The following is a 50,556-nucleotide window of genomic DNA, read 5'->3' as shown; positions in this document are numbered from 1 at the left end:
CAGTACGGCTCTTGTTCACCCCGTCGTAATTGACGAAGACGCTCGAAGCTCCGATGTTGCTGTGATGGCCGATGGTGGCATCGCCGACGTAGGTAAGATGCGGAACCTTCGAATGCTCGCCGATATCGGCGTTCTTCGTTTCCACGTAGGCGCCGAGTTTGCCGTGGGCGCCAAGGTTCGTGCCCGGACGAATGTAGGCGAAGGGACCCACAGAGGTGTCCTCGCCGACAGTCGACCCGCTGGCGTGTGAACGGATGACAACGGCGCGGGCGCCCACCGTCATATCCGTCAGAGTTGTATCTGGGCCGATCACAGCGTCTTCGCCGACAGAAGTGGCACCGGTTAACTGCACTCCGGGAAGCAGCGTGACGTCTTGTTCGAGGGTGACGTCGCAGTCGATCCACGTACTCGCGGGATCAACGACGGATACTCCGGCGCGCATCCACTTTTCGACGATCCGACGGTTCAATTCGCGACCTAGGGTCGCGAGCTGCACACGATCGTTGGCGCCGGCGACGAGAACCGAATCGGCGATGTGCTGCGCTCGAACTCGTTTACCGGCTCGTCGGGCGATCATGATCACATCGGTGAGATAGAACTCGTGTTGCGCGTTGTTCGAATCGAGCGATGCCAGTGCGTCGCGCAGCGTCTCGAAATCGAAGGCGTAGACGCCTGAGTTGACCTCGGTGATCGAACGCTGCGACTCGGTCGCTTCCTTCTCCTCGACGATGGCGTTGACTTCGCCGTCGGTAGTGCGCAGGATCCGGCCGTAACCGGTGGGATCCGAAGCTGTGGACGTCAACACCGTCACGGCGGCGGCCGGTGTACTCGTGTGGCGCTCGAGAAGGTTCGCGATGGTCGTGCCGTCGAGGAGGGGGACGTCGGCTGCGGTGACCAGGACGGTGCCGCGGAAATCGGCGGGCAAGCCTTCGAGGCCGCAACTGACGGCGTGCCCGGTGCCCTTCTGCTCGTCCTGCACCGCGATGGTGATCGAGCGGTCCAAATCTGCGGCGACGGATGTCACGGCTGCGGATACTCGCTCACGATCGTGTCCGACGACGGTCACGAGATGAGTCGGATTCAGGGCCGCTGCGGCGTGGAGGGAGTGCGCGAGCATTGTGCGGCCGGCGAGAGTGTGCAAGACCTTGGGAGTTTTGGACTTCATCCGAGTGCCTGCACCCGCTGCGAGAACGATCACGGCGGTTTGCACTGGTTTGAGCTCCCTCTATAGATCATCAACTGCGGCCGATCATCAACTACCAGCTCCGCCGCCAGGACTCGAACCTGAACTATCTGAACCAAAATCAGAGGTGCTGCCATTACACCACGGCGGACTGCCACGCTCTCCGTACCTTACGGTGGATTACGCGAGAGAATAATCGCATGCCGACCCCACGTAGGTCGAACCGCTCCTCGGTTTCGGGTCGCGCGGTGCCGATAGGCTTGCTTCCACAGGTGCGGTAACAACCGCCCGACAGCACGGTGGAAAGAGGCAGTCATGGCAACGGTTCCCGGTCCGACGGGCGTTGACCGCGCACCCGAGCGAGCGATTCGGGTCCGGATGACGGGCACCCAGCGTCGCCAGCAGTTGATCGAGATCGGCCGGGCACTCTTTGCCGAGCGCGGATACGAAGCAACCTCGATCGAGGAAATCGCTCAGCGTGCCAACGTGTCGAAACCGGTCGTCTACGAGCATTTCGGCGGCAAGGAAGGTTTGTACGCCGTCGTGGTCGATCGGGAGATGTCGAGGCTGCTGGAGATGGTCACGTCTTCGCTGTCGCAGAATCGCTCGAGAGTTCGAGTCGAACGGGTTGCGTTGGCTTTGCTCACGTATGTCGAGGAACATACCGACGGGTTTCGAATCCTGGTTCGTGATTCATCTGTCGTGGCTCCCAGTGGCACTTATTCCAGTCTCCTCAACGACGCGATCAGTCAGGTGGGGTACCTCCTGGCCGGAGACTTCTCGCGGCGTGGATTCGACCCTGGACTAGCAACTATGTACGCGCAGGCGCTGGTCGGAATGGTGTCGACGACGGCTACGTGGTGGCTCGACGAGCGCTCGCCGTCCAAGGAAGTTGTGGCAGCGCACTTGGTGAATTTGTGCTGGAACGGGCTTACCAATCTCGAGGCCGACCCTCAATTGGAGGGTTAACGCAGGCGTGCCTGTCGGTAGAACCAGGATCGCAGTCTAAGCTGTGCTGGCTGTATCACGATCGTTTGATGGACAAATGCGGTTTGTTTGTAAGGTGCGCCGAAAGCTGGACCGTGCCTTCCATTTTGACGCTGTGAACGGGTAAGGGTCAGGATGCGTTCGATGTGTGGTTATTGGAGGCCGGATCGATGGTGAGGCAGGAACGGGCGGAAGCCACCCGTGATTCGGTACTGCGCGGAGCGGCCGGCGTATTCATACGTCTGGGGTACGCAAACGCCAGTTTGAGCGAGATCATCGCTGAATCGCAGGTGACCAAGGGGGCGCTGTACTTCCACTTCGGTTCCAAAGAAGAGTTGGCCAGGGCGGTGATCGACGAAGGCGCAGCCCGGTTCGACGCCAAGTGCGAGCTGTGGTTGGACCGTCGGACGCCGGCATTGGAATCGCTGATCGGCATCTCGTCGGTGACGGTCGACATCGGTGCGCACGACGTGCTTGTTCGGGCGACTTTCCGCTTGCTGGTCGAGATCGGTGACTACCGGGGATCGGGGCCGGCAACATTCGACGTTTGGCTCGACATCTTCCGGGAACTTGCCAGTCGCGCTGCCGATGAGGGCGACTTGCGCCATGACGTCGATTCCTCGGACATTGCACGTTTCTTGCTTCAGATGGTGTCGGGTGTTCGATTGGTGGCGGCCGCGACTGGAACAGTGCGTGAGTTGTCCGAGTCGATGAAGTCGTCCTGGAATATGGTCCTTCCTGTTGTCGTGCCTGAGTCGAAGGTTGAATATTTCCGTCAGTTCGCTGCACGCCGTCTTGGGACGGAACACTGAGCTCAGGCTAGGTGCAGGAAATCGCGGATGGGTGATTCCGCGGTTCGAAAACTGCTGCTTTCCCATTTCGCTCTTCGGGTTTTCTCGTTACCAGCACTTTAAAACAAACCAAGAGTATGTTTAACGGGTAGTTGAATATCGATTGGTCCGATCTTGCCCACCATTGAGATGTTGCGGTATGTTCTCCTGGTAGCCAGGCAGTTGCTGTACTGGTCGGGTTGATCAAGGCAGACGGGTTCGACGACACAAAGTCGGTGTAGCGGGCGGCGTAGGGGGTCGCCCGGTACACCGATGGAAGGGGTAACCAGATGAGCGGTGGGCACATGTCGGCGGTCGACTCTCGGGACGTCGACTCTCGGGACGTCGACTCTCGGGACTTCGGACCTCGGATTGGTTGCGACGTCGTCAACGTTGTCGACATCAGTCGGAGTATCGATCTTTTCGGACGTCGTTATCTGGAACGGACGTTCACGGCGCACGAGTTGACGACGTGTGACGGTCCGGCTCGAGATCAACGGTTGGCTGCTCGTTTTGCGGCCAAGGAGGCGGTGGTCAAGGTTCTCCGGCCACTCGACTCGCCGCTTCCGTGGAATTCGATCGAGATCACGCGAGAACTGTGGGGGGGATGTGGAGTAGTACTTTCCGGTGAAGCAGCGAAACTTGCCTTAGCGCAAGACCTTCAAGATTTTCAAGTATCTATTTCGCATGAGGCGGACGTCGCCATTGCAATGGTGATTGCCACGCGCTGCGACATTTCGCAAAAAACAGAAGGACGATGTCACCGATGAGTGATCAGGCAATTCGCAAGGTGCTCGTGGAGCACGGTCGGCTCGCAGTCGACGTCAGCACGATTGATGTGGAAGCTGATCTCTACGAATTGGGGTTGACATCCCATGCCAGTGTCAATGTGATGCTGGCACTGGAAGATTCGTTCGATATCGAATTTCCGGACGAGTTGCTGCGCAAGAGTACATTCGCGAGCGTCAAATCGATCGAAGACGCATTGATCGGTCTGGGTGCCGCGTGAGCATGCCGATGTCCGAGTTAGTTGTCGGAACCGCCCACGAACGAGCGCGGTTCGTTGCGGACGAGGTTGCCGCACTGTGGGCCGACGAGGTCGACGCGGAAGCGCGCTTCCCCGCAGAAGCGGTTGCTGCGATGCGTAAACAGCGGTTGTTGTCCGTGGCCGTGCCGACGGAGTTCGGCGGTGAGGGGCTGTCCTTGCGTGAGGTCTCCGAGATCGCACGGATTCTCGGATCGCGCTGTGCGGCCAGCGGAATGATCTTCGCGATGCATCAGACCCAGATCTATTCGTTGGTCAAGCATGGAAATACCGAGGCACTTCGGGCATTTGTTGTCGAGGTCACCTCGAATCAATTGTTGCTCGCATCGGCAACCACAGAACTGGGTATCGGCGGAGACGTCAGCCGAAGTTATTGTGCGGTCGAAGATCTCGGTGGTCATTTGCTGCTGATCAAAAATGCGCCGGTCATTTCGTACGGCGAGGACGCAGACGCGATAGTCGTCACGGCTCGCCGAACACCGGAAAGTCAGCCCAATGACCAGGTCCTGGTCGTCTGCCGTCGAGCTGATCTCACACTGGAGAAGACTACCGACTGGAATACCCTCGGACTGAGGGGAACGTGCAGTGTCGGATATATCCTTCGAGCCACCTCCACCCCGGACATGGTGGCGGAGGCGCCGTATTCCCATATCTCCACCAACACCATGCTTCCGGTCTCGCATGTGGTGTGGAGTTCGGTGTGGCTGGGTATTGCGGATGCAGCGCTCGAGAAAGCTCGCAAGTATGTGCGCGCTGCAGCCCGGAAGCAGCCGGGAGTGTCATCTCCCGGCGCTCTACGGTTGGCCGAAACAGCTGCTGTGGCACAACAATTCGCCGATCTGGTGGATTCATCTGCTCGTCGGTACGACCTCGCTACGCAGACCCGAGACGGGTCCGACGAGTCGGCCACAACAGATAGCATCGGTTTTGCATTGTCGATGAACAACTTGAAGGTCACCACGTCGATCTCGGTGGTGGAGATCATCGGTCAGACAATGCTCATCTGCGGGATCTCGGGTTATCGCGAGGACAGCGAGTATTCACTCGGACGGCATCTCCGTGATGCGCACGGCGCCGCGGTAATGGTGAACAACGATCGGATTATGGCGGGGTCTGCCCAGATGGCTATCGGATACCGAGGAACACTGTGACTACCAGTACCGAAACTAGCGAAACTGATTCTTTCCCTTCTGAACTCGACCTTGCGAGGGCGGAGTTTCAGCGGGAGTTGTTGGCAGGCGGCCTCCTCATCAAGACTGATGTGGACGGTCTGTACGGACGCTCAGGGGTTTTCGAGGACATCATCGACGGCATCGACCGCGTGGTGGTGGCGGCAGGTCCGGGGTCATCGGCGACACGCCTGCGCTTTCCTCCCGTGTTTCCGCGGACCAGTTTCGAACGTACCGATTACATCGCGTCGTTCCCCAACCTGACCGGTGCGATCAACACTTTCACCGGAAGCAATCTTGATCACGCACAGTTGCTCTCTGATCGTGCAAGTGGTGAATCGTGGGATCGATATCTCGAACCGACAGAGACGATGCTGGTGTCGGCTGCCTGCCATCCGGCCTATGCCCAGTACTCGGGCGTCCTTCCCAAGGGCGGAGTGCTGCTTGATATCTACGGTTTCTGCTTCCGTCACGAACCCGCGATTGACCCGGCGCGTATGCAGGCGTTCCGGATGCACGAGTTCGTCACCATCGGCGATGCCCACGTGGCGGCTGCTCACCGTGAAACCTGGATTCGACGCGGCCTCGGCGTCCTCGACGAACTTGGCCTCGAGGCCACGCCGGTCATTGCAAACGATCCCTTCTTCGGGCGGGCCGGCCGTATGTTGGCCGCAAACCAACGTGAAGAAAACCTGAAGACGGAGCTCGTGGTTCGGTTGTACGGTGACCACGACGCGGGCACAGCGATCGTGTCGTCCAACAATCACCTCGACCACTTCGGCCAGACGTTCGGAATTACGACTTCCGACGGCGAGGTTGCTCACAGTTCCTGTGTCGGATTCGGAATGGAACGTATTGCTTTGGCGCTCTTACGGACACATGGCTTGAAGGTCTCAGGCTGGCCGGTGGAAATTCGCGGACGTATGGGTTTGTGATGGCACGCCTCCTGGATGTTGTCCCCGACGGGTACTCCTCGCACGCCATTCACCGCGATGATCGGGTGTGGGCGCAGACCAACTGCTACCTGGACTTGTGGATCGAGGTGCTGCATTCGCTCGAGCTCGACCCGGTGCCGGCGTTGGCCTGTGCATTTTCGTCGAGGTTCGACGGTACGCAGTGGACTTTTCTGAAGCTCAAGGCCGAAGACATTGTGGCGCTGTACGGAATCGACGTCGCAGAGATGAATGTCTGGCGAGCTCCGCTGGTACATATCGAGGACAATCTCGCGGCGGGAATGTTGTCGACCGTGGAGGTCGACGGCTATTGGCTTCCCGACACATTGGGGACGAGTTACCATGAGGCGCATACCAAAACCACGATTGTTCCCAATCGGATCGATCGGGTAGCGGGCGAACTCGAGTACTTTCACAACAGTGGATACCATGTTTTGCGGGGTGAAGATTTCTCCGGTGTTTTCGACCTCGATCGTTCGAGTTTGCCGTCGTTTGTTCCTTACGTCGAACAGATTCGACTCTCTCCAGGTTATGCAATGAATGCCGGGAACGTCGCGGACGTTGCGCGTCGAAATGTTGCAGTCCGTCCGCCGGGAAATCCGGTGCGCGAGTTGGGCCGACGAGTGGTCGAGGATTCCGAGTGGGTCCAGGCGGCAGGTATGGATGCCTTTCATCTCTGGTCGTTCGGATTGTTGCGTCAATGCGGTGCCAGCGCTGAACTTGCGGGCGATGTCAGCGAATTTCTCGACACGGCAGGGTTTTCCGGAACAGTTGAGGCTGCCGAAGGCTTCCGCAAGGTTGCTGCGGGAGCAAAGAGTGTTCAATTCCAGATGGCGCGTGCGGCGAGGGGACGCGCCGTGGACCCCCGTGATCAACTCGACGAGATGGCAGTGTCCTGGAAGAACTCCATGGAAATCATTACGGCCATCGTCGGAGTCGAATCGCAGCGACACCTCAGGCTGGTGTGATGGCACGCTACTCTCGAGAAGATTTGCTTGACGGAGCAGATTGGCGTTGTATCGCAACAGATCCCGGAGTGGTGTCGAATCCGGCCGAGCTGGCCGCGATCTCCGGGGAGTGGCACCGGGCGACGGTACCGGGAACCGTGGCGGGGGCGATTCGCGAATTGGACGGGCCCGGGTCCGTTGACATCAAGGCGCTCGACACCATGGACTGGTGGTTCGTCACTCGGGTGGCCACGACCGGTGAGGGGTCGTGGCTGCTCCACTTCGACGGGCTGACAGCGTTTGCCGATGTCTGGATAGACAACACGTTGACCATCTCGTCGGAGTCTATGTTCGTTCCCGGTGAAGCGATCGTGACCCGTGATACGACGAGCGGGCGTGAGATCACGATCGCCATTCACTTTCATTCGCTGGCAGCGGTATTGAGTTCGCGTCGGCCACGCGGCCGATGGCGTTCGGCTTTGGTCCGCGAGCAAGGGTTGAGGTGGATACGCACGACCCTGCTGGGGCGGGCGGCGGTGTTTTCCGGAGTTCCCGTTCCGGTGGGACCGTGGCGAGGCATCCGATTACTGGATACCCACAAGGTTGGCGTTGTTTCTCGGGCGTTGGATGCCAGCGTCGTCGGCGGCGCAGGTGAGGTCGAGATCACGGCACGGCTCTCGGGCTTGCCGAACGGTGTTGTGGCCGTCGCGGTGGCTGTCGGTGCGGTGCGCGGGTCGCTCGCCGTCAAACCAGGCAGAGATGGACTGGCCGACGTCACCGGTGTCGTCGAGATTCCCGACGTGGATCTCTGGTGGCCGCACACGCATGGCGCCCAGCACCGGTACCCGGTGTCGATCGAGGTCGGCGGAAAGGTCTTCGAGCTGGGGAACGTCGGTTTTCGCAGCCTCGAGGTTGATCGAAGCGGTGGCGGATTTCGCCTGTCGGTCAACGATATTGACGTGTACTGCCGGGGCTCGGTGTGGGTGCCTACCGATCCGATCTCCTTCCAATCCGAGACCTTGACAACTCAGGTGCTCGAACGGTGCGCCGGCGCCGGCGTGAACATGCTTCGGGTTCCGGGCACCATGGTTTACGAGAGCGATCATTTCTGGAACGAGTGCGCACGGCTGGGCATTCTCGTCTGGCAGGATGCGATGCTTGCGACACTCGATCCTCCGGACACCGCAGAGTTCTTCGCACTGTTCTCAGCTGAGATACGTGCGTTTCTCCGGCGCGTCGGCGGCAATCCTGCTCTCGTGGTCCTCTGTGGTGGAAGCGAAACCGAGCAACAGCCGGCCATGCTCGGTTTGGTCGATCAGCAGATCTCGATCATTCACTCTCAGTTGCCGTCGTTGATCGCCGATCTCGCACCCCACGTCGAATACGTGACGTCGTCGCCGTCCGCTCCGCCCGAGCGCGACGAGTTGGTTACCCACGTCGGTAGCGGTATCGCGCACTATTTCGGAGTGGGTGCCTACCGTCGTCCGCTCGACGACGTGACGCGCGCACGCGTGCGATTTGCGGCAGAGTGCCTGGCATTTGCGATTCCGCCTTCCAACAACGTCATCGAATCCGCATTCGGTTCCGTGTCGGCGGCGGGTCATCATCCGGCGTGGAAAGCAGCGGTACCGCGTGACAACGGGTCTTCGTGGGATTTCGAAGACGTTCGCGATCACTACGTCAAGACGTTGTTCGGTGAGGATCCGAGCGAGGTGCGCTGGTCCGATCCCGAACATTATCTCGACCTGGGCCGAGCAGCGATCTGTGAAGCGTTCGGGGCAGTTCTCGGCCATTGGCGTCGAGCAGATTCCGGATGCGACGGCGCCCTCACCCTGGCACTGATGGATCTCGAACCGGGGCCGGGATGGGGAGTCCTCGACTGGCAGGGCACCCCCAAAGCGCCGTGGTACGTGCTTCGGCGCTACTCGAAACCACTGGCTCTCATCGTCACAGACGATGGAATGGACGGGCTTCGTCTCGACGTGCTGAACGAGACCGCGCAGCCGGTCGTCGGCGAAATCCGTATCCGGGCGCACAGCAGGTCCGGGATCGTGCCGGTGAATGCCGTCGCCGCGGTCAAGATCGAGGCTCACGGAAGCCAGAGCCTGTCCGTCGACGCCGTGGTCGGACGATTCACCGATCTCACACATGTTTTCAAGTTCGGCCCGCCCAATTACGACGCCGTCACAGTCACCCTCGAGAACGACGAGGGAACGGTGCTCGACGAGGTAGTGCACCTGTTGGGGAGCGCCGCCCGGCCTCTCGAACGCTCGTTGGGGCTGTCGGCAATCGCACGCGCGGTCGGCGACGACGAGTGGGTCGTCGACGTCACGTCCGAAGGTACGGCGCAGTACGTTTCGCTGGACCTGCACGGATTCGATCCGGAGGATTCCTGGTTCCATCTGGCACCCGGAGGCTCGCGGACAGTGAGGTTGCGCCGCGTCGGTCACGCGAAGACTGTGATCGGTCGGGTGCGGGCGCTCAACTCACACGAAAGCGTGGCGGTCGCGCCGTCGACGGTGGCCGATCCTCCTCGGGTTGCGCCGACCAGGCGGGTTCCGCGTAGGTAGGGCGCGCTCGCGGATAGAATCAACTCGGCGTCACTCACTCTTGGAGCGGTGACGCCCGGGTTGTTCGTCCGCAGCTCGTCGTCACCGCTGAGGAGCGCATTCTTTGTCTGCCCTGCCGCCTGCTGCCCTGCCGCCCGCTGCCCAGACTTCGCTTGCCGGACTTGCCGAGGCCGCACTCGCGGACACGGCATTTACCGCGGTGACCGAGGCGATCGGTAGCGCCAGACTCGATATCGTTGCGCCCAAACCGGCGAGGCCGTTCATTGCGGCTGCGCTCGCAGCGCACAATCCGGTGCTACTGGTCACTGCGACGGGTCGTGAGGCCGATGATCTGACTGAGGAACTCACCGAGATGATCGGGGGCGCTGTCGCGCAGTTCCCGTCGTGGGAAACGTTGCCGCACGAGCGGCTTTCGCCGAGCGCCGATACCGTCGGGCGACGTATCGAGGTGCTGCGTCGGCTCGCACGTCCGGAGGACGCGTCGTACGGCGCGCCGTTGCGTGTTGTGGTGACGACGGTGCGCTCGCTGGTTCAGCCGATGGCACCCGGGTTGGGGGAGATCGAGCCGATAACCCTGCGCGCGGGCACCGAGATCGACTTCGAATCCGTGCTGGTCCGACTGGTGGAGATGGCGTACACACGCGTCGACATGGTGGGCAAACGAGGCGAGTTCGCGGTACGCGGCGGCATTCTGGACCTCTTCTCACCAACCGCCGATCATCCGGTTCGAGTCGAATTCTGGGGCGACGAGGTTTCGGAACTCAGGTATTTCTCGGTCGCCGATCAGCGGTCACTGCCTGATATCGACGTCGACGTCGTGATCGCGCCACCGTGCCGGGAATTGCTGTTGACGCAGGACGTCCGGGATCGGGCAGCGAAGATCGCAGCCGAAAACCAGGCCGACGCGTCGCTCGTGGAAATGCTGGACAAGATCTCGGCGGGCATTGCAGTCGAAGGCATGGAAGCGCTCCTGCCGGTGTTGAAACCCGGTGAACTGCAACTGCTTTCCGACATTCTTCCGGACGGAACCCATATCGTTCTGTGCGATCCGGAGAAGGTGCGCACGCGCGCAACGGATTTGGTTCGAACCGGGCAGGAGTTTCTGGAAGCGTCATGGACCGCAGCATCGATCGGCGGTGCGGCGCCTCTCGATACGTCCATTCTGGCCGGAGAGTCCGGTCTCGGTGCCTCTGCCTATCGGTCGTTGCGTCAGATACGCGAGTCCGCAGAAGCCGGTGGGCGTCCGTGGTGGACCATCAGCCCGCTGGCGTCGGGCAACGGCGAAGAACTGGAACTTCCGATTCAGGCGGCCCCACAGATACGCGGATCCGACGACCTCCTGGCTGAGCTTTTTGTCAGTCTCCGCGCGCATGTGAGCACCGGTGGGCGTGCGGCAGTCGTCGTCGCCGGCACTGGTACTGCAAAGCGCATCTACGAGCGACTCGGCGAGGCCGAGGTTCCGGCCACGATGCTCGAACCCAGCGCGGTTCCGGCGCGTGGTCAGGTCTCGGTGTTGCGCGGATCGTTGCACGACGGTCTGGTTCTGCACGGCGGTAGCAATATCCCCGGATTGGGCGACGTGCCGGGAATGGTCATCGTCACCGAAGCTGACCTCACCGGCAATCGGGTTGCCGCAGTCGGTGACGGTAAACGTCTACCAGCCAAGCGTCGTAACCAGGTGGATCCGCTCGCGCTTGCCGCCGGCGACATGGTTGTTCACGATCAGCATGGCATCGGGCGGTTCGTGGAGATGGTGGAGCGCACCATCGGCGGCGCGCGACGCGAGTACCTGGTCATCGAATACTCCGCCAGTAAGCGTGGGCAGCCCGGAGACCGGCTGTTTGTGCCGATGGAGTCGCTGGATCAATTGTCCCGCTACGTCGGTGGCGAGATGCCGGCGCTCAGCAAGCTCGGCGGATCCGACTGGGCCAATACAAAAACCAAGGCACGCAAGGCAGTTCGCGAGATCGCCGGCGAGCTCGTGCAGCTCTACGCTGCGCGTCAGGCAGCCCCCGGGCACGCCTTCGGGCCGGATACTCCGTGGCAGAAGGAACTCGAGGACGCGTTTGCCTTCACCGAGACCGTCGACCAGTTGACGGTGATCAGTGAAGTCAAGGGCGACATGGAAAAACCTGTCCCGATGGACCGCGTTGTCATCGGCGACGTCGGATACGGCAAGACGGAGATCGCAGTTCGCGCAGCGTTCAAGGCTGTTCAGGACGGCAAGCAGGTTGCGGTTCTGGTGCCGACGACTCTGCTTGCGCAGCAGCATCTTCAGACTTTCACCGAGCGGATGGCATCGTTCCCGGTCAAGGTTCGCGGGCTCTCACGCTTCACCGATGCGCGAGATTCCAAGGAGATCATTGCCGGGATGGCCGAGGGCGAGGTCGACATCGTCATCGGAACACATCGTTTGTTGCAGACTGCCGTCCGCTGGAAGGACCTCGGACTGGTCATCGTCGACGAGGAGCAGCGGTTCGGCGTCGAGCACAAGGAACACATCAAGGCGTTGCGTACACACGTCGACGTACTGACGATGTCTGCCACCCCGATCCCTCGTACGCTGGAAATGAGCATGGCGGGCATCCGGGAGATGTCGACAATTCTCACGCCTCCCGAGGAACGTCATCCGATCCTGACATACGTCGGCGCCTATGCGGACAAGCAAGTTGCTGCGGCAATTCGTCGTGAACTTCTGCGTGACGGTCAGATCTTCTATGTTCACAACCGCGTGAGTTCGATCGGCAAGGCAGCCAAGAAGATTCGTGAACTTGTCCCGGAAGCGCGCGTCGTGGTCGCGCACGGACAGATGAACGAAGACACTCTCGAGAAGACCGTTCAAGGATTCTGGGAGCGAGACTTCGACGTCCTGGTATGCACCACCATCATCGAGACCGGACTCGATATCTCCAATGCGAACACGCTGATCGTCGAGCGCGCCGATTCGCTCGGACTCTCGCAACTCCATCAGTTGAGAGGCCGGGTGGGGCGTAGCCGCGAACGCGGGTACGCATACTTCTTGTATCCCCCCGAAAAGCCGTTGACCGAAACGGCCTACGACCGTCTGGCCACCATTTCGCAGAACTCCGATCTCGGTGCCGGCATGGCCGTCGCCATGAAGGACCTCGAAATCCGTGGCGCTGGTAACGTTCTCGGTGCCGAGCAGTCCGGTCACGTAGCCGGAGTCGGATTCGACCTCTACGTGCGGTTGGTCGGCGAAGCAGTCGAGGCGTATCGGGCCGCCGCTGACGGACGCCCCATCACCACCGACGATGCGCCCAAGGAAGTCCGGATCGACCTCCCCGTCGATGCGCACATTCCGCCGGATTACGTCACCAGTGATCGGCTCAGGCTCGAGGGCTACCGGAAGATCGCTGCCGCAACGGATTCGGACGGCATCGCCGCCGTGGTCGAGGAACTCGTCGACCGTTACGGACCGTTGCCGGAAGAAGTCCGTCGTCTTGTGTCCGTGGCGAAGCTGCGACTCCTGGCTCGGGAGTACCAACTCGAAGAAATAACGGTCACCGGTACGCAGATCAAGGTTGCGCCGATGGCGTTGCCGGATTCCAAGCAGATCAGGCTCAAACGGATCTATCCGAGCGCTCAGTACCGGGCAACCACGGGTTTGGTGCAGTTGCCGATGCCGCGAACCGGTGGTGTCGGTTCCGATCGCCTGCGTGATGTGGAACTGCTGCAGTACATCGCGGACTTCATCCTGGCCCTCGACGGTCGGGCAGCCGGCGCTGTCGTCATGGAGGCTTGAGCGCACGTGACCGAGGTTTCTATTGTCGTTCTGCTCGATCCATTACGGCCGGATGTTGTTCCGATCGAAGCGGTTTGGTTCTTGACGGGGCCCGTCCACATCGACGGCACGGTGCCGGAACCGGTTCGGGCAGCCCTGCCTGATTCCGCTGCGGGCGCGGCGGTGATCGTGATGATGGACGGCGACGGACCGCGGATCGCGGCCTTCGCGGCGTCGGGGGCTCGGATTGTGCGGGCGGCGCCTGTTCGCGGCGACAGATTGGTGGAGGCAGCCTCCATCATGGACCGGTTGTGGAAGCGCGGCGGGTGGGAGGCGACGCAGACTCACGAGAGCCTCTCGGTCTATCTCGTGGAGGAGACGTACGAGGTGCTCGACGCCATCCTCAGCGGCGATGAGACAAACCTGAGGGAGGAACTCGGTGACCTTCTGCTTCAGGTGCTGTTCCACTCGCGTATCGCGCAAGCACATGGTGTCTTCGAGTTGGACGACGTCGCCGGCGCGCTGATCGACAAGTTGGTTCATCGCAGTCCGCACTTGACGAGTTCCGGAGTAGTGGATATCGCCGAGCAGGAGTTGGCGTGGGAGCGACTCAAGGATGCGGAGAAGGCCCGCGCGTCGTCGATGGACGGCATCGCGAAGTCGCAACCGCCGATACTGCTGGCGAAGAAGGTGATGAACCGGGCAGCCCGAGCCGGGGTGACCGAGATCATTCCCGAAGCAACATTGGAGGGCTTGATCGAGCGGTGCCGAGAAGCTGACGCAGCGCTTGTCGACGCCCTCGACCTGCTGATCGCCGAAGTCCGCCACTGGGAGACGCAACAGTCTCGTACGTAGAAGGCTTTGCCCCGAAGGCCCGCGATTCCTGGTAATTAGTTGGCAATCTCTGGGTAGCTCGCCGCTCTCGAGTGCACCACAAACAAACCTGAGGTATGTTTGCGTATGGAAAGAGCGTAATGCGGTTGGATTTTGCAGGAATTAGCCCCTGGTCTGCACTTTGACGAAGGGGTTGGTGGTGAATTTTATAAGCGTCAGTCGACGCCAGGCACGGCAACCGGCGGGGTGTTGCCGTTCCTGGATCCCACAGTTGGTTAATGATCAGCGATTTCTGCAGAAAGGCCCGATACGGCCCGCGACGCAACCCGCGACACCAATCGATGACAAGAAAGACTGATGACCAATGAGCGTTCATGCTGAGGTGGGGATCCAGCCGACGGCACTGCGGAATTCGGCTGATCTGAGTCGAGACTGGCGGCGTGCGTATCGGAGCAGAATTGCGATCACCGACTCCGTCACCGTAATTCTTGTGATTGCACTCGCGCAGTTCGGCAGTGTTTGGCCCCATCCTTTCGAGTGGCTGACTCCGCTCAAGGTTGTTGCATCCGTTTTGCTCGGTGTGCTGTGGATGATCACACTCTCTCGGGGTCGTAGTCGCCATCAATCGATGTTGGGAGACGGTGGCGACGAATACGAGCGTGTTCTGTTGGCAACAGGTCAGGTATTCGGACTCGGCGCACTTGCCGGGATCGTTCTCGGCGTCGAAATTGCCCGAAGCTACCTCATGATCGCTCTGCCGCTCGGCTTGGGTGCCTTGCTTCTCGGCCGGTACCTCTGGCGTCGGGATATTCGAAACAAGCGGGCGTCCGGGCAATGCCGGAACGCAGTTCTGCTGGTCGGTGGGCATGCTTCCGTTGTTGCCACTACGCGGTCCTTCGTACGAGCGGCATCGGCAGGATATGACGTCGTGGGCACCTGCATTCCGCGTCGCGCCACAGTGCTCGACGACCACATCATGGTCGACGGTGCTCATGTTCCGGTGTTGGGCAACGAATTCGAAGTGATCGAGGCCATGCGCTCGTGCAACGCCGACACCGTCATCGTGACCGGCACCGAAGATCTCGGCCAGGTCGGAATCCGCAAACTGATGTGGGATCTGGAAGCAGAAGGTGTGGATCTTGTTGTTTCGCCGGTCATTGCGGATGTATCCAAGGCCCGACTGATGTTTCGGCCCGTAGCCGGGCTGCCGCTCATCCACGTCGAGCGTCCGCGCTACGAAGGCGCAAACCGTTGGGCACCGGCAATTTTCGACACGCTGTTCTCGGTCTTGATGATCCTGCTGGTCGCGCCCGTCATGATTGCGGCGGCAGTCGCAGTCAAGGTCACCTCGAAAGGCTCTGTTTTCTACAAGGCTGAACGGATCGGATTGAACGGGAAACCGTTTCCCATGTACAAGTTTCGTACGATGGTCGCCGGTGCAGATCAGCAGGTAGTCGATCTGATGGGCGACAATGAGGGTGCAGGCTGTGTGCTCTTCAAGATGCGCGAAGATCCGCGCATCACTCCGATCGGCAAAATTCTCCGCCGGTTGAGCATCGACGAACTTCCACAGTTCTTCAACGTCATTCGCGGTGAAATGAGCGTCGTCGGTCCGCGTCCGCCACTTCGACGCGAAGTCGAGATGTACGACGACGAGGTGTCTCGCCGGTTGTTCGTGAAACCCGGTATTACCGGACTGTGGCAGGTCAGCGGTCGTAGTGATCTCTCGTGGGAAGAATCGGTTCGCCTGGATTCCTCGTACGTCGAGAACTGGTCAGCGGTACAAGACCTTTCGATCATCGCGCGTACTGTGTCCGCTGTGGTTCGCAGTGATGGAGCCTACTGAACCAGGTCTGCGCAGGCTCGGGTTCCAGCGCTGCTGGCCACCAGGACAAGCCTGACTGGTCAGCAGCCGGCGCGCAGATTTCTGAGATATCCAGCAGTTTGGTAGACGTAGTTGAATGCCCAAGTGCGGAGCGATAGCTCAGGACGGCTCGCAACCATCAGCAGTTCACCGGAGTAGCACCGAGAAATAATGTATCGAGCTCGCGAGATATGAGGAACGAAGGTTACGACAATGACCGTGTTCCAATCATGCAGGCGCGCAAGCCGTTCGATCTCGAAGCCTTCGCCTTCTGTCGTAGACGGGGACGGTATAAAGCAGTCGACTGGAAAATCGAATGATCCATCGCATATCGATCGCATCTTTTTGTCGTTGTTGCCGTACGGATTCGAGAAGACGATGCGTGGTGCGTAGCCTCGCCTCATCAAGTCGAGGCCCACTTCCTCACGCCCGTCGTGGGCGCCGCCGAGCACGACAACCGCATCGGCAGCGTGTGGCTCGTCGAGCTTGGGCGCGACATAGACCGGCCAACCTGCGATTGCTGTCATGGCGAGCACTGACAGTGAAACGGCCGCGGCCTTCGAGACTTTCGACATCTTTTTGATATTCCGATGATACCTGGATCAAGGAAAAACGCATGAGCGGATGGCGTCATCGCTTGACTGTCGCGGACCTGTACACATCGCGAAATGCATACGGACAAAACATGTCTGGTCTTGTTCCGCCTACAGGTCCTCACATTTTGGAGGCTGGTTGGTGGACGGCGCTGACGGGTGCGCCCGATCCTAGTTACAACCTTGCTCTGGTGCACGATGGTGACATCGCCCGGAATATTTCCGAGGTGCTCGATCGCGTGATGAGGGCGTACGTGCGCGCGGTGGTGATGCTCGCCGGGCGTGGCTTGGGCGACGCACGGTCCCTTGCCGAGGACTTGTTCGGAGTTGATGCCGACTCTGCTGCATTGGTGTACTCGGCTGGCAGTATTTCTTCGAAGCGACGTGTCATCGGTCTGTTCGACGATGGAAAGCTCCATTCGGCAGCGATGTTGTCACCTGGGAATCCGATCAGCACGGTATGGGCCGGAGGTACCCGCAAGGGTGGGCAGAGGCGAGGAAACGGCCTGCGTATGTTGCGTCAGGTGTCCGCCGCCGCTTTTGCGGAGGTTGGGGAGTACGCCGTGTGTGGGCTTGCCAGTCCGGCCGGAGAAAGACTGTACGACCTGGGTGGCGTGGGCATCGTCGGGTATTGGCAGATGTGGTCGAGGCCTCGGCGGCTCCCGGGTAGCTGATTAGCAGACTTCAGGTATGTTTATGGAGATTTAGCAAACTGCTGGTTTCTTTTGTTGGTCGTTTTGAGTGTTGCCGAGCTGGAGGTTTTCGACGTGTCAGATGTGCGGGCTAGGGACGCAGTGATTCGTCGAGAGCTGGGCGTGCCGCCAACATTCGACTTGGTTGGTCACGTGCGGAATTTGTCGCGAGTGGCCCTTCCTGCGCTGGTGATTGCATTGATTGTCGGTGGCGTCGTGTACATGGTCAGAGGAAGTGCGACGCCGGTGTACGAATCCGATATCGTCGCGGAAGTCCAGACCGGTGCGCAGGTTGTGGTTACCGATGCCAATCTCGGGCAGATGGTCGCGCCCTACATAGCGCTGTCGACGGATAGCGCTGTAGTTGCCGAAATTGAGCAGAAGATGGGCAACGGGTGGGCCGCCGCTGACGTTTCGAGTCACATAGCGGTAACCCCGGGAACTTCACCCGCTCTGGTCTTCGTGAAGGCCACAGGATTCAGTCAGGAGGAGTCCGACAAGCTTGCGCGCGTCGTCGTGGAGACATTGAGTGATGCTCAGGGGCAACGTAATGCCGAAACTCTCGATCGGCGGACCAAGATACTGACGGACGACATCGCCCGGCTCAACTCACAGTTGGCAGCAGCGCGCCAAAAGAGTATCGACAACTACGAAACAGCCAAGGATGATCCGACGGTCGCAGCGGATCTTGATGCCAGGCTTGAGCAACTGAGGCAACTGCGCGCTGCAGAGTCAAATTCCGACAGGTTGCAATTGCTGTCGGCACCGTCAGGGACGGGACTTCCTGTTGCTCCCAAGCCGTTTGTCGAATCTGCGGTGGCCTTTCTGGTCGTTCTCATTCTGGTGGCAGAGATTCTCGTGGCATGTCGCGGACGTTTCAGTTCTCGCGTCACTGATGCCTGGGCCCGTCGTACGGCGAAGAAATTCGGCGCGTCACTGCTTGTGCAACACTCTTCTGTGGTCGAGATGCCGTCTAATGTTGCTCTCACGTTGAGTCAACGCGCGAGCTTGGGGGATCACGTTCTCGTATTGGTCGGGGAGGGCGTAGACATGAACTCGTGGGACGTGCCGGAAGGCTTGCAGGCGCGTGTATCCGTCCATGCATTGAGTTCGAACTGGTGGAGCGTAGTCGATTCGAGTGGCACTGCGTTTGCGATCGTTGTCGTTTCGGCACAAGACGCTGATCAAAGTGAAATTGTCAGTTGTCTTCGGACTTTGGCGGAAGTTGATGTGGCGCGGTCACTGGTGTTGGTCGGACCGGCAGCGCCCGAACCTGTCATCGACTTCCTCACATTATCTTCGATACGGGGTCGGAGTGGCGACACGACACCGGTGAGTTCACCCGCAGTAGTGGGAGAATCGGCGGTAGGGCCGCTGTCGGCGGAAGACGCGCCACTGTATTCGAACGGAGTCGCGGAAGATTTGAACAGAGTCACAGGAGCTCCATCAAGTAGTGCGGAAGCGACGTCCGGGCTAGTGGTTGATTCCGGTGACCGTAGGACACGAGCGGGGCTGATCGACGCGCAGACTGTGACGATCGACCGTCGCCAATTGCCTGCGCTGGAGCCGGAGGACCATTCGTCTCCGGTGGAAGGCCCACGAACGATAGTGGGTGCAGTCGGTGCTGGTGACCTTGACGGAGTTGATGTCGTTGATCACGTCGACGACATCAACTCCGAAGCGGCTACCGAGCGAATTGTGTTGAACACCAGTAAAAAGGGCAGGACCCGTGATGGTCGGCCTGTTTCACGGGTGGGACTACTGCGGCATGAAGGAACCCGCGGGACGTCCAAGACGGACTGACGGTCGGCGGAGTCAGATCAAATTTTGGGTGTCGTGCATCCGCCGATCGCTTGCTTCACCGCGGCCAGTGCAGGTTTCGGAGTGAAGTTCATTGTCATCAGTCCGAAGTTCTGCTCGATGTCACTGGTGTTGGTTCCGCGATCACGCATGCTGTAGACGAAAATACGCTCGATGTAGCCGAGTGATTTGGCCTGTGCGAATCCGTCGGCGATGATGCTGGCCTGAAGTTGGGGGCTGACAGCGGTAGGTCCGGTTCCGGTGGGAGCGCCGAATTCGGTTGCCCAGACCTTCTTTCCGCTGTCGCCATTCTTGATCATCGTCTCTCGCATGAGACGAATCCGATAGAAGGTGTTCCAGCTTTGAGTGGACGCGTCGGATGGCAATGCGGGCCAACTGTAGGGGTGTATGGAGAAGGCATCGAAGGACGATTTCGCGCCGGCAGCGTAGAGGGAGTTGAGATAGGTTACCGGTGAGATGTCGGAACCGTTGTCGACCGCCGGCGCCAATCCACCGTTGAGAATCTTTGCACCAGATTGTACAGCTCGAATGCTTGTCGCTGCGGCCTTCAGCATTGATGTGTAGGTATTGGCATTGGGCTTCGGGCGGAAGAATTGAGCGAGATTCGGTTCGTTCCAGATCTCCCAGGTACTGATCTTGTCTGAATAGCGTTGTGCCGCTTGTTGTGCGAAATTGGCATATGCCGCCACGTCGGATGGGTAGCCGTGACTGTCGGTGGCTCCGGCAACGCGTGCCCACGGAGGTGTGTACGTGACGATGGCAAGAAGGCTCAGGCCTTGTAGCCTCGCGCGTTCGACGACGCGATCAGTTACTGCCCAATTCTGTTGGCCCTTGGTTGGTTCGACGGCCGACCAGTCGATATCGAATCGGAGCCATGTGGTGCCCGCATTCTTCATAGCGGTCAACTCTGCATCAAGCTCGTTTTGCGAGAGCCAATTCAAGGGGGCGCCGCCGGCGATGCCGAAACTGGCGGAACTGCAGGTCGATGGTGGAGAAGTAGTTGTAGGTGGCGGGGGTGAGGGGGCGCAGGCACTCAACGATCCGATGGCAAGGATCAGGGAACACAGGAGGGGTAATCGAAGTCGACGCACGTCGACCACCTTCTTTCCACAGGGGTCGCGAAACAGGGGCCACAATAAGATGATGGATCCGGATATCGCTGACGAATCCGGCAATAAGTAGAATTGCACGAATTCGATCTGTGGTGAGCAGTCCCAAGGTCGGTTCTTCAGCAACTATGCTTGCTTATGAAGGCGATTGGAATGCATCGGTTGGTATTGTCCGATTTTTTCTGACTGGGGATTAAGTCGGAGAATCTTTTCAGAAGCACCCTCCAGTTTTGTTGGCATTTTCCAGGACGGTCATTGCAGGCTTCGGATCAGAGTTTGTGTCGAGAAGTCCGAAGTTCTGTTCGCGATCCCCCAAATCGGATCCACGGTCCTGGAGGCTGTAGACGAACAACTTGGAGACGAATCCGAGCCGGCGGGCCTCGTTGATTCCGTCGCGGAGAATTTCAGCTTGAACGGCCTTGGTGACAGCTTCTGGACTGCTGCCGGTTGGCGAACCGAACTCCGTTGCCCAGATCGACTTGGCGGTGTCGCCGTTTGTCACCATGGTGTCGTGCATGAACCGCATCCGATAGAAGGAATTCCAACTTTGGGTAAGGGCATCGGACGGCAGCGCGGGATAGCTGTATGGGTGCATGCCTACGACGTCGAACTGCGAGCCTGCTCCGGCGTCGTATAGGTCGGAGAGAAAGGTCGTGGGGCTGATGTCCGTACCGTTATCCGTTGCGGGGGACAGCCCACCGGAAACGATGGTCGCATTTGGCTGAACCTTTTTGATCGAGGTGCTCGCAGCGGTCAGCAGTTCGGAGTAAAACGATACGTCCGGCACAGGGTTGAAGAAAGACTGGAGATTGGGTTCGTTCCAGATTTCCCAGGCAGACACCGAGTCGGTGTAGCGTTCTGCAGCAATTCCTGCGAAGTGACCAAAAGATGTGGGGTCAGCAGGGCGAGAATGGCTGTCCGCTTCCGAATCCGACGGGTCGCGAGCCCATTCCGGTGTATAGGTCATCAAGCCGAGCACATGGAGTCCGGTGGCCTTCGCAGCCTCGACAAGTCGGTCAGTTCCTGACCAGTCGAACGTTCCCTTTGTGGATTCGATAAATGACCAGTCGAAGTCGAATCTGATCCAATCCGAACCTGAGTCCCGAATATCCTCGATGATCTTGTCTATTTCAGGCTGACTGAGTGCAGTGTAACCAGATCCGAGGGCTATGCCGGTGCTGTCGGTGGACCGAGCTGGTTCGCATGGCTTACTCGATTCGGAGACCGACGACTGAACGACAACTCCGAGGACAACGAGAACCACTGCGGCTGCTGATAGGCGAAGCGCTTTAGTCACGAACGAGTTCCTCGAGGAGCACCGGTAAGTTTTTTCGGATGTCATAGCGCTCAACCACTCGTTTTCGACCAGCGCGCGCAAATGTAGATCGCGCGCATTCGTCGTTCAACAGTCTGGCGATTTCTGCAGCCAGTTGGGCAGGGTCATCAACTGCGACGAGGGAACCCGCACCGTCCTCGAGTAGCTCGCTCGTACCCCCATGATCGGTTCCGATGACGGGCACTCCGAGGCTCATGGCTTCGAGAACTACCAGCGGGCTGGCCTCAGGAGAGGTGCTGGCTGAGATAGCGAGGTCCCAGTTTCTGACGGTGGACAGTGAATCGACGTATCCAAGGAACCGGACACGGCCCCTCAAATCTGGTTCTTCGGAACGTTGTTGTAGCGCTTCGGCATACGGCTCGTCTCCAGGGAATGGGACACCGGCAATTTCGAGTAATACGTCAGGCGTTCTGGCAATTGCCTCCAACAGGACGGTGTGTCCCTTCCACAGAGTGATAGATCCGATTATGCCGACAATCCCGGGCGCGGGGGATTGGACTACCGCGATTTCGTCGGGTACCGCAACACCGAGTCGTGAGATCGTGGTGGGAATTCCTAGCGCGCGTACAGGTATTGCTGTCGGCCCGGAGACGGAAACTGCTCGTCGGATCGAAGGCTTGGCAATGCGGACGACAGTGCGTTGTTTGGTGTTGGAGAGCGTGTCGTGGATGAGCCATGTTGCGCCGCCATCGACCCGGCCGAATCTGATTGCAGGCAAGGCAAACAGGGAATTGACGATCACTCTTGCATTCTCGGATCGCGTACGGGACGCGATCATGCGTCCTGCGATTCGCCAGTTCTTCACCACGGTAGCGATAGCGAGAATGCGATTGATGCCACCTTCCCCCTTGAGTGCGAGGCTCGGTATTGGGAGAACTTCGCAGATGCCAGTGACTCGCCGAGTCAGCGGGCCCTCCGGGCATGCCAAAATTACGGTGGCCCCGCTTTCTTTCGCGAGTTGCATTACCTGAATCATGACGAGTTCGGCTCCGGAAACCTCTCCGGTGTGACTGACGAAGATCAGTGTTCGAATCATGTGTTGTCTCCACCGGGTTTGATGAGCGCCAACAGGGTTTTCCCGTTGGAGATCGGAACGACTACGAAGATTGCAGCGATTACTGCAGGTGCGGCGATCGACACGAGAAGCCATGGAATGGAAAATCGTTCGACGCAGATTGTCCCCACGGTCGTGACCAGTGCGCCGATCGCGGTCGTCGCGACGACGGGGATAGCAGGAAACAGGTTGTAGGCAGGAACTGTTCGAACAACGACGATCCAAATCGCAACGAACAGAAGCATTTCGGTGACAACTGTTGCAATTGCAGCGCCGTTGAACGAGAAGCGAGGGATGAGGACAAGGTTGGCAACGATGTTGAAACCGAGTCCGGCCAGCGCCACCCACGGGTACGTGCGATGCCGTCCACTGGCGATCAGCACCATCAGGCCGAGTTGAGTCAGCATCGAGAAGCAGGCACCCAAGACGAGGAGTCGTGTGGAAGTTTCTGCAACAGTGAATCTTTCGCCGTACAGCAGTGATAGAACCTCGGTGGCCGCCGGCCAAAATGCCGCGATAGACGCGCTTCCGAGTACTGCGAGGACGATAAACGCCTCACGACTCCGCTCCCGAAAGATATCGAGTTTGTCAGGCCATGAGGATACGAGGAGTGTGGTTACGGGGGTGACGACGGTGATGGCGACGATCTGTAGAAGATCCGCGAACTTGTATCCGATGCTGTACAACCCGACAGAATCGAACGTATCGAGTTTGCCGAGCATGAGGACGTCTATTTTGGAGAGCAAGGTGATAAAAGCGAATCCGATGCTGAGCGGGATCGCTTCGATCAGCATTTCTCGCCACCGTCGAAACTGGGCGCGCGAGGCGGGGAGGGGGCCGGCGATGCCCTTGCGAACACCGCGGATCTTGATGACCGCAGCGACCATTTCGTTGATCACCGCTGGAATGACGAGGATGATGAGGAGGGGTTGCCACAGTACAGCAGCGATTGTCGCCATCAGCTGCGCAAGTTGTCCGGCGCCTTCGGCGACTGCCACATAGGTCATCTTGAGGCGACTCTGGTACATCACCGACAGCGCGTGACTTGGTGTCGCGACAACGACGACGAGGCCTGCAATCGCAGTCGCCTCGACGACTTCTGCGGGGTACCCCAGTATCCAGACGTAGCCGAGAGCCAAGAGGTATCCGAGCAGTCCTAAAGCGATGCGTAGCGAGATGAATGCGGTTGTAACCAGCGAGATTTCCCAAGGATTGCTCTCGACCAGTTTTGCGAGTACAACTCGTCCGACTCCGAGATCAGTGATGACGGAAAGCAATCCGAGTAGACCGAAGATCAATGAGAACTGACCGAATTGCTCGGGGCTGATTGCGCGAGCGATCAGAACGGAACCGGTCCAGCCCATTGCGGCGACGGCGACTCTGCTCCCCAACATGATCGCGGTGCTACGACGGGCCGCGTTTGCCGTCAACTCGGGTGTCGACGGTTGGTGAATCATGGTTTCTCGTTCGCGGCGTTCCTTCTCGAACTTCAGTTGCGCAGCCCGCTTCAGTTCGGCGAATTTACGAGGTGACACATGGTCTGTATCGGAGGATCGGCGGTCTGTCATAAAGCCCAACTCATACGTCCAACCCGGCAGTCCGGTATGCCTCGACAGTCTGCTCGGCAGTTTGTGCCCAAGTGAATCGCGATGCAACTCGAGGCGCTGAGGTGCGCAGGGCCGCATTGTATTCGGAGTCGTCGATCACCGAGCGGAGCGCACGTACCCATGAATCCTTGTCGTGTGTGTGAACTAGGGCTGCGGCGTCGTCGGCAAAATCAGGCAGTGCCCCAACGGCGCTGGCGACGACAGCGCTGCCACACGCCATCGCCTCGAGTGGTGGGAGGCCGAAACCCTCGTAGTGCGACGCGTACGCAACAGCAGTTGCTGCAGAATATAGCGCTGGAAGGTCTTCTGTTGCAACGTAGCCAAGGCCGATCGCGGAACCGGGTGCGTCAGGTCCGCGAGATCCGGACCCAGCGAGGACAAAGGGAATTGATAGTTCGGAGCAGGCATTTGCAACCAGTGCGACGTCTTTGCGCGGTTCGATGGTTCCGACTTGAAGTACAAATCGCTCAGGTAGGTTCAAGCGGCGACGGACCTCGGCTACTTCGGTAGACGTAGGCACCGTGGCCCACGGTGCAGGTGCCAGTGGAGTGACAATTGCCTCGCGACCGCTCAGCGATTTGATTCGCTCGGCGGTAAAGTCGGACACGGCGATGAGCACATCAGCCTTACGCAGGGCCATCGACAGTAATTGGCGTTCGCCGGCGGCTCGGAATTTGCTGAATGCCCAGGGAACATCGAATACCGACATATCGTGGAACGTCGAAACAGTCAGTCCTGTTTGCCTGATCGGGAGATCGACATCGAGACTGTGGTACAAAGCCGACCCGAGGATCGGCACCATCGCCCACGCTGCCCTTCTGGCTCCGGCGACCACTGGTCGCGGGATGACGCTCAACGATGCCGGAATCTCGGAGACTGCGTCGCTCTGGATCGAGGCGCTCAACTTCACCGCTCCATTGATCAGCGGGGCAATCTCTTTCAGGACTTCGCGAGCGTAGGTCTGTACTCCGCCTCCGCCTGGGCGGAGGGCCATGGCGCCGAACGTGATTCCTGAACCTCCGCCGTTGCTCGTGCGGAGTGATGTTGACTCAATGCGCATCCCACAGTTCCAATCAGTAACCAGAAGTACAAGTCGAGAGGGAATATCTCGAAGTACGTAGCGAACACCGACGCACAGGCTGCGGCGATGATGGAAGCGCTGACGCCCAAAGCGAAGGCGCCGTCCTGTCCGGGGAGTACCCGGGAGCTTCTGAGTGCAGTGAGTGCTGCGGAGATCAGGAGTAGGGCGAAGATCCACATCCCGACTGGGCCCAGCTCGACAAGTACTTTGATGTAGTAGTTGTCGGGTTGGTATGGAATCAGTCCAAGAGTCGTTGCTGCTTTGATGGTCATCGTGTTCAGCATCGGGTGGGCAGTTTCGGCAGCTTTCGCGGCCGCGGACCCGGTTGCGCCAAGTCCCTGGCCAAGGGGATGGACAAACAACGAACTGATCGTCGACGACCAACCACTGCCGCGCTCCGACAGGCTGTATGAGGAGAACAATGGCTTGACGACGGAGGCCGGCGCGAGAAGTAATGCCACTGGAACTGCGGCAGCGATACCGGCGAACAATACAAGCAGAGAACGATATCGGTAGATCGCCAGGTAGAAGAGACCGACAGCGAGCGCGATGTAACTAGCGCGCACGATGGAAACCCCCATCCCGGCGATCATGATCGGAGTTGCGGCTAGGAAGATCGTGTTACGCAGGCGTTTTGGATCAGCGAGGCTGACTGATATACCGATGATCAGGCTCATGCTGACAAAGAGTGCAAATGCGAATGGGCCGGTGAACGTGCTGAAGCTGCGTAGCAGCGAACCGGTGATTCTGATCTGTTCGGTGTAGCTGTAGCCGAGTTCGACAAGATATGCAGGCCCGACGATTTGCTGGAGTAGTCCGATCGCCGCAGTGAAGATGCCCATACCCATGAGGATCGTGACCAGATGGTCTCGATCTGTTCGGGTGAAGGGTGCACGCCAGAGGACGACGGGGATCAACGCGTAGAAGTATGTGATCTTGATCGATACCAGTCCACCTAATCCGGAAAGGATCAGTGCGGACACAGATCCCATGAGCACCCAGGCGACTGCTGCCGGCCACCAGGGCATCGATGGACGTACGGCCCGTTGGCGATTCGGACTTACGAAGGTGCACAACAATGTCAGCAGGATCAGGCCTTCTTTCCACCCGGCCAAGGATTGCCCGTTCGGGATGATTGCCAGCAGGCCGTGAAGGGGCGCGAGAAGGGCGAGGAGCAGGAGTCCTCGTTGTGGCCGTCTGTAGAGGGCAACTGCAATCGGGGACGCAGCCATCACGCCGAGCAGCAAGATCACGGGGTTCACACCGTTGTCCGCTTCGCATCAGCGCTGCTGATCGATCGTCCTGTCGAACTGCCGAATTGTGTTGTTATGGCAGATATCGACTCACGATGGATGATGCTTCGCAGGTCGCGATGGTAAGACGGGTGGTCTCCGACATTGGGCATGACAACGTCGAAGGTGTAACCACGGCGAATCATTCGTTCGATACCTTGCGGGCCGCGCTGGTACTGGAACCACTCCGCGTCGGCGGGTGAGAGAATGGCCTTCGTGTGCACGCCGCGCCTGTAAAGTGCGTCGAGCATGACTTCGGGAACCTGAGTTATTCCATTGTTGCCCAGTATCTTCCATGCAAAATAGGGAAGTCGTGCCTGCAAATGCGCCTTGATTTTCACCCGGAAAGACAGCTTTGTTGTGCCGCCTTCAGGACTTATTTTCGGGGATTCGGGTAGCACTGCGTCGGTGAGGGCCCGCTTCCTTCGTACCGACCACAAGATCATGTTGACGAGAATCGTTGACCGAGCACCCACCTTCAGTGCTACCGACGCGGCAGTCCAACCGCCCGAACACAGTCCCGCCAGAATCAGGTTTTCGGGAGATGCTCCGAGTGCAGTGACGGCCGTCATCGCATCATCGTCTGCCGAAAGTGAATACACCGACGTCGGGTTGTTTACATCGATGCGCCCGGTGTCACCGACGCCGCGTCGGTCGAACCGCAAAGTGGTAACAGAGTGCTCAGCGGCTTCGCGCGCAATCTTCACCCAGGAACGTCCGGGTCCGATGCGATGCTCGATGGCAGTTGTGAAGAACACCAGGCCGCGTCCAGGCTTCTGGAAGGCAACAGGCTGAGCTTCAAGAGCAGATTCGGTGGCGGGACTCACGGGATGTGTGCGAATCGCGAAAAGTTGATGGGCACCGACTCGTTCGAGTGATTCGTAGACGTCTTCCCCACTGGCTGTCACGGCCACGCGTGCAGTGGGCACGATGGTGGGGACGAAGGCGTGGGAAGCCTCCGGCGTGTTTTTGTCGATCCAGTCGGCGATCTCGTCGATGTAACCGTACGGAATATCGACATAGAAGCTCGGGGGAGACGTGAATGTTTCGTGATTCTCCAGAACCAGAACGTCAGGTTGAATCGTCGACGTCAGTCGGGTGATTGCACTGCTGTCTCTCATCGATGACCGGACGGCGAGTAGGGCACGCGGATTTCCCGGAAACGGACCGTTGATGCGACTGGTCATGAGTTCATCGGCACATTCGGGCGCCAATGTTCCACCCATGATCGACACGCGTGGGTCGGCTGGATCGTCTTTGCCCACACTGATTGCGTAGAACGCGCGCTGTTCCCTGACGTAGTTGCGCCCATTGATGATCGGATCCCAGAGGACGATCGAATTGATAGCCCCGCACTCAGTGAGCGCTGAAGCGGCCAAGAGTGCACCGAGTCGCAGTCCGACAATACTGACGGACTGCGCACCGCTCCTCCTGACATAGTCGATGGCACTGACAATGCTGTCCTGCCAACGGTGCATTGCGTCGGGAGCATCTTCTGCACCGGTTGAATCGCCGATGGCCTCGTAGTCGAACCGGAACGCCACGATCCCGCGGGTCGCGAGCTCGTTCGCCAGGAGTCGCATCCCGCGGTATGTATCGATGTGTTCCTTGCCGATAGGCGAGCACAGCACGACAGCTTCGCGAGCAGTGCCCGACTGCGGTACATGGACGAATCCGAGCAGCGGCGTCGTCGCCGGTCCGAACCACGTTGCCAGTTGAGTCTCGATTGGGATCACTCCGTGTAGTGCGGACAGTGCCGGCGTGCGGACAGTGCCGGCGTGCGGACAGTGCCGTGAACTGATGTCCGTGCAGACCCCGATTTGAGCCGGGATGAGCTAGCTGATTGAAGTTGCCTGTATGTTGCTGTCAAACATACCATTGGTTTGTTTGATGGCATCCTTTCCGTCAATAGGTATCTGATCTAGCCCAAAGGGCATACGGGAGTCCGATATGGCAGGTGTACTCGTCCATGAATGGATCGAGCGTTCAGGCGGAGCTGAGAAGGTGCTCGACGAGTTCGTTCATTGCTACCCGGATGCGGATTTGTACTGTCTCTGGAACGATGCGCCGGACCGGTACCCAGCCGCGATTGTTCGTGAAAGTGTGCTGGCCAGGACGCCGCTGAGGGGGAGAAAAGCGCTGGCGATCCCGGCGATGCCGTTCACGTGGCGCGGACTCGAGAATCGTGACTACGATTTTGCCCTGATCAGTTCACATTTGTTCGCGCATCATGCAACATTCGCCCGAGGATCGGCCGAACTTCGTAAGTTTGTCTACGTTCACACGCCGGCTCGGTACGTGTGGAACCCGGAACTCGACGAGCGAGGAAATTCGCTGCCGGCGAGGCTGGCCTCTCCGTTCTTGCGGGGGATCGATCGCAAGCGGGCATCCGAGGGTGCGTCCTTCGCGGCCAACAGTGAGTTTGTCAGTAGCCGTATAGTGCGTGCTTGGGGCGTGCAGTCGAAGGTCATTTATCCGCCGGTCGATGTTGTTCGAATCGCCGGGGTTGATGACTGGCGTTCAAGGTTGACGCAGGAAGAGTCGCAGTTACTCTCCAGTTTACCTTCGCCGTTTGTTCTCGGCGCTTCGAGGTTCATTCCGTACAAGCGACTCGACTGGGTGATCAAGGCTGCGGAGAAGGCCGGCATCGCGGCCGTGGTTGCGGGGTCGGGGCCGGAGGAAAAGCGACTGCGCGCAATGGCGTCGGCGGCGTCCGTGCCCGTTCGGATTCTTCATCGGCCCTCGGACTCGATGCTGTTCGCGCTGTATCAGCAGGCGCTGGCCTACGTATTTCCGCCGATCGAAGACTTCGGGATCATGCCGGTGGAGGCGATGGCCGCCGGTGCGCGATTGATCACCAATAGTGTTGGGGGTGCGTCGGAAACAGTTGTGCAAGGCGTCGACGGACTGCATTTTCACGACGACCGGTGGGAGTCGATTGCGGAGTGCATCCTGAATATCGACAGCGTGAATACTACTCGATCGAACAATTACGACAAGTACTCTGTGGGGCGGTTTCATGCCGAGATCTCGACGTGGACGGGCGTCGAAGCGGCTACCTACGTGAACAGTGTGGAACCCCAGTAACTTCCATTCGAAAGTCCACCGGGGCAGGCAAAGACAGCTGAACCGACGTGCTGGATGTATTCGTTCAAAGCGTCGTGCCGCGAAAGGTTTTGCTGCATCGGAACAAACTGTTCGACGGGATTGCGACAATAGGCCACAAAGAACAATCCGGCATCGAGGTGGCCGAATCCGTCGGACCCTTCCGTGAAATTGTATCCGCGCCTCAGGATTTGGATTCCACCCAACTCCTGGGCGGAGGCAAGGCGGACGTGCGAATCAGCGGGAATGACGAAGTCGTGTCCGACCTTGGAATCGAGATCGAGTTCGTCGAACTCGTCTTTTCCCCCGAGAGGCGCTCCGCTGCGCTTGTCGCGCCCGATGACGGCTTCCTGCTCTTTGAGTACGGCGCGGTCCCACTGCTCGATCAGCATTCGAATACGGCGGGCGACGAGGAATGACCCGCCGGCCATCCATTCTTGATCGTCGGCAGCGTCAACCCAGACGTGCTCATTCAGTACTTCGGGGTCCTCGGCCTTGATATTTGCAGTTCCGTCCTTGAACCCGAAGAGGTTTCGTGGAGTTGCCTGAGCCGTCGACGTTGACGACGTACGGCCGAAGCCGAGTTGTGACCACTTCACCGATGCCGTGCCGAAAGCGACGCGGGCTAGGTTGCGGATCGCGTGGACGGCTACCTGCGGATCATTGGCACACGCCTGAATTGCGATATCGCCGCCGCTGCGATTCGGGTCGAGGTTGTCGGCGCGGAAATGCGGAAGATCCAGCAGCGCAGCGGGTTTCTTGCCGGCCAGCCCGAAGCGGTCGTCGAAGAGTGACGGTCCGAACCCGATGGTCAGGGTCAGTTGCGAAGGCGCGAGGTCGAGGGCTTCGCCGGTGTCACTCGGCGGTGCGTACGGACCGTCGCCGGTTGCGCCGTCCTCGGTTGCTTCTTCACCCTTGGTCATCCGTTCTGCCATCGCAGTCCAGGTCTGCAGCAGCGCGATCAATTCGTCGCGAGACTTTGTTGTCACGTCGAATGCCACGAAGTGCATGCGATCCTGCGCCGGCGTCGAGATGCCGGCCTGATGGTCGCCGCGAAACGCGACTACATCGCCGTGATCGGCAGAGCTGCCGCTGTCGGCAGTGGCTCGGCCGACGACGGCACCTGCGCCGGCCAGTACGGCACCGGCGCCTACTGCGCCGAACAGTCGGCGACGTGAAAGACCTTGTGGTGCTGGTCTTTCCGGAACAGATGAACCTTCGGATGATTCGGCCATATTACTGTCCTGCAACTACTTCCTGAACCTGGCTGACCTCGGCGGAGAGCGCATCGATCTTGCGTGAGAGTTCCTGGCGCTGAGCCTCGGTGACGGTGTCGTAGAACACGAAGCCGTCGCCGACGCGGAACTGCGCGAGCGTCGCGTCTAGATCGGCAAAACGATCCGAAATTCGTTGGGCGAGTTCCGGATTCCGTTCCTGCAGGATGGGGTTCAGTGCGGCGATCGCGGCCTGGGAACCGTCGACATTGGCCTGGAAATCCCAGAGATCGGTGTGCGAGAAGATGTCTTCCTCGCCGCTGATCTTGGATGTCGAGATCTCGTCGAGCAGTCCCTGGGCGTCGCCCGCGATCTTGGTGGGATCGATCGAGTAGTCCGCGGCGTTCACCTGATCTGCCAGGTACGCGATATCTACCTTCAGCTGATCTGCGACCGCGTTGGTATCGGGCTGAATTCCGGTGACCCACAAGTCCTTTTCGAGCCGGTGGAATCCGGTCCACACCTGACCCGGCTCGAGATCGGCCTCACGCAGATCGAGCTTGGGATCGAGCTCGCCGAAGCTCTCAGCCTCAGGTTCGATGCGCTCGTAATAGGTGCGAGCAATCGGGAACAAGGCCTTGGCCTGCTCGATGTTGCCGGCCTGGATCGCGGCGACGAACTGAGCGGTGGTGTCCTGCAGTGCCACGATCTGGCTGCGGATGTATCGGCGGTAACCGTCGGCGGCTTCGGCGAGCTGACCATTTTCGTCGGTGGCTGCCTGAGAATCGCCGGTGACGACGAAGTCCTGGCGGATACCGGTTCCGACCATGCCGGGCTTGCAGGCAAGCTGGTACGTCGCAGCTTCGGGGAGTGTGACGATCAGTTGACGCTGCAGGCCGGGGCCGATGTTCTCGACTTCACCCATCGCTCGGTCGCCCTCGGCGAAGACGTAGAACTCGGTGACCTTCGAGCCGTTGTTCGTTACCTGGAAGGTGGTCTTACCCGTTGTGCCGGTGGTGGCACTGATGTCGCACGAGTCGTCCGTGGCAGTGACGATGACGTCGCCGTCGCTCGCCGTCGACTTCTCGGTGCACGCCACAAGCGAAAAGGGAAGTGCCGTAGCCGCCATGAGCGCGAGGGTGGATTTACGCATCGGAGAAATGCCTCTCAGGATTCATGTGTTTCGGAAGCAGAGATAGTCGCCGCAGCGGCGGGCGCCGGTGACGATTGCGGACGTAAGAAGAGAGTGAGTACAACGACGAGATAGATCACCCAAGCCGACGCTTGCAGAACCGTCGGGTCGGGACGGAAATTGAAGATGCCGGCCAGGACCGTGCCGTACCAGGTAGACGGGTCATACCCGGTGAGGTTGAACGCGAAGTTGTCGACGCCGGGAAGAACGTTTCCGGTCTGCAGCGCGCGAACACCGTACGAAAGGATTCCGGCAGCTACGACGATGAGGAAGATTGCGGTGTAGCGGAAGAACGTCGTGAGATTGAGTCGGAGGGCCCCGAAGTACAGGGCAACGGTCAGGACGGCGGCCACAAGAATTCCGAGCAGCAGTCCGATGAGCGGCCAGGAGCTGCCGGCGGTGTTCTCGGCGTAACCCACCATCAGGAGAGCCGTCTCGACGCCTTCGCGGCCGACGGCGAAGAACGCGAGGGTCAAGATCGCGACAGGTCCGGCGACGAGTGCCTTCTCCATGCCTGCTTTCAGTTCACCGGAGATGTTCTTGGCGGCGGTTCGCATCCACAGGACCATCGCGGTCACGATGACCACGGCAATGAGCGACGCGATTCCGGCGATGATCTCGGCGGTCAGTCCGTCGACGGTCGAGGTTCCGTAATGGATCGCAAAGAAGATGATCGCCACCATGACGACAGCCGCGAGAACACCGAGCCACACCCATTTCAACGCGTCTTTGCGCTGTGCCTTGACCAGATAGGCGGCCAGGATCATGACGACGATGCCGGCTTCGAGGCCTTCGCGGAGCCCGATCAGACCACTGCCGAAAAGCTGTGTGGCAACCGAGGGGGTGCTGGCCGCAGCGAGTACCGACACTGACACGGGGACTCCTGACTGGACGACTGAGATGCACGATTTAGGCTAGGGCAGCCTTAACTCAGACGAAGATACTCCACGTTTTTTGCAGGCTTTGCTCCCCCACCAGGACTTTTGCATTTCTTTACCATCAAGTGCGGTCCAACTTTCGGGTCGCATGGATGATGGGGAGGTGCACCCAAACCCCGCCAAGTCCTCGAGACCGCGGCGCTTCGTGCGCGTTGTCGCCGCGCTAGCTGCAGGAACAATCCTTGTAGGGGTGGGCGCCGCAGCCTGTGGATCGGATGAGCCGAAGATCGTGATTCCGGAAGGAATCCCGCCCGGAGTGGGGGCGCCGACGCCGCCGATTGACATCAACGCACCCGGTCGCAGTGCTGATCAGCTTGCCGAGTGGGCAGCAGATTTGAGTGGTGACGTCGGAATCGGCAGAACAGCTCTCGAGGCCTATGGCTACGCGGCAACTGTCATGACGGAAACGTTGCCGAGTTGCGGGATCGGGTGGACCACCCTCGCCGGGATCGGAAGCGTCGAAAGTCGCCACGGAACGTATGGCGGTTCGAAAGTCTCCGTGTTGGGACAGGTCGCGCCGGCCATTCGCGGAATCCCGCTCGACGGCGGACCTGGCGTAGCCGAAATCGCAGACACCGACGGCGGCACGATGGACGGTGATCCGGTACACGACCGGGCTATGGGGCCCATGCAATTCATCCCCGAAACTTGGCTGAAGTGGGGCGTCGATGCCAACGGTGACGGGAGAATCGACCCGGACAACATTGACGACGCAGCCCTCACTGCGGCCCGGTATCTGTGCGCGCGTGGGGGAGACCTGACGACCGCCGCCGGGTGGCAACAGGCGCTCATGGCCTACAACCTGTCAGGTGACTACCTGGCCTTGGTCCGTGACCGAGCGTCGGCGTACTCGGTGGGAACACGACCCGACTGAATCGAATGACCGCAGGTCGGGCCGATGTCTACGCGTCGATCAAGAAGCCGTCGGCCGCTGCGGTTAGGCTGTGTGCTGGCACTACGGAGGCCACGCACAGCGTGCCCCAATGCGAAGCCCATCGAAGGAGAACCACACAGTGGCCAGTATTGAGCAGGTCGGAGCTCGCGAGATCCTCGATTCCCGTGGCAACCCCACGGTCGAAGTTGAGGTTCTGCTCGACGACGGAAGTTTCGCGCGGGCGGCAGTGCCCTCCGGCGCGTCCACCGGTGAGCACGAAGCCGTCGAGTTGCGCGACGGTGGCGCTCGCTACGGCGGAAAGGGCGTCGAAAAGGCAGTCGAGGCAGTCCTCGGCGAGATCGCGCCCGCGATCATCGGCATCGATGCCACCGAACAGCGCACTGTCGACCAGGCGCTGCTCGACGCAGACGGCACCCCGGACAAGTCTCGTCTGGGCGCCAACGCGCTCCTCGGCGCTTCGCTGGCCGTTGCCCGCGCCGCAGCCGAGTCCTCGGGCCTGGAGCTGTTCCGTTACGTCGGTGGCCCCAATGCCCACGTTCTGCCCGTCCCGATGATGAACATCCTCAACGGTGGCGCACATGCCGACACCGGCGTGGACGTCCAGGAGTTCATGGTTGCTCCCATCGGCGCACCGAGCTTCAAGGAATCCCTTCGCTGGGGCACCGAGGTCTACCACTCCCTCAAGTCTGTTCTGAAGGAGAAGGGTCTCTCCACGGGTCTCGGTGACGAAGGTGGATTTGCACCTGACGTCGCAGGTACCAAGGAAGCTCTCGACCTCATCACGATCGCTGTCGAGAGGACCGGCCTCAAACTGGGCGTCGACGTCGCACTCGCACTCGATGTTGCTGCCACCGAGTTCTACACGGACGGCACCGGCTACAAGTTCGAAGGCAAGAACCGCACGGCCGCCGAGATGTCCGCGTTCTACGCAGAGCTCATCGACGCGTACCCGCTCGTGTCCATCGAAGATCCGCTGGACGAAGACGACTGGGACGGCTGGGTTTCCCTCACCGACCAGATCGGCAACAAGGTTCAGCTTGTCGGTGACGACCTGTTCGTCACCAACCCCGAGCGCCTCGAAGAGGGCATCGTCAAGGGCGCGGCCAACGCATTGTTGGTCAAGGTCAACCAGATCGGCACCCTCACCGAGACCCTCGACGCCGTCGATCTTGCACACCGCAACGGCTACAAGACGATGATGAGCCACCGGTCCGGCGAGACCGAGGACACCACTATCGCGGACCTCGCAGTTGCCGTCGGCAGTGGCCAGATCAAGACCGGCGCACCCGCTCGCAGCGAGCGCGTCGCCAAGTACAACCAGTTGCTGCGCATCGAAGAGAACCTCGGTGATGCCGCTCGTTACGCCGGCGAGGTCGCATTCCCGCGCTTCGCATTCGAGGCCTGACAACAATTTAAGTATCGGTAGTGTCTGCACAGCGCGGTAAACCACGATCCCCCGGCGGAAGTCCGGGGGGTCGTGGTTCCGGGCGCGGCGAGGGTGCTCGCCGCGGCAGATCCACCAGTGCGCGACGCGTCCGTGGTGCCGATGCGGAAGCTACCGACAACACGGCAACGGCGTCCTCGGGCAGGTTCTGGTCGAGACTGCCCCATTCCGACAACACCGTTTTCGGGCTCTCGACTTCGCGTGCAGTCGTTCTCGCGATGGTCGTACTGATGTTGGCGTTGACGTTGGCAGTGCCGTTGCGCACCTACATCTCTCAACGTTCCGACGCCGCACAGATCGCTGCCGAGCGACGCGTCCTCCAGGAAGAGGTCGACGCACTGCGGGCGCAGAATGCACGCTTCGATGACCCTGCGTACATCGAAGCTCTTGCGCGGGAACGTCTTCGGTACGTCAAGCCTGGTGAAACACCGTTTCAAGTTCAACTTCCCGGTGACTACAAGGAACCCGAGAAGAAGAAAGTCAAAGAGACCCCGCTGACAGGTCCGTGGTATCGCGATCTGTGGCAAACGATTTCGGAACCGCCAGTGGTGCCCGAGACAAAGCCAAAACCGGCGCCTGCGTCGGCTACCCCGACGCAGCAGCCAGAAGAACAAGGAGTACCCACCGGGTGAGCAATCAGTCCGAAAATTCCCCCAACGTCGCGCAGGCGGATCTTGATGCCGTCGCAGCTCAGTTGGGCCGCGAACCGCGCGGAGTGCTCGAGATTGCTTACCGCAGTCCCGACGGCACCCCCGGTGTAGTCAAGACGGCTCCCAAACTTCCTGACGGAACACCGTTTCCGACGCTCTACTACCTCACGGATCCTCGTCTGACCGCTGAGGCCAGCCGCCAGGAATCTGCCGGTGTGATGCGTGAGATGTCCGAGCGTCTGACGCAGGACCCTGAGCTTGCCACGGCCTACCGCCGGGCCTACGAGTCGTATCTCGCCGAGCGCGACGCCATCGAATCCCTCGGTACCGACTTTGCCGGCGGCGGAATGCCGGACCGTGTCAAGTGTCTGCATGTCCTCATGGCGCATTCGCTCGCGAAGGGTCCGGGTGTCAACCCGCTCGGCGACGAGTCCGTTGCCCTGGCCGGGCACGGCAAGCTCCGTGGCACCGCTATTCCCGCCGACTGGCCGGGCATCGACGCCGCGGTTGATCCGGAGAAGTGAGTCCCCGAGAAGTGACTCGACGCGTCGCTGCCGTCGACTGCGGCACCAACTCCATTCGTCTGCTGATCGCGGACGTCGGCACTGATGGTCGATTGGTCGACGTCCGGCGCGAGATGCGGGTTGTTCGACTCGGTCAAGGCGTAGACGCAACAGGGTCTTTGGCGCCCGAAGCCATCGAACGCACTCGCGTCGCGTTGGTCGAATACGCGGGCATGATCGCCGACGCGGGAGCAAGTGCCGTCCGGATGGTTGCTACCTCCGCCACTCGCGATGCTTCCAACCGCGACGATTTCTTCTCGATGACTCGCGACGTGCTGGGCAGCGTTATTCCCGGCTCCGGTGCCGAGGTCATCACGGGCGACGAAGAAGCACGTTTGTCGTTCAGTGGTGCTGTGGGAGAACTGGATCCATCCGAGGGACCGTTTGTGGTCGTCGACCTCGGCGGCGGATCCACCGAGTTGGTTCTCGGTGATTCTGCTGGCGTCGTTGCCGCGTACTCCACCGACATCGGCTGTGTGCGGATTACCGAACGGTGCCTGCATTCCGATCCGCCAAGCGTGGAACAAGTCGCTGAGGCAACAGAATTCGCTTCGGCGAAGCTGGCCGAAGCATTTGCCGCAGTGCCCATCGAAAAGGCTCGCACCTTGGTGGGCGTCGCCGGAACCATGACCACGCTCTCGGCAATCGCGCAGGACCTGCCGGATTACGACGCCGACAAAGTGCACCTGTCGCGAATCTCGTTCGAGAAATTGACGGACCTGTGTGACCGGCTCACCGCAATGCCTCGTGTCGAGCGTGCAAAGTTCGGACCCATGCATCCCGGTCGCGTCGATGTTATCGGCGGCGGAGCCATCGTCACCACGGTTTTGGCGCGAGCATTCGCGGAGAAGGCCGGGATCACGGAACTTGTCGTCAGTGAGCACGATATTCTCGACGGTATCGCGATGTCGATCCCTCTCGAATGACGCTCAATGATGTTGATGGGCATCATGATCGGTGGGTCTGATCGCGATGCTTTCACACGCACGATAGTGTGATGCCTGTTGTTGTCGGTAGCCGTTAACAACAGGGAAGCCCCCATAGCCCAATTGGCAGAGGCAACGGACTTAAAATCCGTAAAGTGTCGGTTCAAGTCCGACTGGGGGCACCGTTGCAGGAGCATGCTGCCATCGTGTTCGTGGATGCACGCAACCCTCGCCGATTTGGCTGGATCAACCACCTCTAGTCGAGTTGTGTGCAACGACGCTACGGGCAGCTAGGCCGACTTCTGCAGTGTCGGGATACGGGGAGCGTGTACAGGCCGGGTACTTTTTCGGTGACTCGGTGGATCCCGACGCACGCACGCGAGCACTGACACCGCCACACAGGCACCTGACGTGAGGGCGAGAGCGGCAAAGCTGCCCCGTTCGGTGGCGTCGACGATCTGATTTCGGAATCTGCAGGCTACGAGGAAGTGGACGAAGTACGTGAAGATGCTGTCCCATTCGTAGTCGCCGGTGGTGATGGTCGAACTGGAGAACAGGATCGAAATTCGGTGTACGACAACGCGCTGGGACGAATGTCCTTGTTTTTTCGCCAGACGTCCTGCCTCACTTCAATTTTCATGAATCGGCGTGTTTCCCGTCATTTCGGCGAGCGGAATCCGTGGATGAATCCCCCTGCGATCCAACAGGTTGCGGCCGTCGCGACCGCCACGCCGATGGAAGCGATGACGTGGGAACTCGAAACCCACACCATGACCCCGAGGACTACGGCGACGATGATAATCAGCGCCGTGTCCGTTCGCTTCGCCCACATCCGGATCACCAGTTCTGCTGTGTGAAAGTGTTGGGAAGAACTGCTTCTCGGCTCGTTGTACCCGAGTTGGATGTGGCTGAAACCGGAGGTGAAGGCTGCGCGACTATTTGCGTCCCGCAGCCCATTTCATGCCCCAACTGTAGGCACGGTCGAGATCGGACTGGCTGCCGTCGATGTACTGCACCTCGCGTGTCACGCTCACTCCTTGACCGGAACTTTGGATGAGCGCGATCGCGCAGATGCGGGCTTGATTGCTGGCCGAATCGAGTCGCACCTCCACTTCGGGTCCACTGGTCGGGTACAGGGTGACGACGCCGTCGACTGCAGCCCAGTTGGGGGCGCCGTCGTAGATCATCGCGAAGATGAGGATCCGTCGGAAAACGCTGGGGTCAGCGAGGTTGACGTGCATGTTTTCGCCGCCGGTGTTCGAGCCACTGCGGTCGTCACCGTCCAACTGGATGAATGGTGCGCTGTTCAACGCACCGAAACTGTTGCCCAGCGCCTGGACGACCCCTTTGGAGCCGTCGGCGAGTTCGTAGAGGCAGCCGAGGTCGAGGTCGACGGCACCGGATCCTCCGCCTGCGAGTTTGGCCAGGAAGCCTTGCTTCTTGGGCGCTGCTCCTTGTGACCAGTTCAAGTTCACGCGCAAGTTTCCTTGGCGTTCGCCGGCCTTGGCGAGGTTGACGGTGGGCGCAGCCTTGGTGAGGGTGATTTTGCTCAGATTGACCGAAGCCTGGGAGGGCGTGGACTCCCCGGGTCGTCGGGTGTAGTCGATAGCCATCGTTGTTGTCCTTGTCTGAACCGGGAAAGTTCGATCGTGGAACGGGGCGTGCGGTCTGGCTGAAATCTCTGTCGATGTGATGAGCGATCAGGACCCATTGTTACTGATGTCCGGTTTTGGTGACAGGTGAGACGCCGATACCGCTGAGCGCGTAACCCGGACCGTCGCGCCTCGATGTTGCGGGAAAGAAGTCAAATGTTTGCTGTAGGACCGTACCGTCTGCGTATGTATTGCGAAAAAGTACTTGGACGTTTGCTTTAATGAGTTACCGCATAGTTACGAGATAATTGCTCAAAACGTACAAAACGACGCAATCCGTAGTGACATTAGTCCAAGGAGCGAGGGGGCTCGATGCTATTCGAACCACGATCGCAACTACTCGGTCAGTCACGTGCACTGACAGCTGCGCAACGACGTGATGTCCGGAGCCGGCAGATTGCCGTCAGCTTCAGCGTCCTTCCGTGGGCTGCAGTGGTGCATCTGCTGGCCGTGATCGGATTGTCGATCTACGTCATTCCGAGTGACGGCGGATTTCTGGCGAGAGCCTGGCCTATCGTCGCCGGCACTGTCGGCCTGGTCGGTGCGTACGTGGGGTTCGCGATCAAACGAGGAACGATCGTGGCGTCCGACCGACTCGGATATCGCTTCTTGATCATCGAGTTTGCTGCTGTCGGCCTCTTGTATTCGGTTCTTGCGATCCTCTTGTACCCGATTCTCGACGAGGTCGGGGACCTCGTGTTGACCGCGACGCTGGCGGCGATAATCGGCGCAGGCACACTTGCGACGGCGATGCTGCGTTCGTTGGGAGTCACCTGGGTACTGGCGAGCACGGTGGTTCTCGGAGTCGCGTTCTGGCTGCAGCCAGGCCCGGAATTCGGGCGCATTCTGGTCAGCTTGGCGGCGTACGGGTGCGCGTTGATCGGCGGCGCGGTCGTGGTATCGGGAAATCTCGAAGCACGCTACCTGGCAGAAAGAAGTGCAGCAGCGCAGGGCGCTGTTGCACAGATGCTGCTCGACGATTTCGAGGGGAATGCCGGAGACTTCGTGTGGGAGACCGATCGAAAGGGCAAGTTTTCGCGGATACCCACAAAGCTCGCGATGGGTGGTGGGCTGGATCCTGACTCGCTGCTGGGTTTGTCCTGGCAGGAACTCTTCACGGAACTCGGAACTGTCGAGTTGGCCGGTGGAATCGACGCGTTGTCGGAAATCGAGCGGGCGCGTCAGTCGAAGGGTGCGTTTGCCGACATCGTGATCCCGGTGCGTGTGAACGCAGACATGCGGTGGTGGAAGTTGTCGGGCAGGCCGACGCCGGGGCTTGCACCCGACGAACTGATGTGGCGAGGCGTCGGCTCGGACGTCACGGGGGTGAAGGCGCAGAGCGACGAGATCGTTCGGATGGGGAAGGTCGACGCACTGACCGGCATGCCCAATCGCCACACCTTCTGGACGGAACTCGAGCGCAGCATTAGCGAATCTCGGCAGAGCCGACATCGGCTTGCTGTCGCCGTACTCGACCTGGACAACTTCAAATCGGTGAATGACACGCTGGGACACTCGATCGGCGACGAGGTGCTGATGGAGGTGGGCACCAGGTTGTCCGCTGTCGCAGACGAATCGCAACTGTGTGCTCGACTCGGCGGCGACGAGTTCGCAATCCTGTTCCGCGATATCGACGATCACGAGAGCGTGCGCACTCTGCTTCAGTCTTACGCAGATTCACTGCGTGACCCGATTTCGGTATCGGGAACCAGGCTGGAAATCGGGTGCAGCATCGGCTTTCACTTTTCGGACGACGAGCGTTTGTCCATCGACGACATGATGGTTGCTGCGGATCTGGCACTGTACGCGGCAAAAGAATCGGGACGCGGAACAATCCTCCAATACCGGCATTCGATGCAGCTGGTGGCCGCCAGACGCGCAAACCTTCTGGAAGACATCGGAAACGGCGTTTCTGCCAGCGACATCGAACTGAGATTTCTGCCCCAACGCGATGTGGCCACGCATGCGATAGTCGCAGTCGAGTGCGAGGCAACGTGGCGGAATCCCAGGCTGGGGACGGTACCGGCCGCGGAATTCATGGGGATCGCCGAGGACGCAGGTTTGGCATCAGTTCTCGGTGCAACGGTGTTCGAGATGGCGTGTGGTGCCGCGTCGCGAATACCCGATGACATTCGAGTTGCAATCACACTGTCCGCGCGTGAACTCGAATCGGATTCGTTTATCGACAATCTCGCAGCAGCACTCGACCGGTGGGGCATACCGCCTCGTCGTGTGGAGTTACAGCTCACCGAATCGTCGGCGATCTCTGATCGAGCGAAGGCCGGAATCCGTGGAGCAGCGAGTCTCGGCGCTTCACTGACCGTCGACGAATTCGGAACCGGATTCTCCACGCTGGCTTCATTATCGGATCTACCCTTCACCCGCGTCCGCGTCGATCGGTCGTTCTCGGGAGCTGTTCGGGGGCAGTGGCCGATCCTTGCCGCCGTCGTCACCCTGGTCGATTCGCTGGGGATGGAAGCGGTGATGTTGGGTGTGGACAGCGACGAAGAACTCTCGGCCGCCGCAGATATGGGGGTTCGAACGGTGCAGGGTCGCGTTGCCGGTGACGCGATGGTGCTCGAAGATCTGACGCGGATCTTCTCGGTGATATATGCCTGAGTCCGGCGGGATTCGGCGTCGGGCAGTCAATGTCTTGCTACGCCTGATCGATCCGATGTGGACGGGTGACTACGCATCGAACTACGAAGAACGCCGACTCGTTCAACGACGATTGCAATACTCTGCGCGCGTCCAACCTTGGACATTTCTCGTCGCAGCGAGCGCACTGAGCATCATCGTTGTCTTCATGCCTGTCGAAACCGGGTGGTTTCGATGGACGTGGGCTGCACTCACTCTCGGATCGAACATCGCACTGAGCATTTTCTGGTCCACACGTGCCCGGACTCGCGATCCTGACCGATCGATTGTCGATCTGGTCGTGCTGGCAATTCAGGTGATCGTGTGGGGACTGCTTCTGGCCTGGTCGGCAATAGTGCTCTATCCGACTCTCGGAGCCGGCGACGAGTTGACAGTGACGGCGACCTTGTTGGGCGGCATTGCCGTTGGGATCTTTCCGATAGTCATGTACCGCGGCGTGACGATCATCTGGATCGTGTTGGTCAGTGTCGGTGTGGGATGGGGTTTCTCGACCGAACCGGGTTCGGAGCGGTGGGTCCTGATCGGGATCCTCACCGGCTACGCAGTGTCTCTGTCCGGCGGAACTTTGGTGTTAGCCAACGTCTTCGAGCGGAGGCTGCGCGCCGAACTCAATGCTGAGGATCAGCGTGATCTCGTGGAATTGCTCCTCAATGATCTCGAGGACGGTGCCCAGGACTGGTTGTGGGAAACCGACCGAGACGGGGTCCTGGGCACGGTCTCGCACCGTTTTGCGGAACGCCTCGCCCTCCCGGTCTCGGAGATTCGTGGCCGGACGATGCTCGACATCCTGGACGGCATCGGTGCGAACCGCTCTGAGTCGGGTCGTCTCGCGTTGCGCTTGCTTGACGAATGTTTCGAGCACAATGACGAATTTCGAGATGTCGAACTCGACGTCTGGGTGGGTGGCAGATTTCGTCGCTGGTCGATCTCGGGACACCGCAAAAACGACACACACAGCAGTACCGGCGAGCCCTCCGACGACGGCTGGCGCGGTGTCGGTTCGGATATAACCCGCGCCCACCGCCAGCGGGAGTACATCCTGGAACTAGCGGAAGTGGACTCGATCACCGGTCTGCGCAATCGGTACGCATTTACCGCGCGATTGTCGTCGATGATCAACGACGGGGCGCGTGTCTGGTTGGGCATGCTCGATCTCGACAACTTCAAATCGATCAACGACCGCTGGGGCCACAGCGTCGGCGACAACGTTTTGCGTGACGTAGCCGCTCGACTGATCGGAGTGCTGCGTCCGAGCGAAATGTGTGCGCGACTCGGAGGCGACGAGTTCGCCGTGGCGTTCTGTGACATCGAGGACGAATCCGAGGTCAATGAACGGTTCCAGGAGATTATCGACGCCATTGACGTCCCATTTCTGTTCGACGGGAAATCGATTCGGGTTCGTGTGAGCCTGGGGTACGGCTCGCTCCCCGGTGACGCGGACAGCCTCGATGATCTGGTGGTTGTCGCGGACCTTGCGCTCTATCACGCCAAGAGCAGTGGCCGGAATCAGATTCGACCGTTCGACTCGACTTTGCGTGAGCGTGCCCAGGGGAGGGCGCGAGCACTACTTGATCTTCGGATGGCATTGCAGAACAACGAGTTCGAACTGGCATACCAGCCGCAAGTGTTGGCGATTTCCGGTGAGGTTGTGGGGTTCGAGGCATTGTTGCGGTGGAATCACCCGGTTTCCGGGCTGGTTGGACCGACTGATTTTGTCTCGGTTGCCGAGGAGACCGGCCTTATCGTGCCTATCGGTGCGCAGGTGTTGCGTGTTGCGTGTGCTGAAGCTGCTACCTGGTCCGAGAACATGCGCATCGCGGTGAATGTCTCTCAGGTGCAGCTACGTTCGGTGGGATACGTGGATTCGGTTCGTGAGGCACTACGTGAAACCGGTTTGCCGGCGGAGCGGCTCGAGATCGAAGTGACCGAGTCGTTGGTCATCGACGACGCGGAACGCGAGGTTTTGGTGCGTATCGCCGCGTTGGGTGTCGGTATTGCCATGGACGATTTCGGTACTGGGTTCTCATCGGTCGCGAGTCTTTCCATCCTGCCGCTCGATCGGCTGAAGATCGACCGTACCTTCGTCGATCAGTTGGATGTCGACTCCGGCGATTCGAGAAGTGCAGTGTTTCGGGCCATCGTCGATATCGCGGAGTCGATGGGGTTGGAAACCGTCGCCGAGGGAGTGGAGACCGAGCGGCAACGAGCCGTTGTGGCCGCGTGTGGGTGCCGGGTGATTCAGGGTTTCCTCGAAGGGCGGCCCATGCCGGCGTCGGAAATTCCCGCATTCATCGCGTCGCGCGAAAAAATAGATCTGGGTCTGCCGCTGAGTGAGAACGTCGAGAGTCCTCGGCCTCGAGATATGTAATGGTGCTCGCAGTCAAGGCTTTGATCGATGTGCGGAAGGATGCTTGCGGTGGACAGTTCTGTGTACTCTCCAGGACCGATGTTGGTAGGCAAGAAAGCGGTGGTCACGGGTGGCGCACACGCCATCGGGGCTGCGATTGCACGCGCCTATGCGTCACACGGTGCTGATGTTCTGGTTGTCGACGTCGATACAGATCCGGTAGAAGGTCTCCAATTCGACACCGCAGCAGGCGGTTCGGTGACGAGCCTGTGCTACGACGTCCGGGAACCTGTAGTACCGCACGAGATGATCGACTTCGAACCGGATATTCTGGTGAACAATGTCGGTCACTTTCTCGCGCCGCCGCAGCAATTTGTTGCCACGACGCCCCAATTCTGGTCCGAGATGGGCAACATCAACTTCGATCATGTTCTGCGTCTGACGCATTCCCTGTTGCCGGGCATGATTGAACGTGGCTCGGGCGGATCGATCGTGAACCTGACGACGGTGGAGGCGCATCGAGCGATCCCGGGCCACAGCGTGTATTCGGCATACAAGGCCGCACTGACGCAGTTCACCAGGAGCCTGGGTGTCGAGGTCGGTCGAACCGGAGTGCGGGTCAACGCAATTGCCCCTGACCTCATCGAATCGGTGCAGGTGCCGTACCGAAAGATCGTCTCCGACGACGACTGGTCGAAATGGCCGCAGTGGGCGCCGCTCGGCGGCCCGGGTCAACCCGAAGACATAGCCGGACCGGCACTGTTTCTTGCGTCCGATCTCTCCCGGTACATCACTGGCACGGTCATCCACGTCGACGGCGGCTCCCATGCCGCGGGTGGCTGGTTTCCCAGAGAAGAGGGCGGTTGGACCAACCGCCCACGAAAGGCTTGACACATGACAACTTTGAGTCTCAATGTTCCGAACTTCGGTACTACTCTGGCTTCGGATTCCTACGGCAAGCTGGTGCAGGTATGCCAAAGCGCGGAAGCAACGGGCTTCGACCGGGTACTTGTCACCGATCACGTCGTGATGGGCTCGGACAACTCGGCGTACACCTGGTCGGCGTTTCCCACAGAACCCGACGCGAACTGGCTCGAACCGCTGACGGTGCTGGCTTTTGTTGCCGGACAAACTAAGACGATTCGTCTGGGCACCGGCATCGTGATTGCAGCACTGCGTGGGGGAGCGGTGCTGGCCAAGACTGCGGCCACGCTCGACCTGCTTTCGGGTGGCCGGTTCGATCTCGGAGTCGGGACCGGTTGGCAGGAACGTGAATACGAGGCCGTCGGCATGGATTTCGGCAAACGTGGACCGCTACTCGACGACGCGCTGGTCGTATGCCGCGCACTGTGGACCTCCGCACCCGCGAGCGTTGATACGCCGCGACTGACGTTCGACGACGTGTACTGCGCGCCCCGGCCGGCTGTAGGAATCCCGATCTGGGTGTCAGGGTCTTTGTCCAAGGCCGTTGTACGACGTGTCGCGACGTGGGGTGATGGCTGGATTCCGATCATGGGTGCCGGCAACGACGATCTACGCGAGGGCGGCGACGTCATCCGCAAGGCGATGGTTGACCTCGGACGGGACCCCTCCGACCTGCAGATTCGCGGGCGTCTGACCGTCGTGCGCGCATCCGACGGATCCATCGATCTGCCGGCCACCATGCTCGGCGCCGAGCAACTGGTGGAATCGGGTGCGACAGACGTGCTGGTTGCGCTGGCAGCGGTCGATCCCGACCCTGATGCAGCGATGGATATATTCGGGGAATTGGTGTCGGCATTCCGCACCGTCACGCCGTCTTGACCGACACACGTTTTCGATATCGAGGAGATGACACATGACCGAAAGCACCATCGTAGAGTCGAGTCTGGAAGCACTACTTGACGCGCGGATCAGTTGCCGCGCCTACGAAGATCGTCAGGTCCCTCGCGACGTCATCGACGAGATTCTGCGACTCGCGCAGAAGGCGCCTTCGTGGTGCAACACTCAGCCGTGGCAGGTATCGATCACCGAAGGTGAAGGGACGCAGCGATTCCGCGAAGGTCTCGGCGCCTACGTGATGTCCCACGCGCAGGAATCCGACTTCGAGTTCCCTCGGGAATACCAAGGCGTCTACAAGGCGCGACGTTTCGAGTGCGCGATGGCGTTGTACTCGAGCGTGGGTATCGCCGAGGGTGATCGTGCGGCATCCGGCGCTCAGACGATGAAGAACTTCGAACTCTTCGGGGCTCCGCACGTCGCTATCATCACCACCGATGAGGCTCTGGGAACGTACGGAGCCGTCGACTGCGGCCTCTACGTCAACACCTTCCTCCTGGCTGCGCAGAGCCTGGGCGTCGCCACCATCCCGCAGGCCGCGCTCGCCGGTAGTTCCAAGTTCATCCACGAGTTCTTCGGAATCGACGACACCCGCAAGGTTGTGTGTGCAATTTCCTTCGGCTACCCCGACACCGACCATCCGGTGAACGGATTCCGGACGACGCGCGAGGCCGTGGAAAATGTCACGCAGTGGGTTGCCAACTGATCGAGGTTGTTCGTCTGGTCACTGCAGGGTTGACGAATTGAGTATTGGGGTGCCCGGCCGCAATACACTGGTCGACATGTCCGAGACTCCCGAACTGTTCGATCGACTTCGCCGCTTTCCCGATATCGAGGCACCCAATCTGTTTGCCGTCGACGCGGCTGATCGGCTGATTCTCGACGAGGCCGCCGATGCCCTCGCTGCGGCACCGTCCGGAACCGTGGTTGTTATCGGCGATCACTACGGCGCACTCACCGCCGGCGTTGCAGTCGTGGCCGGCCAGTCCGGTGTGCGGGTTCATCAGGATCCGCTCACCGGAGAACTGGCATTGGCGAACAATGCCCGCGAACTCGGCTTCGCCGACGCTTACACCTCGCACGGTCTCGACGCGGATCTGCTTCGCGGTGCTCGCGTCGTCCTGATGCAGTTGCCGCGTAGCCTCGCCGAACTGGCAGAAATCAGCGAACTCGTTGCTCTCCACGGCGACCCAGAGGTGCTCGTGTTCGCAGGCGGACGCGACAAACACATCACGCCGGCGATGAACAAGGTTCTCGCCGAATCATTTTCATCGGTGAGTGCGTCACGTGGACGCCAGAAGTCGCGGGTCCTCAGGGCTGCCGAGCCGAAGTCCGACGTAGCAGTCACGTTCCCCAAGACCGAGTGGCTCGACGAATTCGGCCTCGACGTCGTTGCGCACGGCTCCGTGTTCGCCGGTGCGAGCCTCGACATCGGAACCCGCTTGCTGCTCGAAAATCTCGGCAAGATCGCCATCACGCCCCGCGATATCGTGGATCTGGGCTGCGGAAGCGGCATCCTCGCGACGGCGATCGCTCTGAAGTTTGCGGACGCACAGGTTGTCGCCACGGATCAGTCGTCGGCAGCGGTCGCGTCGTCGCTGGCAACCGCGTCGGCCAATGGGGTGGGCGATCGAGTACGCGGACTGCGCGACGACGCCATGAGCACCCTTCCCGATGCCAGCGTCGACCTGGTTCTCCTGAACCCGCCGTTCCATGTCGGTGCCGCCGTTCATACCGGTGGCGCGCTCAAATTGTTCGAGGCAGCGGGCCGTGTCCTGCGTCCAGGTGGAGAGTTGTGGACCGTACACAACGCACATCTGGGTTACCGCGAACCCTTGAAGGCTGCCGTCGGTGCGAGTGAGGCTATGGCGAAGAACGCAAAGTTCATCGTCATGAAATCGATCAAAGCGTCTTAAATATCGGGGAGTGTTGATATTCCCGAAACGCGCCGGGAACCACACCGACTGCTCCGACGTTGTAAATTACGAGTGCTTTACTTTTTTGAAAGTACACGGACCGTGTCGAGAAACTCGGATCCGTCCGGCGAACCCGCGACATACCCGTCGCAGGTCACCACGATGAAGGGATGATCACGGTGCGCACCACTAGCAACCCGGTGTTCCGCAATCTGCCCAAGCAAGAGGGCAACGGATACGCCTCGTTCGGATCTGCGACGGCGGGCGCCGCGCAGGCCACCCAGCAGTTCGGTCAGCCGCAGTACGCGCCGGCCGAGCCCTACCAGACCGGTCCCGTATCGCGGGCCATGACGATCGACGATGTCGTTACCAAGACTGGCATCACACTCGGTGTGCTGACTTTGACGGCGATCATCTCGTACTTCCTGGTGAACAACAATCCTGATCTTGCCTCGCCGTTCGTTATCGGCGGTGGCCTGGTCGGCTTGGTTCTGGTGCTGGTCGCCACCTTCGGGCGCAAGATGGACAACCCGGCAATTGTGCTGGCCTATGCCGTTGCCGAGGGATTCTTCCTCGGTGCGCTGTCGTTCATGTTCACGGCACCGATTGAGGCCGCCGGCGGCATATCTGCTTCGACCTTGATCGGGCAGGCCGTTCTCGGCACGTTCGGCGTGTTCTTCGGAATGCTCGTGGTCTACAAGACCGGTGCAATTCGTGTGACGCCGCGTCTGACCCGCATGATCATCGGTGCCCTGATCGGTGTTGTCGTGTTGTCGCTGGGGAATCTTCTTGCCACGGTCATTTCCGGCGGAAGCTTCAACATCTTGCGTGACGGCGGCCCGATGGCTATCATTTTCAGCCTCTTCTGCATTGGCCTGGCAGCTTTCAGCTTCCTGCTGGACTTCGATGCTGCTGATCAGTTGATCCGCGCACAGGCACCGGAGAAGGCAGCCTGGGGCGTCGCTCTCGGCCTTACCGTTACCCTGGTGTGGCTGTACGTCGAGATCCTGCGCCTGCTGAGCTACTTCAACAGGAACTGATACAACTCCTCGCTTTACAAGAAGGGTCTCTGCTTCGGCGGAGGCCCTTCTTTTGTCGGTGTAGTCGGGTTACCTTTCAATATCCGAGCAAGTGCTTGGTTCCCGTTGAAGTGAAGGGCGTACGTACAACCCATGTCGACACCAACATTTGAACCCGTCCTTGTTTCCGATGCCGGATCTGTGCGGACGGTGACGCTCAACAACCCCGCTCGACTCAACGCCTTCAACCCGGCAGGGTTCCGCGCACTGACCAAAGCGCTCGACGACGCAGCGGCAGATTCAACCGTCGCGGTGGTGGTCATCGAAGGCGCGGGCAAGGCGTTCTCGAGTGGCGTCGACCTGCGCGCACTTTCCGAACCTGGTGCGGACACAGCTGATTTCGGGCTCGCGTTTGCGCCGCTGATCGTGGCTTTGGTGGAGTTTCCGAAACCGCTCATCGCCGCGGTGCACGGTGCTGCCGTCGGAATCGGACTGACAATGTTGCTTTTCTGCGACGTCGTCTACGTCGCCGAGGACGCTCGGTTGCGGGCCCCGTTCACGTCACTCGGAACCGCACCCGAGGCAGCAAGTAGTTGGATGCTGCCGAAGGTGATTGGCGCACAGCGTGCTTCGGAACTTCTGTTGACGGCCCGGTGGGTGAGTGGCGTGGAAGCTGCCGAGATCGGCATTGCAGTCGCTGCGGTTCCGGTCGATCAGCTACAGGCTCGCGCGCAGGAATCCGCCGCGCAGATAGCCGGCAATGTCGGACCGGCCGTGCTGGCCGCGAAAAAGCTTCTGCGCCAAGGCTGGGTGGAAGAAGCGCGAGCCGCAGTTCAGCGCGAGGACGATGCTGCGCGAGAGTTGATTCGGCAGTTGGGGAGTTTCGCGAAGGGAGCGCTGCCTCATTGAGTGACGGACAAAGCTCAGCGGTCCTGCTCGAAGAGGACCGGCGACGAGTTCGGATACTGACGCTCAATCGTCCCCGCGTGCGCAACGCTCTCAGTTCGGAGTTGATCGCCGCGACGCGCGACGCGCGACGCTCTGGCCCGGGCGGACTCGGACGATGAGGTCGATGTCGTCATCCTGACCGGAACGGATCCCGCTTTCTGTGCGGGTTTGGACCTGCGTGAGCTGGGTGGGACCGGGGGAAATGCTGTGCTGGTCTCGGAACAGGAAGTCCCCGTTGAGTATCCGTGGCGACCTCTGTCGAAGCCGGTGATCGGCGCGATCAACGGTGCGGCTATCACCGGGGGACTCGATTCGCGCTCGCCTGCGATTTCCTGATCGCGTCCGAGCGTGCGAGTTTCGCCGATACGCATGCCCGGGCCAGAGCGTCGCGAGTAGCGGAACGGCGGCAAGCGGTCATCGACCGTGGCCGGAGTCAGAGCGCCACCTGACTGACAAGCGATGACAGCCGCCCAGCAGATGCCGGGCGGCTGTCATCGCGGAAAAGCCGGGGATCAGCTGAGGCGCTCGATCACCATTGCCATGCCCTGTCCGCCGCCGACAC

Annotated in this window: 41 protein-coding genes, 2 tRNA genes and 1 pseudogene; 30 read left to right on the top strand and 14 right to left on the bottom strand. The window is 60.1% G+C overall.

The genetic code is table 11. From position 1 onward, the window contains the following. On the bottom strand, positions 1–1,210 hold a 1,210-nt coding region (gene glmU, locus QM600_RS17935), incomplete at its 3' end, for a bifunctional UDP-N-acetylglucosamine diphosphorylase/glucosamine-1-phosphate N-acetyltransferase GlmU (protein ID WP_283262841.1). 53 nt (positions 1,211–1,263) lie between these two features. Further along, positions 1,264–1,334: transfer RNA gene (locus QM600_RS17930), tRNA-Gln, on the bottom strand. A gap of 164 nt (positions 1,335–1,498) precedes the next feature. Between QM600_RS17930 and QM600_RS17925 the strand changes: the two genes are divergently transcribed. The 11 genes from QM600_RS17925 (at position 1,499) to QM600_RS17875 (ending at position 16,106) form a co-directional block, all read left to right on the top strand. Beyond that, the gene (locus tag QM600_RS17925; RefSeq protein ID WP_283262840.1) at positions 1,499–2,152 is read left to right on the top strand and encodes a TetR/AcrR family transcriptional regulator; all 654 of its coding nucleotides are present in this window, start codon (positions 1,499–1,501) and stop codon (positions 2,150–2,152) included. 188 nt (positions 2,153–2,340) lie between these two features. Then, on the top strand, positions 2,341–2,982 hold the full coding sequence (locus QM600_RS17920; protein WP_094274373.1) for a ScbR family autoregulator-binding transcription factor: 642 nt from the start codon (positions 2,341–2,343) through the stop codon (positions 2,980–2,982). Positions 2,983–3,290: 308 nt separating this feature from the next. Beyond that, on the top strand, positions 3,291–3,770 hold the full coding sequence (locus QM600_RS17915; RefSeq protein WP_283262839.1) for a holo-ACP synthase: 480 nt from the start codon (positions 3,291–3,293) through the stop codon (positions 3,768–3,770). Beyond that, positions 3,767–4,009: an acyl carrier protein gene (locus tag QM600_RS17910; RefSeq protein WP_094274372.1), complete on the top strand. Its 243-nt coding sequence runs from the start codon at positions 3,767–3,769 to the stop codon at positions 4,007–4,009. The genes QM600_RS17915 and QM600_RS17910 overlap by 4 nt, the downstream gene beginning before the upstream one ends. A gap of 2 nt (positions 4,010–4,011) precedes the next feature. Continuing rightward, a complete protein-coding gene (locus tag QM600_RS17905; RefSeq protein WP_283262846.1) occupies positions 4,012–5,196 on the top strand; it encodes an acyl-CoA dehydrogenase family protein in 1,185 nt (394 codons plus the stop codon). After that, positions 5,178–6,149, top strand: a complete 972-nt coding sequence (locus QM600_RS17900; RefSeq protein ID WP_502943017.1) for an amino acid--[acyl-carrier-protein] ligase — start codon at positions 5,178–5,180, stop codon at positions 6,147–6,149. Before QM600_RS17905 ends, QM600_RS17900 begins: the two co-directional genes overlap by 19 nt. Next, positions 6,149–7,135 carry a DUF1839 family protein gene (locus tag QM600_RS17895; RefSeq protein WP_283262837.1) on the top strand — a complete coding sequence of 329 codons (987 nt, stop codon included), beginning with the start codon at positions 6,149–6,151 and terminating at the stop codon, positions 7,133–7,135. The genes QM600_RS17900 and QM600_RS17895 overlap by 1 nt, the downstream gene beginning before the upstream one ends. Further along, complete coding sequence (locus tag QM600_RS17890; RefSeq protein WP_283262836.1) at positions 7,135–9,684, top strand: glycosyl hydrolase 2 galactose-binding domain-containing protein; 2,550 nt, start codon at positions 7,135–7,137, stop codon at positions 9,682–9,684. The genes QM600_RS17895 and QM600_RS17890 overlap by 1 nt, the downstream gene beginning before the upstream one ends. 112 nt (positions 9,685–9,796) lie before the next feature. After that, positions 9,797–13,447, top strand: coding sequence for a transcription-repair coupling factor (gene mfd, locus QM600_RS17885; RefSeq protein ID WP_502943016.1), 3,651 nt, complete (start codon positions 9,797–9,799; stop codon positions 13,445–13,447). Positions 13,448–13,453: 6 nt separating this feature from the next. Beyond that, positions 13,454–14,281: a nucleoside triphosphate pyrophosphohydrolase gene (locus tag QM600_RS17880; protein WP_283262835.1), complete on the top strand. Its 828-nt coding sequence runs from the start codon at positions 13,454–13,456 to the stop codon at positions 14,279–14,281. A gap of 343 nt (positions 14,282–14,624) precedes the next feature. Further along, the gene (locus tag QM600_RS17875) at positions 14,625–16,106 is read left to right on the top strand and encodes a sugar transferase (RefSeq protein ID WP_283262834.1); all 1,482 of its coding nucleotides are present in this window, start codon (positions 14,625–14,627) and stop codon (positions 16,104–16,106) included. Between the two features lie 59 nt (positions 16,107–16,165). Here QM600_RS17875 and QM600_RS17870 read toward each other — a convergent pair whose 3' ends face one another. Continuing rightward, positions 16,166–16,699 carry a YdcF family protein gene (locus QM600_RS17870; protein WP_283262833.1) on the bottom strand — a complete coding sequence of 178 codons (534 nt, stop codon included), beginning with the start codon at positions 16,697–16,699 and terminating at the stop codon, positions 16,166–16,168. Between the two features lie 41 nt (positions 16,700–16,740). On the opposite strand from QM600_RS17870, the gene QM600_RS17865 reads away from it, so the two are divergent. Together QM600_RS17865 and QM600_RS17860 are read left to right on the top strand one after the other, a co-directional pair. Continuing rightward, on the top strand, positions 16,741–17,391 hold the full coding sequence (locus QM600_RS17865; RefSeq protein WP_283262832.1) for a hypothetical protein: 651 nt from the start codon (positions 16,741–16,743) through the stop codon (positions 17,389–17,391). A gap of 189 nt (positions 17,392–17,580) precedes the next feature. Continuing rightward, the gene (locus QM600_RS17860) at positions 17,581–19,212 is read left to right on the top strand and encodes a GumC domain-containing protein (protein ID WP_283262831.1); all 1,632 of its coding nucleotides are present in this window, start codon (positions 17,581–17,583) and stop codon (positions 19,210–19,212) included. A 17-nt stretch (positions 19,213–19,229) separates the two neighbouring features. Here the strand turns inward: QM600_RS17860 and QM600_RS17855 are convergent, their stop codons facing one another. The 7 genes from QM600_RS17855 to QM600_RS17825 all read right to left on the bottom strand — a co-directional run bounded on the left by QM600_RS17855 (position 19,230) and on the right by QM600_RS17825 (position 28,445). Further along, positions 19,230–20,321, bottom strand: coding sequence for a cellulase family glycosylhydrolase (locus QM600_RS17855; protein WP_283262830.1), 1,092 nt, complete (start codon positions 20,319–20,321; stop codon positions 19,230–19,232). Positions 20,322–20,550: 229 nt separating this feature from the next. Further along, positions 20,551–21,636: a GH39 family glycosyl hydrolase gene (locus tag QM600_RS17850; protein ID WP_283262829.1), complete on the bottom strand. Its 1,086-nt coding sequence runs from the start codon at positions 21,634–21,636 to the stop codon at positions 20,551–20,553. Beyond that, positions 21,629–22,711: a glycosyltransferase family 4 protein gene (locus QM600_RS17845; RefSeq protein ID WP_283262828.1), complete on the bottom strand. Its 1,083-nt coding sequence runs from the start codon at positions 22,709–22,711 to the stop codon at positions 21,629–21,631. The genes QM600_RS17850 and QM600_RS17845 overlap by 8 nt, the downstream gene beginning before the upstream one ends. Continuing rightward, positions 22,708–24,264 carry a flippase gene (locus tag QM600_RS17840; RefSeq protein ID WP_283262827.1) on the bottom strand — a complete coding sequence of 519 codons (1,557 nt, stop codon included), beginning with the start codon at positions 24,262–24,264 and terminating at the stop codon, positions 22,708–22,710. The genes QM600_RS17845 and QM600_RS17840 overlap by 4 nt, the downstream gene beginning before the upstream one ends. A gap of 43 nt (positions 24,265–24,307) precedes the next feature. Next, complete coding sequence (locus QM600_RS17835; protein WP_283262826.1) at positions 24,308–25,240, bottom strand: glycosyltransferase family 4 protein; 933 nt, start codon at positions 25,238–25,240, stop codon at positions 24,308–24,310. Between the two features lie 35 nt (positions 25,241–25,275). Continuing rightward, positions 25,276–26,679, bottom strand: coding sequence for an O-antigen ligase family protein (locus QM600_RS17830; protein WP_283262825.1), 1,404 nt, complete (start codon positions 26,677–26,679; stop codon positions 25,276–25,278). After that, positions 26,676–28,445 (bottom strand): alpha/beta hydrolase family protein, encoded by a 1,770-nt coding sequence (locus QM600_RS17825; RefSeq protein ID WP_283262824.1) that lies wholly within the window; start codon positions 28,443–28,445, stop codon positions 26,676–26,678. Before QM600_RS17825 ends, QM600_RS17830 begins: the two co-directional genes overlap by 4 nt. Positions 28,446–28,659: 214 nt before the next feature. Between QM600_RS17825 and QM600_RS17820 the strand changes: the two genes are divergently transcribed. Next, a complete protein-coding gene (locus QM600_RS17820) occupies positions 28,660–29,796 on the top strand; it encodes a glycosyltransferase (RefSeq protein ID WP_283262822.1) in 1,137 nt (378 codons plus the stop codon). Here the strand turns inward: QM600_RS17820 and efeB are convergent. The 3 genes from efeB to efeU are packed head-to-tail and all read right to left on the bottom strand — an operon-like array spanning position 29,769 to position 33,089. Continuing rightward, the gene (gene efeB / locus QM600_RS17815) at positions 29,769–31,049 is read right to left on the bottom strand and encodes an iron uptake transporter deferrochelatase/peroxidase subunit (protein ID WP_283262821.1); all 1,281 of its coding nucleotides are present in this window, start codon (positions 31,047–31,049) and stop codon (positions 29,769–29,771) included. The genes QM600_RS17820 and efeB overlap by 28 nt on opposite strands. 1 nt (position 31,050) lies before the next feature. Further along, complete coding sequence (gene efeO / locus QM600_RS17810; protein ID WP_283262820.1) at positions 31,051–32,181, bottom strand: iron uptake system protein EfeO; 1,131 nt, start codon at positions 32,179–32,181, stop codon at positions 31,051–31,053. 14 nt (positions 32,182–32,195) lie between these two features. Next, the gene (gene efeU, locus QM600_RS17805; RefSeq protein WP_283262844.1) at positions 32,196–33,089 is read right to left on the bottom strand and encodes an iron uptake transporter permease EfeU; all 894 of its coding nucleotides are present in this window, start codon (positions 33,087–33,089) and stop codon (positions 32,196–32,198) included. A gap of 157 nt (positions 33,090–33,246) precedes the next feature. Here efeU and QM600_RS17800 point away from each other — a divergent pair, with 157 nt between their 5' ends. From QM600_RS17800 to QM600_RS17770, 7 genes are all read left to right on the top strand, one after another. Continuing rightward, positions 33,247–34,032, top strand: coding sequence for a lytic transglycosylase domain-containing protein (locus tag QM600_RS17800; protein WP_283262819.1), 786 nt, complete (start codon positions 33,247–33,249; stop codon positions 34,030–34,032). 139 nt (positions 34,033–34,171) lie between these two features. Further along, positions 34,172–35,458: a phosphopyruvate hydratase gene (eno, locus tag QM600_RS17795; RefSeq protein ID WP_283262818.1), complete on the top strand. Its 1,287-nt coding sequence runs from the start codon at positions 34,172–34,174 to the stop codon at positions 35,456–35,458. Positions 35,459–35,478: 20 nt separating this feature from the next. Then, positions 35,479–36,129, top strand: coding sequence for an FtsB family cell division protein (locus QM600_RS17790; RefSeq protein WP_283262817.1), 651 nt, complete (start codon positions 35,479–35,481; stop codon positions 36,127–36,129). Then, the gene (locus QM600_RS17785) at positions 36,126–36,671 is read left to right on the top strand and encodes a DUF501 domain-containing protein (protein ID WP_283262816.1); all 546 of its coding nucleotides are present in this window, start codon (positions 36,126–36,128) and stop codon (positions 36,669–36,671) included. The genes QM600_RS17790 and QM600_RS17785 overlap by 4 nt, the downstream gene beginning before the upstream one ends. A gap of 11 nt (positions 36,672–36,682) precedes the next feature. After that, positions 36,683–37,636, top strand: a complete 954-nt coding sequence (locus QM600_RS17780; protein ID WP_283262843.1) for a Ppx/GppA phosphatase family protein — start codon at positions 36,683–36,685, stop codon at positions 37,634–37,636. 108 nt (positions 37,637–37,744) lie between these two features. After that, positions 37,745–37,818, top strand: a tRNA-Leu gene (locus QM600_RS17775). A 501-nt stretch (positions 37,819–38,319) separates the two neighbouring features. Further along, positions 38,320–38,493, top strand: coding sequence for a hypothetical protein (locus QM600_RS17770; RefSeq protein ID WP_283262814.1), 174 nt, complete (start codon positions 38,320–38,322; stop codon positions 38,491–38,493). Positions 38,494–38,571: 78 nt separating this feature from the next. On the opposite strand, the gene QM600_RS17765 is transcribed toward QM600_RS17770, so the two are convergent. After that, positions 38,572–39,249 carry a TerD family protein gene (locus QM600_RS17765; RefSeq protein ID WP_283262813.1) on the bottom strand — a complete coding sequence of 226 codons (678 nt, stop codon included), beginning with the start codon at positions 39,247–39,249 and terminating at the stop codon, positions 38,572–38,574. Positions 39,250–39,600: 351 nt separating this feature from the next. On the opposite strand from QM600_RS17765, the gene QM600_RS17760 reads away from it, so the two are divergent. From QM600_RS17760 to QM600_RS17720, 9 genes and pseudogenes are all read left to right on the top strand, one after another. Continuing rightward, positions 39,601–41,907: a putative bifunctional diguanylate cyclase/phosphodiesterase gene (locus tag QM600_RS17760; RefSeq protein WP_283262811.1), complete on the top strand. Its 2,307-nt coding sequence runs from the start codon at positions 39,601–39,603 to the stop codon at positions 41,905–41,907. Further along, complete coding sequence (locus tag QM600_RS17755; RefSeq protein ID WP_283262810.1) at positions 41,900–44,314, top strand: putative bifunctional diguanylate cyclase/phosphodiesterase; 2,415 nt, start codon at positions 41,900–41,902, stop codon at positions 44,312–44,314. Before QM600_RS17760 ends, QM600_RS17755 begins: the two co-directional genes overlap by 8 nt. Before the next feature lie 39 nt (positions 44,315–44,353). Then, a complete protein-coding gene (locus QM600_RS17750) occupies positions 44,354–45,184 on the top strand; it encodes an SDR family NAD(P)-dependent oxidoreductase (protein ID WP_283262842.1) in 831 nt (276 codons plus the stop codon). 3 nt (positions 45,185–45,187) lie between these two features. Continuing rightward, positions 45,188–46,096, top strand: a complete 909-nt coding sequence (locus tag QM600_RS17745; RefSeq protein WP_283262809.1) for a TIGR03619 family F420-dependent LLM class oxidoreductase — start codon at positions 45,188–45,190, stop codon at positions 46,094–46,096. Between the two features lie 34 nt (positions 46,097–46,130). Then, positions 46,131–46,817 carry a nitroreductase gene (locus tag QM600_RS17740; protein ID WP_283262808.1) on the top strand — a complete coding sequence of 229 codons (687 nt, stop codon included), beginning with the start codon at positions 46,131–46,133 and terminating at the stop codon, positions 46,815–46,817. A 76-nt stretch (positions 46,818–46,893) separates the two neighbouring features. After that, entirely contained in the window at positions 46,894–48,027 is a 1,134-nt protein-coding gene (locus QM600_RS17735) for a class I SAM-dependent methyltransferase (RefSeq protein WP_283262806.1), read from the top strand. Between the two features lie 179 nt (positions 48,028–48,206). After that, positions 48,207–49,067 carry a Bax inhibitor-1/YccA family protein gene (locus QM600_RS17730; RefSeq protein WP_283262804.1) on the top strand — a complete coding sequence of 287 codons (861 nt, stop codon included), beginning with the start codon at positions 48,207–48,209 and terminating at the stop codon, positions 49,065–49,067. A 132-nt stretch (positions 49,068–49,199) separates the two neighbouring features. Next, positions 49,200–49,955, top strand: a complete 756-nt coding sequence (locus tag QM600_RS17725; protein WP_283262803.1) for an enoyl-CoA hydratase/isomerase family protein — start codon at positions 49,200–49,202, stop codon at positions 49,953–49,955. Further along, positions 49,952–50,371 (top strand): annotated as a pseudogene (locus tag QM600_RS17720) (enoyl-CoA hydratase-related protein); the annotation flags it as partial. The gene QM600_RS17725 and the pseudogene QM600_RS17720, both read left to right, overlap by 4 nt. Positions 50,372–50,556 lie beyond the last annotated feature (185 nt).

The organism is Rhodococcus sp. IEGM 1379, from assembly GCF_030056815.1.
Classification (GTDB): Bacteria; Actinomycetota; Actinomycetes; order Mycobacteriales; family Mycobacteriaceae; genus Rhodococcus_F.
This window is presented reverse-complemented; position numbering and strand designations above follow the sequence as displayed.

Excerpts from the sequence above, each read along its gene's own strand:
- QM600_RS17925 (WP_283262840.1), top strand. The coding sequence starts at position 1,499 with ATGGCAACGGTTCCCGGTCCGACGGGCGTTGACCGCGCACCCGAGCGA.
- QM600_RS17920 (WP_094274373.1), top strand. The coding sequence starts at position 2,341 with ATGGTGAGGCAGGAACGGGCGGAAGCCACCCGTGATTCGGTACTGCGC.
- QM600_RS17915 (WP_283262839.1), top strand. The coding sequence starts at position 3,291 with ATGAGCGGTGGGCACATGTCGGCGGTCGACTCTCGGGACGTCGACTCT.
- QM600_RS17910 (WP_094274372.1), top strand. The coding sequence starts at position 3,767 with ATGAGTGATCAGGCAATTCGCAAGGTGCTCGTGGAGCACGGTCGGCTC.
- QM600_RS17905 (WP_283262846.1), top strand. The coding sequence starts at position 4,012 with ATGCCGATGTCCGAGTTAGTTGTCGGAACCGCCCACGAACGAGCGCGG.
- QM600_RS17895 (WP_283262837.1), top strand. The coding sequence starts at position 6,149 with ATGGCACGCCTCCTGGATGTTGTCCCCGACGGGTACTCCTCGCACGCC.
- QM600_RS17890 (WP_283262836.1), top strand. The coding sequence starts at position 7,135 with ATGGCACGCTACTCTCGAGAAGATTTGCTTGACGGAGCAGATTGGCGT.
- QM600_RS17875 (WP_283262834.1), top strand. The coding sequence starts at position 14,625 with ATGAGCGTTCATGCTGAGGTGGGGATCCAGCCGACGGCACTGCGGAAT.
- QM600_RS17870 (WP_283262833.1), bottom strand. The coding sequence starts at position 16,699 with ATGTCGAAAGTCTCGAAGGCCGCGGCCGTTTCACTGTCAGTGCTCGCC.
- QM600_RS17865 (WP_283262832.1), top strand. The coding sequence starts at position 16,741 with ATGAGCGGATGGCGTCATCGCTTGACTGTCGCGGACCTGTACACATCG.
- QM600_RS17845 (WP_283262828.1), bottom strand. The coding sequence starts at position 22,711 with ATGATTCGAACACTGATCTTCGTCAGTCACACCGGAGAGGTTTCCGGA.
- QM600_RS17820 (WP_283262822.1), top strand. The coding sequence starts at position 28,660 with ATGGCAGGTGTACTCGTCCATGAATGGATCGAGCGTTCAGGCGGAGCT.
- efeB (WP_283262821.1), bottom strand. The coding sequence starts at position 31,049 with ATGGCCGAATCATCCGAAGGTTCATCTGTTCCGGAAAGACCAGCACCA.
- efeO (WP_283262820.1), bottom strand. The coding sequence starts at position 32,181 with ATGCGTAAATCCACCCTCGCGCTCATGGCGGCTACGGCACTTCCCTTT.
- QM600_RS17800 (WP_283262819.1), top strand. The coding sequence starts at position 33,247 with ATGGATGATGGGGAGGTGCACCCAAACCCCGCCAAGTCCTCGAGACCG.
- QM600_RS17770 (WP_283262814.1), top strand. The coding sequence starts at position 38,320 with ATGAATCCCCCTGCGATCCAACAGGTTGCGGCCGTCGCGACCGCCACG.
- QM600_RS17765 (WP_283262813.1), bottom strand. The coding sequence starts at position 39,249 with ATGGCTATCGACTACACCCGACGACCCGGGGAGTCCACGCCCTCCCAG.
- QM600_RS17760 (WP_283262811.1), top strand. The coding sequence starts at position 39,601 with ATGCTATTCGAACCACGATCGCAACTACTCGGTCAGTCACGTGCACTG.
- QM600_RS17755 (WP_283262810.1), top strand. The coding sequence starts at position 41,900 with ATGCCTGAGTCCGGCGGGATTCGGCGTCGGGCAGTCAATGTCTTGCTA.
- QM600_RS17750 (WP_283262842.1), top strand. The coding sequence starts at position 44,354 with ATGCTTGCGGTGGACAGTTCTGTGTACTCTCCAGGACCGATGTTGGTA.
- QM600_RS17745 (WP_283262809.1), top strand. The coding sequence starts at position 45,188 with ATGACAACTTTGAGTCTCAATGTTCCGAACTTCGGTACTACTCTGGCT.
- QM600_RS17740 (WP_283262808.1), top strand. The coding sequence starts at position 46,131 with ATGACCGAAAGCACCATCGTAGAGTCGAGTCTGGAAGCACTACTTGAC.
- QM600_RS17735 (WP_283262806.1), top strand. The coding sequence starts at position 46,894 with ATGTCCGAGACTCCCGAACTGTTCGATCGACTTCGCCGCTTTCCCGAT.
- QM600_RS17725 (WP_283262803.1), top strand. The coding sequence starts at position 49,200 with ATGTCGACACCAACATTTGAACCCGTCCTTGTTTCCGATGCCGGATCT.